Genomic DNA, 57,671 nt, shown 5'->3' with positions numbered 1-57,671 from the left:
AGTACGTTACAAAAAATAACTTCCTATGATATAACTGATGGTGGCAAAACGCTCAATTTTATTTCTGGTGATATCGCCATGATGCGATTTACCAAAAAATAGAATTACCTTTTTAACGCAATAAAAATAAAGCTATGAAAACTAAATTGTCAATTTTATTGGTATTATTGAGCTTTTTAATTGCTCCGGTTTTTGCACAGGAAAAAACTAAAAAAGAACTAAAAACAGAAAGAGCTTTACAGAAACAAAAAGAAGTAGAAGCACTTATTGATTCTAAAAATTTTGTTTTTGAAGCGCAAAAAGTCAATCCTCAAGGAGGCAGGGTTATTATTTTAGATTATAATACCTATTTCTTAAAATTCAATACAGAAAAAACAACTTGCGACTTACCTTTTTTCGGACGTGCTTTTAATGTGCCGTATGGTGGCGATGGCGGAATAAAATTTGAAGGAATTCCTGAAAAAATAACCGTTGAAAAAAAGAAGAAAAACTACATTCTGAGAGCTACCGTTAAAGGAAGAGATGATGTATATACCCTTATGTTTACTATCTTTTTTGATGGAGGTGCTACGCTTTCTGTAAATAGTAATAACAGAGCATCCATTTTTTATAATGGAGAGATTGAAGCTCCAAAAACAGAGCAAAGTATTAAATAGAGTTTTTAGATTTTACCAATCACTAATTCTTTACTTTATGCCGGAAAAAACGTTTAGTCTGGTTTTGAAGAAATGTCATTTTGTAATGGTGTTTCTTTTATTTGTAATGCCGGTTTTCAGTCAGGATCTGGAACCACGAGTGTATGCGAATGTGGCTAAAAATTTGAATGTAGCCTCTCTTGGCTATCTTTTTACCGATGGTAATGTGTTGACAGATCCGTCATTGCCTATTACTGATTTTACACTTCGAAGTCATAATGTAGCTTTAAATTATATTAGAACTTTTGGACTTTTTAATAAACTTGCCCGTGTTCAGGTCGCAGTTCCTTATACTTTTATGGATGGCTCACAAACGCGTACAAGCGGAGAAGTGATAACAGGATCCAGAACTGGTTTTGCCGATACAAAAATTCGCCTTGGAATTAATCTGTTAGGTTCGCCGGCTCTTGATAGATCTGAATTTAAAAATTTTGAACAAAAAACAATTTTAGGAGTAAGTCTCGTAACCTCAATTCCTACGGGAAGATATTACGATGATAAACAAATTAATATAGGTACAAACCGTTGGGCATTTAAACCTGAAATTGGAGTCTCGAAACGATTTGCTCATTTGTATGCCGAAGCATATGGCGGAATTTGCTTTTATACTGATAATAACGATTTTCTAGGCAAAAAATTAGAACAGAAACCAACTTATAGTTTACAGGGACATGCGAGTTATTATTTTAAAAATAATATGTGGGTAGGTTTTAATACCAATTGGTTTTTTGGAGGAAGAACCATTACAGACGGAGTTTCAGGTGACAGTGAAATAGACAACTGGAGGGTAGGAGGAACTTTTTCTACACCTATTGCAAAAGGGCAGTCTATAAGGTTTCAATACCATGTAGGGGCTTACACAAACAACGGATTAAATTATTATGCTTTATCCGCATCTTATCAATATTCATTTTTTTAATGTGTAAGAATGTTTTTATGATTTTATTTTTAATGCGTTAAAAATCAGTATATTTGGTAATCTCTTATTTTTTACAAACAATTAAAAATCAATACTATGAAAAAAATTAGTCTTATTCTTATTATGGCAATTGCCTCGTTTTCATCTTATGCTCAATCTTCGTTTAAAGAAGATATAGATGTGTTGCAAAGCATTTATGGTAAATCGAAAAGTGATCTTGTAAAACAATACATGAATTTATCAGATACTCAGTCTGCTGCATTTACCAAAGTTTACGATAATTATGAAACAGAACGTAAAGCTCTGGGGCAAACCAAGTTTCAGTTAATTAATGATTATGCGGCTAATTATGCAACACTGACAGATGCCAAAGCAGATGAATTAGCAAAAGGAACCCTGAAAAATCATTTGGCTTACGAGAAATTATATTCTAAAACTTATAATCAGGCTAAAAAAGCTGTGGGAGCAATAAATGCGGCAAAATTTCTTCAGTTAGAAGTTTATCTGCAAACCATAATAAGAGCAGAGATTTTAGAATCAATTCCTTTTATTGGCGAATTGGATAAATCAAAATTGTAAAAGACATTCTTATATATAAATAGAAAACGGCAGTTACCTCATATAACTGCCGTTTTTTATTTTTAAGAAACCAATTGGGTTACTTCGCTATTTTAACTTGATAAATAGTATTTACCATTCCGTCACGAGGACTATCCAATGGAAGTTCCCAGAACATGATTCCGCCTAATTTTTTAGATTTTGCATATTCTGCTTTCGCTTTAATAGAAGTTAGATTATCTCCCGTTGCAAAAGTTTTTTCCTTTTCATTGTACCAGTAAGCCGCTTTTGCTTTGTCATCCCAAAAATATTTCCAGCCATTTGCTTCTGTATACGTATCTGCGTAACTTTTGAAGGGAACACCCTGAATGTGCTCGCCTGATTGGTATAAACCATTATTTACATTGGCTACATTTTTCCATGTTCTTGTATAAAAAGCGCCTCCAATGACTAATTTTTCAGCAGGAATTCCTTGTTTTAGTAAAAACTCTACAGCTCTGTCGGTAGATTCTTCTTTTGGATTTGTGCTGTATAAAGGAGTATGATGTCCTGTAACTGTCGAATAACCGTTTACTAAATCATAACTCATAATGTTGATGCGGTTTACAAATGGAGCAACTCCTTTCCAATCGATAGATTCATCTAAACATTTTTGAAAACCTCCTGCAGCAAAGCTTAATTCGTACTTTTTGCCTAAAGTAGAACGTAAAATTTTAATTAATTCTGTGAAATTTGGTTTGTCAGCAGCTTGAAATAAATGTCCAGGCAGTCCCTCAATTGCCGGATATTCCCAATCTAAATCTAAACCATCTACTTTAAAGTAGTCACTCACTTCTTTTACCGATTTAGCAAAAGTTAATCTTCCTTCAGCCGTAGAAAATGCAGCAGAACAAGGCTCACAACCTCCCCAGCCACCAAGTGAAAGAATAATTTTAAGTTGCGGATTTGATGCTTTTAAAGAAACCAAATACTTAATTGTAGTAGAATCTTTAGGAGAATCAACGCTTAGTTTTCCATCTTTTAAATGGCAAAAGCTAAAGATAATCTGGTTGAGTTTGTTTACCTCATACTCATTAATTAATTTATCATCGCCGGTATAATAAGCAATGATGTCCATCTTTTTGTTTTTTTGAGCAAAGGTATTTGTGGTACCAATGCAAAATAAAAGCAAAGCAATCAGGTTAATTTGTTTCATTTTACGTTTTTTAAAGTTTTTAGAATGTTAAATATAGAGCTTTTAGAATAAAATACTAGTTAAATAGCTAAACAGTATCCACCTCATTTGTTAGGTTTTTTCTTTTAAAAATCAATTTCATTGCGTTTAAATAGGATTTTTTTTTCTTTTTGATTAAATTTACGATACATCTCTACATAAATTATCAAAACTGTATTTGTTATCAAAAACTTCTTAATCTTAATCTAAGGTTCAGAATCTGCTTTGATAATAGTGACAAACTATTTCATCATGAATAAATCTAAAAGCTCAAGTGTCTTTAAAACCAATTTTACAAAATCAGTTGCATTACCAAGTTTAGCTATAATTATTGCAATTTCATTGTTTTGCGTTTTTTTTTCGAAGGACACGGAGCAGGCACTTAATATTGTAAAAGAAATAATATTTAAAAATTTAAGCTGGCTTTACGTATTGTTAGTGACTGTTTTCGTTTTGTTTCTGATAACACTGGCAATTAGTAAATTTGGAAAAATAAAATTGGGTGCAGATGATTCTGAGCCTGAATATTCTTTTTTTTCCTGGATAGCAATGCTTTTTGCCGCCGGAATGGGAATTGGTTTGATGTATTTTGGAGTAGGAGAAACCATGTCGCATTATGCAACGCCGGCAAATGCTAATTTGGCGGATAATTTACGTGCAAAAGAAGCGCAATTGTATACTTTTTTTCATTGGGGTTTTCATGCCTGGTCGATTTATGGTGTAGTAGGACTCTCATTAGCTTATTTTGCCTACAGACACAATTTACCACTTGCAATTCGAAGTGGATTTTATCCAATTTTAAAAAATAGAATTCACGGAAGGTTTGGCAATATTGTGGATGTTTTTGGTTTGTGCAGTACTTTTTTCGGAATTGCTACAACACTTGGTTTTGGAGTAGTGCAATTAAGTGCTGGATTAGTAAGTCTTCATTTAATCTCGGAATCCAGTTTTAGTTATCAAATTATTATTGTTTTGGTAGTTATGATAATTGCTGTTCTTTCGGCCATATCAGGTTTAGGGAAGGGGGTTAAAAAATTAAGTGAGCTGAACATTATTATGGCCGTTTTATTAATGTTGTTTATTTTAGTTTTTGGACCAACAATCTACATTTTAAGTACTTTTACAGAAGGTCTGGGTCATTATATCAGTCATTTCATTTCACTTACTTTTAATACATATGCTTATGAACAGGGAAGCCAGGAATGGTTCTCTAAGTGGACTATTTTATATTGGGCATGGTGGATTTCATGGGCGCCTTATGTCGGATTATTTATTGCAAAAATTTCTAAAGGAAGAACTATAAGAGAATTTATCCTGGCGGTATTATTTATTCCTGCGTTTTTTAATTTTTTGTGGATGACAGTTTTTGGGAGCAGCGCCGTCTGGATTGATGAACATATCGCACACGGAGCTTTAAGCGAATTTGCTAAAAACCCGGATACATTATTGTTTAATTTCTTTACTTATTTCCCTTTTACTACGTTCTTAAATGTTTTATCTATCCTTATTATTTGCGTGTTTTTTATCACATCAGCAGATTCGGGAATTTTTATAATGAATGGTATAGCATCAAAAGGAGCAGTGAGTTCTCCAAAATGGCAAAGTGTGTTTTGGGGTATTCTATTGTCTCTTTTAGCATTAAGTTTATTGCATTCGGGTGGTTTGGCCTCTCTTCAAACGATGACATTAATTACTGCTTTGCCTTTCGGGATTATTATGGCGCTTTTGTGTTATAACTTATGGAAAGCATTGGTTGTAGACAGTGAATATAGTGCCAAAAAATATTCGCACGGAAGTCTGAATTGGAACAACAATAACTGGAAAGAGCATTTAGAAAAGATCGTAACTGTTTCTAAAAAGAAAGATATTCATAAATTTTTGAATCAAACGGTGAAAAAAGCTTTTGAAGAATTAGTAGTCGAATTGGCTAAAAATAATATTGAGGCACACATCAATTCTTTTTCTACGCCCCAACAAGCCGTTGAGTTAGAAATAAAATACGATCAGTTGCGCAACTTTAAATATGGTGTAATGGCTCAGAAACAAACGGTTTCTGAAACCTTACTAAACGAAAAAAATACTCCCGACATTGACTTGGAATTTATTTTTCAACCCGTTACTTATTTTGGAGATCATCGTAAAGGATATGATATTCAATATTTGAGTAAAGACGGAATTATTTCAGATGTTTTGAGGGAATATGAGCGTTTTTTAAACCTAAGTTCTGAGGGAGATCACGATTTGATTATGAAACCAAATAATTAATTATTAAATGTAAATGGTTAATTATTAAAGTAAATGCTGTATGAGTTTAAATTTAAGCGGTATGTTTAAATGAACTTATATCACTTATATGGTGAAAAAACGGTTTGCATAAGACGCAATGCTGTCTCCCTACAGATGGTAGAAAAAAATAAACCCGCACTGTTTCGGATAAGTGCGGGTTTAAACAAATTAAAAGCTAAAAACTATTTTTATATTAGAAGCAGTATTCGTTTTCTGCAACTAATTTAGATGTAATAACCTCTCTCAAAGCTACAACATTTGGATTGTTGGTGTATTTTGTAAAACGTTTAAGACCCATTAACATCATACGTTGTTCATCTCCTTCAGCAAAAGAAATAATTCCTTCTTTACCTCTTGAGTTTACAATATCTACTGCTTTATACAAGTATAATTTTGCCATAGCAATTTGCTCTTGTACTTTATCTTCACCTTGATTTTTGGCTAATTTTTCAGTTCTAAGGATTGTACTTTCAGCCATGTAGATTTCGATTAAGATATCAGAAGCAGCCATTAATAACTGTTGGTGAGCATCTAAATCGGGACCGTATTTTTGAACAGCACTTCCGGCAACCATTAAGAAAACTTTCTTAAGGTTAGCGATAATTCCTTTTTCTTCAGCAAATAATTCAGAGAAATCTGGAGTATCAAAAGATGGAATTCCCATTAATTCTTCAGAAACTTTCATTGCCGGTCCAAGTAAATCAACATGACCTTTCATAGCTTTTTTGATCAACATACCTACAGAAAGCATTCTGTTGATTTCGTTTGTTCCTTCGTAGATTCTAGCGATACGAGCATCTCTCCACGCACTTTCCATTGGAGTGTCTTCAGAGAATCCCATTCCACCAAAAATCTGAATTCCTTCGTCAGCACAAGCCTGAACATCTTCAGAAACTGCTACTTTAAGAATAGAACATTCGATAGCATATTCTTCAACACCTTTCAATTCAGCTTCCTGGTGAGAAGTTCCTTCTGCTTCACGAGCAGCAATTCTGTCTTCGATATCTTTTGCAGCACGGTAAGAAGCACTTTCTCCCGCGTATGCATTAGTTGCCATTTCAGCTAATTTAGAACGAATTGCTCCAAAAGATGAAATTGCAGTGTTAAATTGGATTCTTTCGTTAGCATATTTAACTGCATTTGTAGTAACTCTACGTTGCGCATCTAAACAAGCTGCAGCCAATTTAATACGACCAACGTTCAAAGCGTTCATTGCAATTTTGAAACCGTTTCCTCTTTCAGACAACATGTTTTCAACAGGAACTTTAGTATCGTTGAAGAAAACCTGACGAGTAGATGAAGCACGGATTCCTAATTTATGCTCTTCTTCATTCATAGAAATTCCGTTAGACGGATCATTTTCTACGATGAAACCAGTAATATTTTTGTCATCTCCAATACGAGCAAAAACGATGAAAACGCTACAGAAACCTGCATTCGAAATCCACATTTTTTGTCCTGTAATAGAGTAGTGTGTTCCATCTTCAGATAAAACTGCTTTAGTTTTTCCTGAGTTAGCATCAGATCCTGCGCCTGGTTCAGTTAAGCAATAAGCTCCAAACCATTCTCCAGAAGCCAATTTAGGAACGTATTTTTTCTTTTGTTCTTCAGTACCATAAAGCGTAATTGGCATAGTTCCAATACCTGTATGAGCACCAAAAGCAGTTGAGAACGATCCTGTAGCACCAGAAATGTAATCACAAACCAGCATTGTAGATACGAATCCCATTCCTAATCCGCCGTATTCCTCAGGAACCGCAACTCCCAGAAGTCCAAGTTCACCAGCTTTACGCATAGATGATTCAGTATAAGCATAATCTTTTTTCTCAAAACGATCTTTGTGTGCCCATAATTCTTTGTCAACGAACTCTTTTACAGAGTCACGCATCATTAACTGCTCTTCCGAAAAATCTTCAGGTGTAAAGATATCTTCGCACTTTGTTTCTTTAACTAAAAACTGACCACCACGGGTTACGTTTTTTTCGATTGTATCTGCCATTGCTTTTGTTTTTGTATGTTTTTAAATTAAGATGCAAGAGTCAAGAAGAAAGATTGTAGTCTAACTTGTTGATGAAACCTGTGGTCATCTTTTGAAATTCAATTATTTTGTTTTCTATTTCTTCTGTTTTTTCTTTTGATAAATAGTCGTTTTGACAAGCTATCAATAATTGTGTTTGTAATTCAAATGAAGAACCTAAACTAATATTCAGATAATGCTGAAAATGTTTATTTCCTCTGTTTGAGCCTTCAGCAATATTAGAAGGCATTGAAACAGAACATCGATTCATTTGATTAGTCAAGCTATACGTTTCTGATTTTGGAAAAGTGGCAGTTAATTTATAGATATTATTAGTAATTTCCATAGCTAAAATCCAAATTTTCAAATTCTTAAAATTGTGTCTCATGTTTTTTTGAGGCAAGATAAGAAGAAAAATTAAAAGTAAGTTTTTTACTACTTTTTAAAATTTTGTTTTCATAACATATTCATTCCAAAATTAAGTCTTGCTTCTTGCTTCTTTCCTCTCAAAAGCAGTCTACAATACCTCGTAAATTCCCGCAGAACCTTGCCCAGTTCCCACACACATTGAAACGATTCCGTATTTATTACCTCTGCGTTTCATTTCGTCGAATAACTGAACAGAAAGTTTAGCACCAGTACAACCTAGAGGGTGTCCTAAAGCGATCGCTCCACCATTTACGTTTACGATATCTGGATTTAAACCTAACTCGCGAATTACAGCCAAAGACTGAGAAGCAAAAGCCTCGTTTAATTCAACCAAGTCAATATTTTTTAATTCTAAACCAGCTTGTTTCAAGGCTTTCGGAATTGCTTTTACAGGACCAATACCCATTATTCTTGGCTCAACACCAGAAGAAGCAAAGTTTACCAATCTTGCAATTGGCTCAAGGTTTAATTCTTTCACCATATCCTCGCTCATGATTAAAACAAAAGCAGCACCATCACTCATTTGAGAAGAGTTACCGGCAGTTACACTTCCGTCAGCAGCAAAAACAGGTCTTAAACCAGCTAAAGCAGCAACAGAAGTTCCGGCTCTTGGACCTTCGTCTTGTTTTACAACATAAGATTTAGTTTCTTTTTTACCATTTTCATTGATGAAAGTCTGCTCAACAGTAATCGGAACGATTTGTTTGTCGAATTTTCCCTCAGCTTGAGCTTTCAGGGCTTTCATATGAGAATTGTAAGCAAACTCATCCTGATCTTCTCTTGAAATTTTATATTGATTAGCAACCGCTTCCGCAGTTAAACCCATTCCCCAATAATAATCTTCATGACCTGCAGCAGCAACTTTATAGTCCGGAGTTGGTTTGTAACCCCCCATCGGAATAAAACTCATACTTTCTGCACCACCGGCAATGATACAATCTGCCATTCCTGATTGGATTTTCGCAGTTGCCATTCCGATAGTTTCTAATCCAGATGCGCAATAACGGTTAACTGTTACACCAGGAACATCTTCCACTTTTAATCCCATAAGAGAGATCAAACGTCCAACGTTAAGACCTTGTTCAGCTTCCGGCATGGCATTTCCTACCATAACGTCATCGATACGTTTTTTGTCAAAATCAGGCAACTCATCCATCATAAACTGAATGGTTTCTGCAGCTAATTCATCAGGTCTTTTAAATCTAAAAACACCTTTTGGAGCTTTTCCAACTGCTGTTCTATATGCTTTTACTATATATGCTGTTTTCATTTTCTTAGTTTCTAAGAGGTTTCCCTTTGGTTAACATGTATTGAATTCTTTCTAAAGTTTTTCTCTCCGTACAAAGAGATAAGAAAGCTTCACGTTCGATATCTAATAAATATTGTTCAGATACTAAAGTTGCTTCAGATAAATCACCACCAGCCATTACGTAAGCAAGTTTGTTAGCGATTTTTTTATCGTGCTCAGAAATGTATTTTCCAGCTTCCATTTGATCCGTTCCAACTAAGAACATTCCAAGAGCTTGTTTTCCTAATACTTTCACATCAGTTCTTCTGATCGGTTGCGTATAACCAGCTTCAGCCATTAACAAAGCATGTTTTTTAGCTTCAGCGATCTGACGATCTTTGTTTACCACAATAACGTCTTTTCCATGTTGAAGAAGTCCAGTATCAAAAGCTTCATAACCAGAAGTCGAAACTTTTGCCATTGCGATTGTTAAGAAATACTCTTGAAGAACGTTCAATTCCACATCGTTTTTGCGGAATAAATCTGAAGCTCTCAAAGCCATTTCTTTAGATCCACCACCACCAGGAAGTACACCAACACCAAACTCAACTAATCCCATATAAGTTTCAGCAGCAGCAACCACTTTATCAGCATGTAAGCTCATTTCGCATCCACCACCAAAAGTCATTCCGTGAGGGGCAACAACAACTGGAATCGAAGAATAACGAACGCGCATCATAGTGTCCTGGAACATTTTGATTGCCATGTTCAATTCATCATATTCCTGCTCAACCGCCATCATAAAGATCATTCCGATATTAGCACCAACAGAGAAATTCGCTGCCTGATTACCAATAACTAAACCTTGATATTCTTTTTCAGATAAGTCGATTGCTTTATTGATAGCTTGTAGAACGTCGCCACCAATTGTATTCATTTTAGATTGGAATTCTAAATTCAAGATTCCGTCTCCTAGATCTTCAATGATTGCACCACTATTGCTCCAAACTTTTTTGCTTTCGCGAATGTTGTTTAGGATAATAAATGAATCTTGTCCAGGAACTTTAACTTGTGATTTTGTTGGAATGTTATAGAAATAAGTTGCTCCTTCTTTTACAGAATAGAAACTTTCGCTTCCAGAAGCCAACATTTCAGTAACCCACGCAGCTGGTTCAAGACCTTCTGCTTTCATGATTTCGATTCCATTGGCAACACCAATCGCGTCCCAAATTTCGAATGGACCATTTTCCCATCCAAAACCAGCTTTCATCGCATCATCAATTTTGAATAATTCGTCTGAGATTTCAGGAATTCTGTTTGACACATAAGCAAACATTCCGGCGAAACTTTTACGGTAGAATTCTCCCGCTTTATCTTTTCCTTTCACCAAAACTTTAAAACGGTTGATAGGTTTATCGATAGTTTTAGTCAATTCAAGCGTAGCAAAATTTGCTTTTTTAGCAGCGCGGTATTCTAATGTATCTAAGTCTAAAGAAAGAATATCTTTATCTACTTTTTTATAAAAACCTTGTCCAGTTTTGCTTCCTAGCCAATTGTTTTCCATCATTTTTGTGATGAAATCAGGAAGTTTAAACAATTCGTGTTGTTCGTCAGTAGGGCAGTTTTCATAAATACCATTGGCAACGTGTACCAAAGTATCTAAACCAACCACGTCAACCGTACGGAAAGTAGCCGATTTTGGACGACCAATTACCGGACCAGTCAATTTATCAACTTCTTCAATTGTTAATCCCATTTCTTTTACCAAGTGGAATAAACTTTGGATTCCGTAGATACCAATTCTGTTTCCAATAAACGCCGGAGTATCTTTAGCAACAACAGATGTTTTTCCTAAAAATTTAGAACCGTATTCGTTTAAGAAATCCAATACTTCAGTTGAAGTTTTTGGACCAGGAATAATTTCAAACAACTTTAAGTAACGCGCAGGGTTAAAAAAGTGAGTTCCGCAGAAGTGTTGTTGAAAATCTTCGCTTCTTCCTTCGCTCATAAAATGAATTGGAATACCAGAAGTGTTTGAAGTAACCAAAGTTCCCGGTTTACGGAATTTCTCGATTTGCTCAAAAACTAATTTTTTGATATCCAAACGCTCTACAACAACCTCGATAATCCAATCAACATTGGCAATTTTTGCCATATCATCAGTTGTATTTCCAGTTGTAATTCTGCTGGCAAATTTTTGACTGTAAATAGGAGACGGTTTCGATTTTAATGAATTCGCCAAGTGCTCGTTTACTACACGGTTGCGAACAACTTTACTTTCAAGCGTTAATCCTTTTTTAGTTTCAGCTTCTGTCAACTCGCGGGGTACGATGTCAAGCAGTAAAACTTCAACACCAATATTGGCAAAATGACAAGCTATTCCTGAACCCATAATTCCGGATCCAATTACAGCAACTTTTTTAATTGTGCGTTTCATAAGTCGTTAATATTTGTTTTTGTTTTTTTTGAATTTGAAATAAACCGTTTCATTACTATGAAGTGATATTATTCATTTTCTATTTTTTCTGTTTGATTAAATATATTCTTGTCCTGAATTAATTCGTTGATGATTTCAGAAACTTCTATGAAATGGTTTAATTTTTCATCCGAAACATGTTTTCTGATCGTTTCATTAAATTTCAGAACCGTATTTTTAGATAACTCTCTTTTTTCTTTCCCAAAATCGGTTAGGTATATCAAAACACCGCGACCATCCGTTGGGTTTTTCTTTCGAACAATCAAACCTTTGTCTTCCATCGATTTCAATGTTCTCGTCAGGCTCGTAGCTTCCATTCCCATTCTTGGCCCTAATGCGGTAGACGGAGTTCCGTCTTCCTTGTCAATACTCAAAAGTGCAAATCCCGTCGCCATTGTAGCATCGTATTTAGCAGCTTCTTCATTGTACATTCTTGATACAGCTTGCCAGGTAGCTCGCAAAATATAATCTATTGTTTTCTCTTTCATATGTAACTATATCGATTTCAAATATAATCAAAAAATACTATGCATGCATATTAATTTATGATAAATTTTTGGTTAGTAAAAAAATATCTCTGATTTAGAGTGGTTTATGGTTTAATTTTAATTGAAATATACTATTCTTTTTTGAGATTTTAACAAAATTGATGCTGTAAAAATCGTTTTATGGTTTTAATTTAAGATAAAATCCTATATTTTGTAAAAAATTATGCGTTTAATTCAGTCTTGTCTTCGGCTTCATAGCGCGAAATAGCCTTCTCAAGGATTTTTTTCATACGATTTCGTAGATTTTCCGGTTTGATAACTTCAATACCATCACCAAAACCTAACAGTATGCGTTCCATTTCATAATTGGGCGAAATAAACAAATGCACGATAATACTTTTGTCCTCATTTTCCTTAATTAGTCTTTGTGTATGATGCAAAGGTTTGGTAATAACGTAAGGCGCATTTACGGCATCAATCCACAATTCGATTTTTCTGGGCTGTAAACCGGAATTCACCGTAACACCAATTACATTTTTATAAAATAACTCAGCATCAAAATCTTCCTCTAAATAAGGCAGATTAAAATCATAATCAATACTAATAATTCGATCCAAAGCCAAATTGGTAATAGGAGCAGAGCCCTTTTTCTTTCCTACCAAAAACCATCTGTTATTAAACTCCTTCAATATAAAAGGATGAAAATGAAACTTAGCCTCTTCTCTCGATTTAAATGATTTGTAAGTAATCACCAAAACAATCTTCTTAATAATCGCCTGATACACTTCATCCAGATAATGCAAACCCTTTAATCCTTCATTTTTATCCAGATAAATAACCGGTTTGGTATGCGATTTCTCCGCGTAGATTTTATCCTCCAGTCGCTGCAAAATATCTGATACATCATTAAATAAAGAGAAATCCTTAAACTGTTTCAACATCGAAACCGTTTCGGTCAAAACATTCATATCCGTTTCCGTCAGCGGAATATCCGTTATGGAAAACTCATCATCTTCATATTTATAATATTTTTTATCATACACGACAATTGGCGCATTATAACCTAGTTTTTCACTTCGCATCAGCTGAATATCCATCTGAATCGTTCGTTTACTAATCGGGTTTTCACGACCTTCATATTCAAACAAAGCATCAGAACAACATTCGATTAAATCCTCCAGCGTCCATTGCCTGTATTTATTCTGCAAGCATTTGTCAATGGTTTTGTACCGTATTAAGGCATTTTTGTTTTGTGACATAGTTTATGTTTTTGGGCGTGTTCGCCGCGGCGAATCGGGCTTTCGGCTTTATCTTTTGTTTCGTTCCACTTCACAAAAGCATATCGCCTCTATCCCTCACGCATACCGCTAATAATGATATCTCGTTTTTATAATATTAAAAAATGATTTTTTGATTTCAATTTTCCGTTCTAATTTCCCATTTCAATTTTCCATTCCAATTTTCCGTAGAGACGCACAGCAGTGCGTCTAACACCACGTAACCCCAATTTATTCAAATTTAGATGAACCAATAGTTACGGACATTCGTTGCGTAGACGCACTGCTGTGTCTCTACAATATACAAATGTCAATAGAAAATCTGTTTTTTGGCATCTTTGACAAACCCGACAGGTTTTTAAAACCTGTCGGGTTTAACATCGTTAAAATTTGCGCAGATTAAATCGTAAAAAATCTGCTCAATCTGCTCAATCTGCGAGAAATAAAAATTTCGCGCCTTTACGCCATTAATATCTACGTCAACAATAAAATCTCTTTTTCAATATTAACCCGGGCTTTCTCTTCATATAAATTTCTAAACTCCTCGGTTTGAAAAATAAATTCATTCTCAAGAAAATGTTTTAAAGCTTTCGCTCTTCCGGGTTTGTATAGAAAATCAGGATAAATGCCGTATTCTTTTCTAATTTGTTCGAAATAGATTTTATAATCTTCCCAATCCCGGGCGAGAATCTTCAAATCAAAATCAATTAACCAATTAATATCTTCTAATATATTATGCTGATGTTGTTGTGTAGCACAAATCGCATCAAAAACCAATTGGCGATCAAATGAGATATTTTCAGGTAAAATCGACAAAGCAAATTCAGCGCTTTTGAGTTCGTTGTCTTTTTTAGAACTTTTATAGATGTAGTCGTGATAAAAAATAGAAAACAATATTTCGTTTGGCTTATTAAGTTTATCACGATACGTTTCAAAACTCTCAATCATTGCTGCAATATGCGTCAAATTATGATAATGTCTTGATTTACCAGAATATGCCTTTTCTAATTCCAGCCAGTTTTGTTGAATATCATTTGCTGAAAAGCCAATATTCGAAAGTAATTCAGAATAAATTTGGTTTAAATTCATGTTGTTTTTATTTAAATCTGATGAAAGCTCCAAAAGGGCGTAATATTTATAACCAATTTTACATTATTCAGTATCAAGCTCCAGCGGAGCGGAATATCTATAGCAATTTATTAGAAAAAGAATCAAAAGCTCCAGCGGAGCGACACTTCGGTTTTTACGTTGGCCAATAAATATGTCACCCCGCTGGGGCTCTTAATAATGCATTATTGAAAATGGCTATAAATATGTCGTCCCTCTGGGACTTTCTTGTTTCTATCTAAAACTATAAATATGTCTATCCCTCTAGAATTTTATTTACTTTATTTAAAACGCTAAAAATATGCCGTCGATAAAGGGATTTACGCAATTTTATTAAATCAATATTTACTCAAATATAGAATTCTTTTTTTACTGCGCAAAATAATTGCGTAGTAGTGTCGAAATCTTTGTTCAGGAAATAAAACAAATAGTATTTCTAAAAAAATGAAACAAAATTTAACTGCGCAAAATAACTGCGCACTAGTTTAGAAATCTTTGTTCAGGAAATAAAAACAAACGTTCATAGAAATAAAAATAAAGAATAAAACAGGTCAAGTTTGAGTTACTTCGAAAACTTTCCACGTACACACTTACATCATTACCTTTTTATTCAATTATCATGAGGCAGTAGCTCAGCGGTTAGAGCAGGTAGTTTTGAAATTATCCTTAAAAGGTCAATCCAAACTTACTTCGTACACTTTTAATGTCCGGGTCGTGGGTTCGAATCCCATCTGCTTCACTATTAATGGTCAATTAAAACTTACTTCAAGACAATTGGTAACTCCGGTTCGAGTCCGGCAAGTTTTAAAATCATCATTAATAAAAAAGAGGGTCAAAATTAGCTTACTTCTTGGGGGAACCCACCAAACTGTCACTTTGAAACAGCTAATTCATTACACTCAAATTTAAGGTCAAGTGTTTCTTACTTCAAAAATCTTTTAGGTAGAACTCAGAAACGCAATTATCTAAATTTTAAAAATTAAAAAAAATGAAAACAAAAGAATTATTAAAAATCAGTTTACGTCAAAATGCTATTTTCATTCCATCAGAAATGATTACGAATGACGTTAAAAATTTATCAGGAACAACTTCAGTTTTGTTAGCCAATGTTTCAAAACTTGGATTTACATTTTCTGAATCATTATTACATGCTTTAAACAATGTGAACCCAAATTATAAAGTTGAAGTTTTAGAAGTTTTGAGAGAAGTTTTAGGAACAGATAAAAATTGGACACCATTGGTAAAAGAATGGAATGTACCAACAGGAGAATCTGTTTTAGATCATGTTGTCACGTATTTTTGGAATGTTTTGAATATAAAAAGCGGAACGACTTTGCAATGCGGACATATTATCCCAGATAATACTTTTCCGTTAGAAAGATACAATGGTTGTCCATTCTGCGGAACTCCTTTTGAATTCTGGAAAATCGAAAAATTCGGACAAAGAGGTAAATTGAAAGTTCTTGAATTGTGGTCAGAAAAAGATTTAAATGATTTCTATATATCGTTATTGCAATCTAAAACCGCTTTAGACGCTACGCAAGTAGATAGTTTGAAAATGGTGATGAAAAATTTGCCTTTACCAAAAACGGATGTTGCAATGAAGGAAACTTTAATGCTTGTAATTGATCTTTTGATCGAAAACGGTAAAGAAGCCGAAGCGTCTCAGTTTTTGAAAACACCAACCGATATCTTACGATATTTATGGTATAAAAACACAGGAATGCTTCAGATTATCGAGCCAAAAACAATTATCAAAAGAACATCAAAAAATGCTCAGCATTTATACAATGTTTTAGATACAAGCGTTCAGGCCAGAATTGCATCAACAAATGATTTGAAACTAAAATATTCCCGAAAAGAATGTTTAATGGTGGCAAACTGGTTGAACAATATGGATATGGAAGTTGAAGCAATGTGCGAAACCATGCATCCAAAAAGAGGAATGTGGGTTCGTTTTATCCGAGCGTTGCGTTTGGCAGAATACAGTAAAAGAAAAGGATTTGAGAAATTGAATTTTTTAATGGATGTATTCTACAACCAAGTCTATGATGTTTGGCAAAGCAAAGTAAACAAGTCAAGATTAAAATTTGATGCCGATAAAACATTCGCCTTATTAAAACAACGTCCAGGATTGTTTGCACGTTCGTTATTCTCAAACATGCTATGGTTTGGTGCAGACGAAACTGTGGCACATTTTACAGAAATAATAGATAAAGTTCCGGCAAGATTGGTATTTACATTGAATATGTATGCTCAAAATTATTTTGATAAAAACATGCAAAGAAGTGTGAAACCTTTAGGCGGAACCAACAAACGAATTGCTCCAAATGCATTATTGAATTTGTACGATGAAGATCAACTAGAGGTGATGAAAAATCAAATCGAAGCGTTGTGTCTTTTGGCGATGAAAAAACGATTTGCTGCAGTTGCTAATACCAACAAAACAATCTATATCGATCCGCAATTGTTTAACATTCCAGTTTCTATAGGAGATCGAAGCGAAACCGTTCAGGATTTGCCAGTTGCTTTAATGGGAACACGTTTCCCGATTGAAGGAAACGAAGTGCGATTGTTTATGCAATGGGGTAAAGATTTGCCGGCACAGCATTTAGATATGGATTTGAGCTGTCATATCGCTTATGAAGATAAAGCTGATGTTTGTTCTTTCAGCCGATTAACCACAACAGGTTGTCAGCATAGCGGTGATATCCGAAGCATTCCGAGTAAAGTGGGGACGGCTGAATATATCAACATCAACATTGATGAATTAGCGAAAGCCAAAGCAAAATTTGTAACTTTTACTTGCAATGCATATAGCAACGGAAGTATTACGCCAAATCTTGTTGTAGGTTGGATGAACAGCAAACACCCGATGAAAATTTCGGAAAAATCTGGAGTTGCATACGATCCGTCGTGTGTAGATCATCAGGTTCGTGTAACGCAAAATGTTGCCAAAGGTTTGGTTTTTGGAGTGTTGAATGTAGCCAAAAGAGAAATCGTTTGGTTAGAGATGACTTTCGGAGGTCAGGTTGTAGGTGGTTTGGATTTTAAAGGAGTTCAGGCATTATTAGCAAAATTAAGCAGCAAATTGAATATTGGTAGTTTGTTACAACTTAAAGCGGAAGCTCAAGGTTTAACCATCACCGAAGATCAAAATGCTGATGAGGTTTACGATGCAAAATGGGCGATAAATGCCGTGGCAGTTACGCAATTATTAATTGATTAAGGAAAGGTTCTGAGGGACTAAGTTTCTGAGGTTCTAAGGTTTTTGTAGAGGCGCACTGCTTTGGTGATTCTCTTTGAAGGAATATTGGATGTGATCCTTCGTTCAGGATGACATAAAATGAAAAAGAAATCATTTTAATCCTCATAATCTGTGGCTAAAAAAAAATAAAAACTTTGCGACTCTGCGACTTTGCGAGAAATAAAAAACCTACGCAAAATAACTGCGCAGTATAAAACAACCTTTGTACTATCAAAAAGCAAAAACAAATGAAAACACAAATAAACGGTACAGATATATTAGAATTAGGACTCCCAGAAGGAAAAACAATTGGGATTGCCTTAAGAATAAACAGCAAAAGACACGGATTCACAAGAGACGAAATGATAACAAATTTCAAAAACGTCTTAGAAACTCCGGAGAATTATATCGACGATAAAATCTTCAGCAAACTGGCAATTGCTTTAATCGAAAAATCGAATGAAAAACCAGAAGATTTCATCGCTTTAAATCAGAATCCGAATGCATATTCAGCTTACGGATTAGATCATATCGAAGACGGAGCCAGAAAACAAATGGAAGTGGCCATGAAATTACCTGTTACGGTTGCGGGAGCTTTAATGCCAGACGCGCACCAAGGTTACGGATTACCAATTGGCGGAGTTTTAGCCACAAAAAATGCCATTATTCCGTATGGAGTTGGAGTTGATATTGGGTGTAGAATGGCATTGTCAGTTTATGATATTGCAGAAGATTTTTACTTTGAAAACGAAGCCAATTTCAAAAAAGAATTAATTGCCAATTCGATTTTTGGAGCAGGTCACGGATTTCATGGACAATACAAATCAGATCATGCGGTTTTGGAGAACGATGCTTTTAATATGAATCCGTTTGTGAAGAACTTGAAAGATAAGGCCTGGTCGCAATTAGGATCTTCAGGTGGTGGAAATCACTTTGTGGAATTCGGAATCATGGAATTTGCAAAAGACGATTCGGTTTTGAATATCCCGAAAGGAAAATACGTCGCTTTGTTAACGCATTCTGGTTCACGCGGAATGGGAGCCACCATTGCCGGACATTATACTAAAATTGCCAAAGACGTTTGTAAACTTCCGGAAGTGGCCAAAAACTTAGCCTATCTGGATATGAATTCACAAATGGGACAAGAATATTGGCTTGCGATGAATTTGGCTGGAGATTATGCTTCGGCTTGTCACGAGATTATCCATAACAAAATGGAACGTGCTCTGGGTGCGACGATTTTAGCCAAAGTCGAAAACCACCATAATTTTGCCTGGAAAGAAATCTGGAACGGCGAAGAAGTGATCGTGCATAGAAAAGGAGCAACCCCAGCCGGAAAAGGCGTTATGGGAATCATTCCGGGAAGTATGACCGCGCCGGGATTTTTGGTGAGAGGAAAAGGTGAGGAGAACGCCATTAATTCGGCTTCGCATGGAGCAGGAAGACAAATGAGCAGAACTCAAGCAATAAAAAACATCACACCAACCGACATGAAATCGATCCTGAGAGATCATGGCGTTACGCTTATCGGTGCGGGTCTGGACGAAGCCCCAATGGCGTATAAAGATATCAATCAGGTAATGGAAGCGCAACAGGATTTAGTTGATGTTGTAGCGAAGTTTACCCCGAAATTGGTTAGAATGGCAGATGATGGGAGCCGTGAGGACTGAGTTTAGTTTTCAGTCTCAGTCTCAGTTTTTCAGTATAGAGGGGTGTTTTTAGTGATCAGTCTCAGTCGCGGTTTTCAGTATAGAGGCGCACTGCAATGCGTCTAACGTTTTGTGGTAATTTTAACCGCAAAGAGCGCAATCCCGATAGCTATCGGGATACGCGAAGGTCGCAAAGATTTTTTTCACGCTCCCGATAGCTATCGGGATTACAGATTCAGCAGATTTTTAAATAATCCTATTAATCTTATTAATCTGTGGCTAAAATAAAAACTTTGCGACTCTGCGACTTTGCGAGATTAAAAATAAATTATAATTAGGTTCCAAAGAGAAAAAAACTTAGCCCCTTAGCCTCTCAGAACCTTAGCAACTTAAAAAAAAATGACATATATAGACATAGGAATTAACCTAACAAATAAACAATTCCAAAACGACATAGACGATGTCGTACAAGACGCGATCGACGCCGATGTATCGCAAATGATCCTAACGGGAACAAGCGTGCGAAACAGCGAAGCGTCATTAGAAATCGCAAAACAATATCCGGGCGTGCTGTATGCAACGGCAGGAATACATCCGCATGATGCGAAGAGTTTTGATGCGCAGAGCATTTCGAAACTGCGAAATTTACTAAAGCAGAAACAAATCGTTTCGATTGGCGAATGCGGACTCGATTTTGATCGTGATTTTTCGCCCCGAAACAAACAGGAAGAATGCTATAAAGCCCAATTAGAATTGGCGATCGAACTTCAGAAACCTTTGTTTTTGCACGAAAGAAGCGCTTTTAATTCTTTTATGAATATCGCCAAAGACTATTTACCGCAATTACCCAAAGCCGTTGTGCATTGTTTTACGGGAACTTTGCAGGAAGCCAAAACCTATCTCGATAACGGATTTTATCTGGGTTTTACGGGAGCGATTTCAGATGTTAAACGTTTCAGCCATTTAAAAGAAGTCATTCAGTACGCACCGCTCGACCTAATGATGATTGAAACCGATGCGCCGTTTATGCTTCCTAAAAATGTCCCGAACAGCCTTTTGAAGAAATATCACGAACGCCGTTGCAAACCCGCTTTTTTGCCTTTTGTTGCCGGAACAATTGCACAGTTTAAAGGAATTACTCTAGAGAGAGTTGCGGAAGAAACTACTCAAAATTCTAAAAGCTTTTTTGGGATTTAGAATTATAATTTAATTAGTTTTTGCCACAAATTTGCAATTTTATCTTGTGAGTTTGTGGTTTTTTATTTGTTAATTTGAAGTCATATTACAACTAAAATACATACCGAAAAACCAATTAATTTTTAGCAGTTTAACCCAAAATAAGATTGATTAATGACTTGTAAATCAATATGCTTTCAAAGTAAAAAAATAATTTTTCTCGCCTTTATTCTCTTAGCATTTTCATGCAAAAAAGAAGTAAAAGCAGTTCATGAAAAGACTAGCAAAGACACCGTTTCTACTGTAGAACCAGAAGAGGAAAAAATAATTCCTACAGAAATTGAAGGCAATTTTTTGAAAAGACTTTTAAACGAAGAGATTGGCAAACAAAAGTATAAGGAAATGCAAATATCCGAATCTCCTTATTACGTTTCGTTTGCAAATGATGGCGATCCTTATACCGTTTCTTTTTCGATTTATGAAAAAGCTGATTTTAATAATGACGGAATCATAGATTATGTAATTCTCAGATCATCTGAAGGAATGCTGGGTGGAAATGCAAACACCAACAATGACTTTATTTTTTACATCATGAAAGATGAAATTAAGGAAAAAGAATCCCATAGTATTCTGGGATATGCTCCTTTTTCATACAATATAATTGACGAAGCAAATTTTGTTGGTAATAAATTTAAAATTAAGGTTACACAAAATTTCAGAACGTATTCAAGTTCGGTAGAAAATTTAAAATCGGCTTCATTATCATTTATATACAAGAATGGAAATCTATACGAAGAATCATATTTGTCAAAATGTAAATTGGCAAAATTGAAATCTAAAACTATTTTTAATGATATTCCCGGAGTAGAAAAACGTACCAGAAGTATCGAAATGCATAATTATACCGAAACTATCGAAGAGATATATGAAAAGAATGATACTCTAATCAATGCAAGTGTAGGTGGCTGTGATAATTTAATATTAGAGTTTAATACTTTTTATAAAGTAGAACCGGATAAAATAAATGATACTGAATTTAAAAAAGAAACTGCTTTACAATTATTAGAATTTTTAGCTAAGAATACTCAGTTTTCAAAAGAAATTAATGTTGCAATAAGCTATTATCAGGACAATCCTTTAGACAACGAATATATCGAAAAGATAAAAGGATACGGATTTAGAGTTTTAATTGATAAAGATGACGACCGCAAAGGGCAATTGAGGTTTTTAGTTCAAATTGATAAAATAGATAATCCATATCAAAAAGAGAATTGGGAAATAACGACACGCAATAAAACTGCTCTGCCTGATAATGAAGATTATTGATTATTTACGGGCAAAGACACAAAGTTGAAAGTAAAAAACTTTGCATCTTAGCGCCTTAGCGGCAAAAAAAATAGGCTTTTAATTCAGGTATTTTTACTGAGCTTAAAGGCTTTTTGTTTATATATATTTGAAACCAATCATGAAAGAAAAAATACTTGAGAAATTAAAACAAATAGAACAGAAAAAAGATGTAGAAATACTTTTTGCTGTAGAATCAGGAAGCCGTGCCTGGGGATTTGCTTCTCCAGATAGCGATTATGATATTCGTTTTATATACAAACACAAACCAGAGTATTATTTCTCGCTTTGGGAAAAACCAGATGTAATCGAATTCATGACGGAAGACGATCTTGACGGTTCAGGTTGGGACTTACGGAAAGCCGTAAAATTATTAGCAAAATCTAACGCACCTTTGATCGAATGGTTGTTTTCGCCTGTGGTATATTATGCAAATGATGATTTTGTAAAACAAATGCAGGAGTTAGCTGTAGAATGTTTTTCGCCTATAGCAGTTTTACACCACTATTTAGGAACAACTAAAAATTTCATGGAAGTTTGCGAAATGGAAGAAGTAAAACAAAAAAGTTATTTCTACGCTTTACGCACCGCATTAGCAGGAAAATGGATTATAGAAAGAAATACTTTCCCACCCGTTGCTTTTGCTGATTTATTGTCAATTGCGCCACATAACATACAAGAGAAAATAATAGAGTTACAAAATATAAAAGCAAATCAAGACGAAAAATATTTACATCCAAAACAAGTTTTAATAACTGATTTTTTATTGGAAACGATACAGTTTAATCAGGAAAATGCGAGTAAACTAGGAAGCGGGAAGAAGTTGAGTGAAGAGTTAGATTTGTTTTTTAGAAAAATGATAATAAAATAATGACTATCCAAGATTTAAAATTTCAAAACCTAATTCTTTTCGAAGTTATTTCGGGAAGTAAATCTTTTGGGTTAAATACGCCAACTTCAGATACTGATATAAAAGGCGTTTATTATCTGCCAAAAGAAAAATTCTTTGGGTTAGATTACATTCCGCAGATTAGTAATGAGACGAATGATGAGGTGTATTATGAAATTGGTCGTTTTGTAGAATTGTTGCTTAAGAATAATCCGAATATATTAGAGATTTTGGCTTCGCCGGAAGATTGTATTTTGTACAAACATCCGTTAATGGAGCATTTGCAACTAGAAGATTTTCTTTCAAAACTCTGCAAAGATTCTTTTGCTGGTTATGCCGTAACGCAGATCAAGAAGGCAAGAGGTTTAAATAAGAAAATTGTAAATCCAATGCCAAAGGAAAAGAAAAGCCTTTTGGATTTTTGTTATGTTTTAAAAGGTTATGAAACTGTTTTAGCGAATAGTTTTTTAGCAGAAAATAATTTGAAACAAGAACAATGTGGTTTGGTGAATCTACCTAATTCTAGAGGAATGTTTGCTTTGTTTTATGACGATAATAATAGTTTAGGTTACAAAGGAATTATTCAAAAGGAAAGCTCTAATGAAGTTTCGCTTTCATCAATTCCTAAAAATGAAAAGGTAATTGGTTATTTATCCTGCAATCAAGACGGATATTCTAAATATTGCAAAGAATACACGGAATATTGGAATTGGATCGATAAACGAAACGAAGATCGTTACAATACAAATCAGCAACACGGAAAAAATTACGACAGCAAAAACATGATGCATACGATTCGTCTTTTACAAACTGCAGAGCAGATTCTTTCAACCGGAAGATTAAATATTAGAGTTCCTAATCGTGATGAATTATTAGATATAAAAGCTGGAAACAAAGAATACGACGATTTGCTTGAAATGGCTGATAATTTAATTGCATCAATTGAAAGTCATTACATTACTTCAAATCTTCCGGAAAAACCGGATGAGGAAAAAGTCATTCAAACTTTAATTAAGATTAGAGAAGAATTATACCAATAAAAAAAGCGCAAACCCTTTAAAAAGTTTTGCGCTTTTTTCAATTTTATATAAAAAGAAAAATCTCTTATTTCAATTTCATCAACTTCTCTAAATACTCAACCTTATCTTTTTCAGCCTGAACCAAACGTTCGTAAAGCTCGACAACTTTATCAAGAGGATTGAAAGTGCAAGCATTATGATTTGTATTTCCATTTCCCTGACCATTATTAGCGCTATTATCGTAAAAGTTATTAAAGAAATTAAAAACAGATTCTTCCGAAAAGTTTTCAATAGCTTCAACAGTAACGCCAAGTGCTTTTGCAATTTCTAGCAGTTTTTTAGCATCAACTTCTTCGCTGCCTTCAATTCCGGAAATAGATTGCTGGTTTGTACCAATTGCTTGTGCAAGCGCTTCTTGTTTCATTCCGCGAAGCTCTCTTATTCGGCTAATATTTCTGCCAATATGTTTTGGTTTAGTTGCTGTGCTCATAATTCAAAGGTATTTAAAATTCTTTAAAAAAATACTGATCGGTAAAAAACATGATCAATTTGATAAAATACAAATTTGTTGTTTCACGAAGTAAATATACTCTTTTTCTTACTTTGTAAAGAGCGAAGTAAATAGTAACTTTAAATTTTTATATTTGCATTATAAAATGATGAAACATGAACTACAAAATATCATTGCAGGAAAGAGCCAAGTTAAGCATGGAGCAAATATCCAAGCAGCCACCAATTACCTTAAAAATGGCAAGAGAGCAGGCACTTTGGCTGAAAAAGGAATCAACATCAAAAAACAAGAAGAAGTCTTAATTGAGCAATTTGCAACAATAAATACTCTTTGGATTACTGATTTAGAAATTGAAAATTTTGTTTCGAGTGGTGCTGAACAAATGGTTTATCTAAAAGATGACCGAGACGTTCTCAAAATAAACGATACCATATATTATTCTTCATGGGAAGATTACTTTAATAATTTACTTCTAAACAATTATTTTTTTCCTGATACAGCTTATGAGCTTCTCGGTTTTTATAGAAATGATACAGCTTTATACGCAGTTGTTCAACAAATTTTTGTTTTAGCAACTGAAAAAACAGAACTAACAAACGTGAAAATATTTCTTGAAAACTCAGGATTTATCAATAAAAAAAATAACGATTATTTTCATCCTGAGATTGGTATAATTTTAGAAGATTTACATGACGAAAATGTTCTAACACAAGATGGAATTTTAAAATTTATCGACACCGTTTTCTATCTTACAGAAGACTTTTATAAACCTTAAATTATTTAGACTTAAAAAAATCGGTATAAATCAGCGTTTTAGCGAAAGTGAATCCGTATAATCTGCGTTTAAAATCGCCCCAATATCAGGGCGATTTTCTTTTATATCAAAAACTAATCTCATGAAATCATCATCTTAACTCCCAAAATATGCTTGCAAATTCCTCTTTTGCCCTGATAAGCCGTAAACCAGTCGCAGGTACATCTTTGCGAAGTATTGTCGATAATTACTTTGTGTAAAACGCCCGAACCTTTTACTTTGGCTTCGATATAATCTGCCCTGCGCTCGACGATTTCGATGTCTTCGTTATCGATTAGTTTTTTTGCATTTTTCAACCTCGGATTCAGCGATAAAATACGTTCGGTTTTAAACGGAAGTCGGCGGTAAAAATGTGCTTCTTCGCTTAAATCATAACCCAATAATCCCATCGACGATAAGTTCGAAGTCAGATTGTCCATAGTGCCAAAATCGATATCATTTTCGATAGAAAGCATCGTTGGGTCAAAAGTTTCGTTTGATTTTAATAAACTGTTTAAACCGTAAACCCATTCTATAGGTAAGTTTTCGGTCATGGTTTCCAGCACATTTCCTTCACCCGAAAAACCACGGTACGAATCTGGAGAAAAAGCCATAAGAAGCTGCATTTTTCCAAATTCAGCCACGATTGCGCAAGTTTGTTTGTCTGACGATTCGTAAATGAAAATTTTATTTACAATGGCCAGAATTCCTTCTAATAATCGTAATCGTTGCACACCGCCAATTCTCACACTGTCGGCCGTTGCCAAAGTCGAAAACATAAATTTTCCGGCTCTTTTGGTTATGAAAAAATCACCTTTTACGGTTCCTTTTGGTAAACTTTGAAACAACTGAATTGTCTGAATTTTATTTAATTCAAACTTAAGATCCATATCGGCTAAGTAAAGCTGTACGCTCGTTAAACCTTTTATCCAGCGCATGGGCAAGGTTACTTTTTTCTCCGTTACTTTTGCTTTGCTGGTAATCACCTGAACATCCTGCTGACCAACGGCAAGAGTTACTTTTTCGTTTTTCTGAATCGCATTTAAGGCATTCAGCATTGGGTCGTTAAAATCGACATTCGTAGTTCCGTTCGCGATAAATTCTCCGTCTATGGCTTCGGCTTTCATGTCCAGGCGAACATAAACGCCATTGCAGGACGAAAAACCTTCGAAACGCAATCGTTCAGATCCTGCCGAAACAATAGGATCGCGAAGACTTGGCGGAATTGGTCCAAAACTGGAACGAACCACTTTGGCAATCGTAGTCCAGCATTTTGCGGTAACATAAGGATCTGTCAAACTTCCCCAGAAAAAACACGGAATGTTATTGACTTCTTCAATTTCGGTTTGGTGCGCCAGAACGAGATTGTTGATGCCTTTGGTTTTACTGTAAGTTGAAATTCCTTTATAATTATATTCGAGATCTGTCATTTTCTTTATTTTAAAATTTGCTTAATCAATGATTTAAGCGATGCATTATCTTTCCATTGCTCAAAGAAAACAAGGGCTTCAGCTGATGGTTTCTGATTGGTTTTGGTTAAAATATCAAGATAGTTTTCGATGATTTTCTTGAAGTTGGTTGGCAATTTTTCCTTTAAATCAAGATGCGCAAAGAATGAGTTTAACAATTGCAGTAAAGCATTATTATGTAAAGGCGAAACATCTTTCAGGGCAATTAATCCGTCGACTAATCTTAAAAATACGCCATATTTTTCGGTGGTCAGATAGGCTATTTTCTCTGCTAATACTTTAACGTCAATGGCTTGTTTTTCGATTAAATTGATTAAAACTTCAGAGGTCAGTAATCGCAAATCTTTCTTTTCCTGGAAGAAAAAACAAGCGTATAAAAGCAAGCTAATATCTGAGAAACGAAATTCAGGTCGGTTTATAACATCCAGAAAACCTTTTAGTTCCGGTTTTGCGCCATCGGCAATTCCGCAATTATGTAGCAAAGTCAAAGCGAGCGCGTCTGAGTTTTGCGGCATAATACTGTGCCAGAAATAGGTGTTTCCGGCATAATTTATATTATAATCCCAACTGTTTGGTCTGTTGTAAATATCCTGACTGTACAACAAGTAATTCGGTATTTTAGCATAATTAGGCACGTCGAATCGAAGCTCATACCACGATGGCGTTCTTTCTTTTTGTTTGGTTTGATAATTCGTCCATTCGTTCCATTTTTCTTTAAACTGAACTACCGGTTTAAAAGGAGCAACTACAAACGGAACATCTTTTAGATAGGTATTTTCGAATTCAGGAAAAGTATCGTTTGGATAAAATGTTCTTGCTGCAACAGCCCAAAGTGATAAGTTTCCGGTTTCTTTGGTGGTTTTACCCATTGTTGCCAATAGTTTCGAGAAGATAGAAGTCGAATCTAAGTTTAGTTTTTCATCAATACCAAGGCAGAATGTTAAAAGCGGTTTGAGTTCGCCTTCAAGTTGATCAAGTAAAGGCAATGCTTCATCGATATTTTCTCTCGGCATACGCGCAATTGCAATAGCTAAATCGGCATAATCAATTTCTTCTTTTGTGTTTTGATACGCAATAATCCTTTCTAATAAAACTTTTGGAGCGACCCAATACGGTTTATGGCTAGGGAAGGAGAGTAACGGTAAAACAGAATCTGAAACGATCTTTTGCTGTACTTTTTCCAGCAAAGGTTTCATTAAAGTAAGCGTATTTATTTTTGCATAATGCTTGTAGGTACTGTCGAATTTGCCATTAATATTTGGAATTTTCTGCTGTAAAAACGACTTCAGGTAATTTTTATGAACAGCTTCAAAATAATGTTTTTGCAACTGTTTATTATACGGCTCTAATTGTGCTGTATAATCTGCGGGAAACAAATCGCGCTGTTGAATATAGACATTCATCAAAATTTCGGTATCCAGAATTTCTTCCGATCCAATAAAATTTCCAAACTGAAAAACAATATCATTCCAATCCTTTGGTAACACAACTTCTTCTGTAAGTAATAATTCTTGCTGAGGTTCGAATGTATATTCCTCGAGAGCAGTATCATCAATAGTTAAAGCATCTTCATCTAAAAACTGCGTCAATCCTGATTTTATATTTCCCTGCATCAGGGTTACATACGACGAAAGTTTTTCTTTCAGTACTTTATCTTTTGCGTTGGCAATTTTGGTTATAATTTTTGTCGCGCGTTCCTGCAATGCCAGATCCGCAATAACATACACATCGGCAATAATTGATGCAATGTTTGCGCTTAGTTTAGGATTCGATTTGGTTATTTTTTCCAGAATTGGCAACACGTTTTTAATCGCGGCTTTGCAATCGCTGCGCATCATTAAAGGCTCCAGCCACTCGAGAAATGATTTGGTTTTGAATTTTGGATGATCGTATATTTTCTTGATCAACTCAATTCCGTAACTCGTAATGGGCGGATAGGGATGGTGTAAATACGAGAATATATTTTCCTGATGCACGATAAACTCATCGGGAGTAACATTAAATTCTTCGATTCTTTTTCTAAAGAACGATTTCAGATTATTATTCCATTCTTTGGTTTGAATCTGAATGGCATTTTCGATAAAAAACGCGCGATCCATTTTATTTTCGTCTAATAATGACTTATAAATAATCGCCCAGGTCTGAAACTCATCGTGTTTTTGTTTGTCATTGTCTCTAAAGAAACTATTGTGCAGAATCGTTTCGTAATTAAACAATTCCGGAATATCCCTTTGATAGGTTATTTTGTCGCTTAAGGATGTATTAATAAATCTTCTGGTCTTCATTTTTGCGCGCCACTCGTTTGTTGCCGCCAGTGTCAAAGCATATAGTTCTGGTTTGAAGGACATTAAATTCTGTTCTTCTAATTCGCGCAGCGTGTGGTAATTAAACCCAACCCAATCCTGTCTTTTTACTTTGTCTAAAATAAAAGTATCTAGCCAGTTGGGTTTTGCCCACAATAAAACCTCCAGAACCTGACTTTTCTCGTCTATTTCGTTTAATAAACTCAAAGCTTCATCCCACGAATTGATTTCGGTTTTATCAAACAAAGCAATGGCACTAAGAGTAATGATATCGCTTTGCTTTTTATCGCCGCGGGTTCCCCAGCCGTAATCGTGTTTGTCTTTTTTTACATAACCCGGATCTTTTGTAAGATCAGTGTAGGTCATAAAATAACGTTTACTTTTTTTGATGAGCTTTTTGATAGCTTCAATATTCCCTTTTGATTTTTCTTTTAAAAAAGGCAATAATAAATCTATATTTTTAGCTTTTACAATAGCATCGTATTCTTCAAGAACTTCATCAGATTTTGCGCTTTTGGCTGTTTTGGGCTTTGAAGCCACAGCAACTTCACCCGTTTCTGAATATCCTTTTTTTACTTTTTCGGCTAGTATTTTTTCTGCTGATTTCAGACATTCTTCGTCTGTAGAAAATGATTTGGTTTGAGACGTGCCTGATGTTCCGTTTTTTCCGTAAGTCACAGTATATTCTAATCCTGTAACTTCAATTTGCCAAAACTTATCAGAGTTTCCGTCGATGTATTTAAGGTATTTTTTCATGCTATTTTAAGGACTGAATTGATAAAAAATAAAGTGTGCGTATATTCTCAAAAATATAAAATTATTAGAGTTTATAGGCTTTTTTAAAAGAAAATTTAGGTTAAAATTGTATGCTGTCTGATAAATATTTTTAACATAATAGTGTATAAATGTTAAAATATATTGTACATTTGGTCTTGAAATGGAAAAGAAAAACATAAATATCAATCTGTCGGAAAGACAATATAGTGATCGTTTAGCGGGATTTGTTCTCGTTAAAAGATCTGGATGTGATGTGTATTTTAGTGAATTGAAGTGTAAATTGTAATTACACACTCAACATAAATATATAAGAGCGTCCTTTTCGGGACGCTTTTTTTGTTTTTGAGGATTGAAAAAACAATTTTCCCGTAGTATCGGGATTGCTCAAGAGGATAATTTAGATTACTTAATAGAACACAAAATGGTAGAAACAACTTTGAACTGTAAAAAAATGAAAAAAAATAATGGATCAAATAGTATATAATAGAAGTAAGTAATGAATTATGATCTTGAAAACTAATCTGATGATAGACAGTCATTTGATATAAATTGAAATCTGCACAAGTATGCGGACAGGTATTTTTATGCTTTTAATTGAGTTTAAGTATCTGATTATCAGAAAAATAAATATTAAAAATGATTTGGATAATTGATTTTTTAGACTTTATCTTTGCCGAAGAAATTTGAAGATAGAATTTCAAACAATAATGATTTAAACAACAATACAACAAACACAATACAACAAATAAAATGGATTTTAAATATAACTCATATAGTTCAGAATTACACGCCCCAGAATTCGTTTTGGGATGTTTTACAATACAAATACAGGTGCATGAATGGCAGTAGGATACACATATCTTATGCAATCTCATGAAGCACCTTTAGTCGGGTGCTTTTTTTATGCCTATAAATGGCTGGAAACTTGTGAGTAACAAATTAAAAACAGTAAATAAAAATATAAAAGCTTAGTGTTCAGGTGCCTTAGTGGCAAATTACCTAAGATTAAAAAATAACTAACCAATTAAATAAATATATTATGAACAACAATACATTAAACCAGTATAAAAAAGCGATTAGAAATAAATATGAGATCGAAAAAGAAGGTGAATACTTTGATTATTTGTACAGTCCTTCTCGTGGAAAACTACGTGATTTCTGCTGGCTTATTTTCGAAAATAACGCAACTCAGGATGACTTAAATGTTTTTAGAAATTTATTTTCTATAGATTTTGATCATACCAAAAAGAATAAATTTAAAGAACAAAAAGATAAGTTTAGACCTATCGAAACCTTTTTTAAAGGTGAAACAGACCCAACGAATATTGATGCAATAAATTTGGCAGCAATTATGGTCGATTTTCATCCACGTCCTTTTAAGAACTTTAATAAAATGTGTAGAATGGAAGATGCAAAACAACTGGAAAGCAACTACAAAGCTACGGCAGTTGTTGAAGCAGAGAAAAATAGGAGAGATGTAGAAGTTTTTGTTGAAAACAGAAATGAAAAATCTGGAGAATATCGTAAACAAAGAAGTCTTTTTTCAAATTTGACAACTTTGTTTTCTAAAAAAGGCGCTCAGAAGAGATATCCGGGAAATCCGATTACCTTTTCGAGTGGCTAGGTTATCATTGGTCAATTGAAGCAAGTCTTCGTGAAGTAAATCTCTTTGATAGAGAATATTAAATTATAAAACAAAACACTTACATTTGTTCCCGAAATGAAAATGAAAAACATACATATCAATCCGTCTCTACGACAATATAGCGATCGTTTAGCAGGATTTCTTCCGGCTAACAGCTTAGGATGCAGTATGTATTGTAATGAATTGAAGTGTAAATTGTAGTCACATTCTCTATACAAATATATAAAAGCGTCCTTATTGGGGCGCTTTTTTTGTTTCCAGGACAATGTTAGAAGTCGAATTTGGGTAATTAAGTTTGCTTTTTATGACTAAAAATATACTTCGACTTCGCTCAGTAGGACAAAGGAATAACTTTTAACTAAAAATAATTAAAAAAATAATGCACCAAATGTTTGATGATAAAACTAAATAGCGAAATATAATTTGAAAAGTAATCTGATGAGAGACAGTCATTTGATACAATTAAGGATCTGCACAAGTAAGCGGACAGGAATTTCTATGCTTTTTATTTAGGTTTAACTATTTGATTATCAGTAAGATAATTTTAAAAATGATTTGGATAATTGATTTTTTAGACTTTATCTTTGCCGAAGAAAATCTGAAAAAAGAATTTCGCATAACAATAATGATTTCGATATATAATACAATACAGAAAATGAATTTCGATAAAAATACATACAACGCAGAAATACTAAACCCGAGTTTTTATTTGGGACGTTTAGCAATACAGGTGCATGAATACAGGCAATAAGATCACTATATCTTATCAAATCTCATTAAGCACCTTTAATCGGGTGTTTTTTTTATGCCTAAAAATAAAATGATTTCGTAGCTCAATTGGCAGAGCGCTTGACTGTTAATCAATAGGTTGAAGGTTCGATTCCTTCCGAAATCGCAATGTTCTCTAGAAGGAACTGGCTCATTGGGGTTACTGGCTAACCTTCCCGACTGTCTCTCGGGAGAAACGGGTTCGACTCCCGTATGAGCCGCTTTTTTTCTTTTTGAAGGTTCAACGGTTCAAAGGTCCAAAGCGACAAAGGTTAAAAAAACTTAGTACCCCAGTAGCTCAGAACCTTAAAAAAGAAAACAACTGGGAAGATAACGGTGGTTGTTTACCCGCCTTGGACGCGGGAGGTCGCAGGTTCGAATCCTGTTTCCCAGACAATTTTTTTAGGTACAAAGTTACAAAGTTACAAAGTTGCAAAGGTTTTAAAACTTTGCGTCTTTGCGTCTTTGCGCGAGATGGACAAAGTGCTTTTAAAGATTATAATAAGGAATGATTTCCGCGCAAAGTCGCAGAGTCGCAAAGGAAAATAAAAAACTAAGCTTTGTTTCTTTACGCCTTCGTGGCAAATTTAATATTCAGTTAAAAAAATATACAATGAAAAAGATAAGTACATTATTTGTTAAAGATCCAAACAACCTTGCAAGAGTTGTAAATAAGTTAAATACAGAAAATGCCTGGGTAATGAATGGTCAGGCAATTGCAACCAGAAAGTTTGATGGTACATCTGCAGCTATTATTAACGGAGAGTTATTCAAACGATTTGATGCCAAAAAAGGACGTACGATTCCGGCGAATGCAATTCCGTGCCAGGAAGCAGATGTAGTGAGCGGGCATCACCCACATTGGTTAAAATGCGATCGCACAAAAAAAGAAGACCAATTTTTCTTTGAAGGTTTTGATAATTTAGAAATTATCACAGACGGAACATTCGAATTATGCGGACCTAAAGTACAGGGAAACCCTGAAAAATTAGAAAAGCACACTTTGGTAAAACACGGATGTGAAGTATTTGATTTTTTAAGTTTTGATTTTGATGATTTAGAAAAATTCTTATCAGAAAATGATATAGAGGGAATTGTATTTCATCATATTTCAGATGAAAGGATGTGCAAATTAAGAAAGTCCGATTTTGGAATTAAACGATTGGATTTGGAAGAAGTTTAAAGTAATAATAAAAATTAAAATAAAAGTCATGAAACAAGATTATAACCGAATTGCTTTGGTAGGAATTGAACAGGAAGAATACGACATTATAAAAGCACAATATTCTGGACATATTATTTGGCATCAATCAATTCCGAAAATTGTTGTTAAAGATGAGGTTCTTTATATGGAAAAATCAAACGGAATCGGAATGTTGCCTGTAGACAAAGTAGTTTATTATGGAATTTATGACAATGATTTTGATTTTATTTCTGGATTGGCAATTTGGGGAGGAGCTTGTTATCCTAATGCAGCTGCAATGCTTGATTGTCGCTTTAAGATTCCGTGTTTGGTAAAAGCTTTAGCACATTCGAAATTTAGTGCGCCACGAGGATTTATAAGCGCAGGTACTTCAGTAAATGTTGGTAATGATACCGTTGCTAAATGGGGAAATTGGCATTGTGGTGAAAATAAACATCGTTTTACAGGAGAATGGGAAAGTGAATTTACAGCAACAACTGAACCTTATTATGAAGGAGAGGCTGTTAGAATTATGATTATAGGTAATGTTTATTGGCAAATAAAATTGGAAGGTGATTCGTGGCTAAAATCAATTCACCCTGATAATGCGGGATTTATGGATGTTGATTCTGAATTGCTTGCTGATACTTTACATATTAAAAACATTTTGCAAATGGATATGATTGGTAATGATTATATCGTGGCAAAGGATGGTTCTAAATATTTATTAGAAGTAAATCATATCCCTAACATAACCCGATTTGAGGAGGTTAGGCAAGTTTATTTATCTACTGTCATAGATTGGATTAATTAAATTTTTATACTGCGCAGAATAACTGCGCAGTACCATTTGAATATTTGCTCAGGAAATAAAACAAGTTCTTTTATAAACTGAAATACATCAAAGTGAAGGCTTTGATTAGCAATATCAAACAAGTCCTGTTGCGTGTTTCTGTATAGCACCATTGTAGGGGACTTTTCGCGAAAGCGTATTATGTTTTTCTATGCAACTTGATTTGGAGGTTTTGATGGTTTTCCAAAAAACTATCACCAACTCTATGTGTTATGGGTTCGAATCCCATTCGCAGTAATGCGATAGCTTAATCCGGTAGAGCAATAGATTTTTCGGGTCTCAAAAACCTGTTGAAGAGAGACTATCACTCTTAAAAAGATGACCATTAGAAAAAAACTGATTTGTCTTTGTCAGTGAAACTAAGATTTTTAACATCTGAAATTTCACACTCATGATAAAACCAGTGCGAAAAGTTATGTTTTTTGAAATACTCTTTTTCTTTTCGATTTGATTGTACAGATGATTTTAGGATCATATATACAAAAAACAATCGCAAACAATTTGAGTAAACAGATCGCAAACTCTTCGTCCGTTTTTCTCTGAGGAGAAAGGCAATGAAGTTTTTTATTTAGAATAATAAGATAATAGAGTAAAGAAAATAGAATAGAGGTTTTTATGGGTTTATAACTTGAAACAAAGAAAACCTAAAACAAAAAAATATAATTATGATAAAGAGAATTAAAATCGAAGCGTACCAATTAGGTTTGCTTTTTGAAAACAGAAAATTAGTTGCAGTATTACAAGAAGGTTTACACTGGACTTTTGGAAACAAGAATTTGTTCGTTTACGATATGAATTCAGCATTTCAGGCTCCATTTGAGTTGAATATTTTATTGCAGAATCAAGATTTGGCTGCAATGCTGGAAGTGGTTGAGGTTGCCGATAATGAGATCGTAATGCAATTTGTAAACGGAAACTTTAAAGAGATTTTGGTTCCTGGAAGATATGCATTCTGGAAAGGAATTGTGAAAAATGAATTTACCAGAGCCGATTTATCTAAGATTGAAATCACTGAAAACATTCAAGTGAATTTATTGGAACATGCAAAAATGAGATACTTTACCAGAAAGTTTATTGTAGCAAGCAACGACAAAGCGTTGTTGTTTGTAAACGGAACTTTTGTTAAAGAATTGAAATCAGGAACGCATTACTTTTGGAATAACGCGATTACAATCGAGGTTAAAACAATCGATATCAGACAGCAACAAGTAGAAATTTCCGGTCAGGAATTGTTGACTAAAGACAAAGCAGGATTAAGAATCAACTTTTTTGTGAGATATCAGGTTGTAGATATTATGAAGGCTTTGCTGGACAATAAAGATTTTGAAAAACAATTGTATGTCTCCATGCAATTGGCTTTAAGAGCTTTTGTTGGCCGGTTGACTCTGGATGAATTATTGGCCAGAAAAGATACAATTGCCGAAGCGATTTTAGGAGAAGTAACTACTAAAATAGAAGACTTAGGTTTAACAATTTCTGATGCTGGAATTCGGGATGTAATCTTGCCGGGAGATATGAAAGAAATCATGAATCAGGTTTTGGTTGCCGAGAAAAAAGCGCAGGCCAACAGTATTATGAGAAGAGAAGAAACCGCTGCAACAAGAAGTTTGTTAAACACAGCAAAGCTGATGGAAGAGAACGAAATGTTGTGGAAATTGAAAGAGATGGAATACGTTGAGAAAATCGCTGATAAAATTGGAGAAATCACAATTTCAGGAGGCGGAAACGTCATTGGTCAATTGAAGGAAATATTCGTGAAGTAAAAACAAATTAAAAATTAGAAAAATGAAAACTACAGATAAAATTATTATTATCGATTTAGAAGCCACGTGTTGGCAAAGCGCAGTTCCTGAAGGTCAGGAAAATGAAATTATCGAAATTGGCTTGGCGGTTTTAGATTTGCAAACGGGTGAAATTACTCAGAATCAGGGCATCTTAATAAAACCCCAACGTTCGAGTGTAAGTCCTTTTTGTACAAAACTAACCACTATTACGCAGGATTTACTCGATAAAAACGGAGTAACTTTTGAGGAAGCAATCGAAAAGCTGGTAGATGAATATCAGCCTGATTTATATACCTGGGCAAGTTACGGTCAGTACGATCTCAACATGATTCGAAGGCAATGTAGGTCATTTGGTATGCAATACCCAATGGGGGATCAGCATATTAATGTGAAAACACTTGTTGCTGAAAAATTAGATTTACAAAAACCTACCGGAATGAATGGTGCTTTGCATCTATTAAATATTCCATTAGAAGGAACGCATCACCGCGGAATTGATGATGCAAAGAATATCGCGAAAATCCTGAAATGGTGTTTGCGCAATTAAAAACGGCCGTCTTTGTAGACAGCCGTTTTCGTTTGGTTATATTATTTTGATTTAATTATGATCATAAATTTTAGCGTAAAGATCTTTGTAGATTTCCTTGATAATTTTACGTTTCAGTTTTAAAGTAGGAGTCAATTGTCCGCCATCGATAGACCAGACATCCGGAGTTAATTCAAAACGTTTGATTTTTTCCCAGTGACCAAATTTCTCATTAATTTTTTCTACTTCTTCATCAATACGTTTAATGACATCAGCATTGGCGCTGATAGCCGCATCAGTATTTCCTAAAGTTACTTTATGCAGTTTTGCCCATTCTTTTACAAATTCAAAATTAGGCTGAATAAAAGCAGCAGGCATTTTCTCTCCGTCACCAATTACCATGATTTGCTCAATAAAACGAGATTGTTTCATCGCATTTTCAATTAGTTGAGGTGCAATATATTTTCCGCCAGAAGTTTTGAACATCTCTTTCTTACGGTCTGTAATTTTAAGGAAACCTTCGCTGTCAATTTCACCAATATCTCCCGTATGGAAATATCCATCTATTAAAGCTTCGGCAGTTTTTTCCGGATCTTTAAAGTAACCTAACATTACGTTTGGTCCTTTGCAAAGAATTTCTCCGTCGGGAGCAATTTTTACTTCAACGTTACGAATTACTTTACCTACGGTTCCAATCTTGAAACCTTTATTTCTTTGGTCGTTTACGGCAATTACCGGAGAAGTTTCAGATAAACCGTAACCTTCCATTACCGGAATTTCGGCAGCGGCAAAAACTCTTGTCAAGCGTGGCTGTAAGGCAGCACTTCCGGAAACCATTAATTCTAAATTTCCTCCCAAGCCTTCTTTCCATTTACTGAAAATAAGTTTTCTCGCGATTTTTAACTGAAATTCATACCAAAAACCATTTGCTCCGTATGGCTCGTATTTTAAACCTAAATCGATAGCCCAGAAAAATAATTTTCTCTTAATACCAGTTAATTCACCACCTTTTGCATAAATTTTATCGTAAACTTTCTCCAAAAGTCTTGGTACAGCTGTAATAACCGTAGGACGAACTTCTTTTAAGTTATCACTAATTTTATCAATAGATTCTCCAAAATAAACAGATACACCATAAAACTGATAGATGTACAAAATCATTCTTTCAAAAATATGGCAAATAGGCAAGAAGCTTAATGCAGTACTTTTTCCCGGATCAAACGGAATTCTTGGTGCGCTGTCTAAAACATTCGAAACAATGTTTTTGTGCGAAAGCATCACACCTTTAGGTCTTCCTGTAGTTCCTGAAGTATAAATAATAGTCGCTAAATCATCGGTATGAATACTGTCTTTTCTTGCTTCGACTTCGCTTTGATTGCTTTCGTCTTCGCCAAGAGTCAATAACTCTGTCCAGTGTTTGCATCCTGCAATTTCATTAAATGAGTATACCTCTTTTAATGTTGGTACATTTGCTTTTATAGCATTTACTTTGTCAAGTACTTCCTGATCTGATACAAAACAGTAAATACTTCCGCTGTGGTTTAATATATATTCGTAATCCTCTTCGGCAATTGTAGGGTAGATAGGAACGTTTTGCGCACCGGTTTGCAAAATACCAATATCCATGATATTCCATTCTGTACGATTATTAGAAGTGATTAAAGCAATTTTATCATCTTTCTGAACGCCTATACGTAATAATGCTCTTGAAACAGCATTAGCTTTTGCAATATATTCCTGGCTAGATGTTTTTTCCCAGACTCCATTTTTTTTGGTTGCTAAGGCAACTGGAAGGTTGTAAGTTTCTTGTTGATAATAGGGAAAATCAAAAAGGCGTGTGATTGAAACCATGTTTAATATATTGAATTTTACCGCAAATTAAATAAAAATTAGGTATGATTTTTAATTTTATAAAATTTTATGGGAAAAATTATAGGTATAATAGAAAATCTACGAAAACGTTTTCTTTTTTGTAGTAATTTTTTGAAATAACGAGAAATGTTTATTTCAGACCGTATATTTTGTGAAATTACTGAACGTTGTAATCAACATATTCTTTTACTCTTTCGCCCATCAAAAACATTTTTTTCTTAGCAAAGTGAATAGAAAACTGAGAATAGATCCAGGCTTCGCTATCATTGGTTCTGTACCAAAATGTATAAGAAGCACTATTAAAACCTTCTTTAAAAACCGGAATTCCTTCGTCTGTACATTCTATTCCCCAGTTGATTTTAGTTTTGCTTAAATCATCTGCCTGAATAACTCCTGTACCATCAGGATTTAAAATTGTACTTGGCGCTTTTTGTCCCGTTGGGATATAAGTTCCGGGAACAGGATAACCAATCGTAGTTGTAATATAATGATCACGACCATTGTAGGTAATTTGATCTACGTGAACCTGAGCATGAGAAGATGCAGCAACAAAAAATAACGTAATAAGTAATAAATGTAAAGATTTCATTCTATAGTAGGTTTAATTGTTTTTGGAGGCAAAAAAAATCAGTGGCATAATTTTTTTGGCGAATATACTTTAAATTTTTATAGAAAAATGAATCACAATTATAAGAATGAATTTATTTTTTAACATTTTATTGCTGCCGAAATATTACTCTGTCGAAAACTGATTTTCCAGTAATTTTTCTTTAAAATCAGATTTAAAAGTATAGGCAAAAGTCAGCATCAAAGCGCGTGTATCTGATTTTGAGGTTCTATTATTACTAAAAAGAAAGGTATTGTTTTTATAACCGCTTTCAAGAGTATTAAACATGTCTGTAACCACCAATCCTAAACGGGCATTTCCTTTTCCTAATTTTTGCTGAAAACCCATGTCGACATTATAAATAGGAATTCTTTTTCCTTGCGGAGTTGCTAATGAGGAATTATAATTTCCGATAATCTGAAGTTTTCCACCTTTCCAGGGAACAAAATTATTAATGATTTTTCCGTACCAGCTAAAAGCACTATTTACCACATCTTGCGCCAGATTTGAACCATTTATTTTTTGTTCAAAAGCTGTGATGCTAATATTCGCGTCATAAAAGCCAATTGGTTTTAGACTAAAAATAGTTTCTAAACCATAAGTTATGGTACTGCCTATATTTCGTGGCTGTAAAAGAATCACGCCATTGTCTTGTAATTCTGCATATTGTCTTATAGCGTCAGTTGCATTTCTGTAAAAGGCATTGGTCGAAAACGAATATTTAGACCATTCTTTATTATAACTCATTTCGGCAATGTGAATGATTTCAGGTTTCAAATACGGATTTCCACCATGAGGATTCAAAGCATCTGTAATATCTACAAACGGATTCAAATCGTCTAAATCCGGACGGTTGATACGTTTGCTGTAATCAATTTTTACAAATTCATCCGCCGTTAGATTCATTTGCAATGATGCTGACGGAAAAAGCTTTAAATAATCATTGTTAAAGCGATCACTATTATTTTTTGTAGCTCCGGTGTTCGAAACGTTTTCTGCACGCAAACCTAAATTGTATTTCCACTTCGGATTTTCTTTATCTCCAATAAATGAATTTAAGAGACCGTAAACAGCATTTATTTGTTCGTTAAATTTAAAAGAATTGCTTGCCAGAGGATTTACGAGATATTCGCCATTCGTCATATCAGCACTTTGAAAATCTGAATTAAAAAAACGAAACGTTCCTTTATACCCCGTTTCTATAATTGATTTTTCAGAAACCGGAAACGAATAATTTACAATCGCATTTGAGATATTTTCGTGCTCATAATTGTGTGTTCTTTGTAAAAAAGCATCGGCAATTTGCGCATTATATTGATCGTAATTATTAGTATCAATATCGGTATTTTCTCTATGTTTATTAAAAGAAGAGGTTATGCTCGCGTTCAGGCCTTTTCGGTCATCATCAAATTTTCTGTCGTAACTAAAAGCCAGTTCGCCTACTTTTGAGCGTTCTAATTCTAATGAATGTCGTATGTTATTCGAAAAAAACTGATTAGCGCTTGTATTTACCTGAGTATGCAAAGTCTCATCATTATCCTGACTTTCGATATTTCCTAAAGCTTCAAACGAAAAACTATTTCTTTCATTAGGCGAAAAATCAATATTCAGTTTTAAATTTTGTAACCCTTCAGTTCTTTCATCATTTCTGTTTTGATAAATAAAATGTTCATCATCAATAAAATTATTCGTTCGGTCGCCTTTTATTTTTTTCGTTCTTCCCGCAAATCTATTGTCATATCCTAAACCAAAATTCCATTTTTCTGTTTTCTGATTTAAAAGCACAGAACTATTCAATCTTCCTTTTGCACCAAAGCCGCTTCCTAAAACCACGGCACCATTAATACCACTCTGATTGTTCTTTTTAAGTTTAATATTGATAATACCACTTTCAGCATTGGCATCATATTTTGCGGTAGGATTGCTAATTACCTCAATACTTTCAATACTGCTTGCCGCAATCTGATCCATATTGGTAATGGCAGAATTTTTTCCGTTAATTAAAATCATTGGAGACTTTCCTCTCAATGTTATTCCTCCGTCAGCATCAACAGCAACGGAGGGAATACTTTTTAGCATATCCGTGGCGGTTCCTCCGGATTGCGAGATATTCGAAACAGCATTAAAAACAAAACCTTCATCAGTTTTCTGAATTTGTTTTTTTTGTGAATTAACCACAACCGCGTTCAATAAGTTCGTATCACTTTCTAAGGTTATAGTTCCGATAGCAATAGGAGAGCCTGTAAATTTTATTTTTTGTCTAAAAGTTTTAAAACCTATTAATTTAAACTGTAATAGATAATCGCCAGAAGGAATATTTTCTAAAGCAAAATTTCCAGCGATATCTGTTACGGCATAATTGGCCACTTTGGTAGAATCGATGGTGTTTTTTAAAATAACATCGACAAATTCTATAGCAAGTTTTCCGTCAGAAACAGTTCCTTTTATAGAAGAGTTTTGACCAAAAGAGAATTGACTTAATGTAAATAAGAGAATTAAAAGCGATAGGTTTTGTCTGTATTTTTTCATGAGACAAAGATATTTATCGCATTAAATACAGCTTCTTAAAGTACCTTAAGATATCATTAAATTAGGCTTAGAGCCTTTTTAATATCAGGGGGAAATAAGTTTTCAGCCTTTAAAATAAATTAGTAAAGATAATTTTAAATCCAAAAACTATACAAATTGCAGAAGAAATTATAATAAGTGAATATTGTAGTTTTTGCGATTTAAGAATGCTCTTGGTAAAAGGAATACTAAATAATCCAGATGCGATAAACATACCCAGGATGGATCCTATACCAAAAATTAAAATATACATAAGACCTTCTAATGGGGTTTTCATTTGCGAAATAACCAGAATCACCAAAGATCCGCTTCCGGCCAGACCATGAATAAGCCCAACCCCAAATGCCGTTTTGTAATTGGTTGATCCGTCAAAATGAGCATGTTTAAAAGAGGCAATAGGGTGCGAATGATAATACGTATGAGGGTGCATGTGCGTATGTCTAACTCCATTACGATGCGTATGCTCATGACTATGGTAATAAGTATGCGAGTGTCTTTTTTTGTATAATAATTTAAATAAACGAATGCCCCCTAAAATGATCAACATTAAACCCACAATAGCTTCCAGATAACTAAAGACGTTTTCGTTTATCGAAATTTTAAAACCAATCATAATAACGCCTACGATAAAAATGGTAGCCGTATGTCCAATTCCCTAAAACATTCCGTCTTTTAGAGCATCTTTAATCTTACTTCTATTTGTAACCAGATTGTTTACAGCCAACAAATGATCTGCTTCAAAAGTATGCTCTAATCCGGCATAAATTGTAATGAATAATCCAATAATTTTAATTTTATAAATAGTTGTAATAAGCCGCACAAGCACCTTCAGATGAAACCATAGGCACGCCAAGAGGATTAGAAGGTTTGCATTTTTTTTACCAAATTCAGGACATTGATTTGGCTTTTTGTTTCCGGTTAAGATTTGTCCTGCGATCATTATAAAATCGATTAAAGAAGCAGCCGATAGAGCAAAATATTCACATTGTGACCGGAGATACTAAAGTAGTCGAAAGAGGAAAAGGAGATCAAATTTATATTAATACTTCCGGAATTGGGATTGTTCATGAAAAAGCTAATATCAAAATCCAAAACATTCAGGAAAACGATGTCATTATCATCAACGTACCAATAGCGTCACACGGAATGGCGATTATGTCTGGGCGTGAAGGATTGGAGTTTGAAAGTGATATTTTAAGTGATACAATCAATCTTAATCATATAGTTTTAGATTTAATAGAAAAATTTGGAGATAAAATTCATTTTGTAAGAGACGCAACACGTGGTGGATTGACTTCTGTTTTGCATGAAATAGCAACTGAAATCAATTTAGGAGTTTTTCTTTTTGAAGATAAAATAAAAGTAGAAAATCAGGTAAAAAGCGCTTGCGAAGTATTAGGACTAGATCCGTTGTATGTATCAAACGAAGGAATTTTTGTTTACGTTGCCGCGCCTGAAATTAAAGATGAGGTTCTGACAATTTTACAAAAAGTAAATTCAAATGCCTCAGCAATTGGTTTTGTTACTGATGAATATCTATCAAAAATCATTATCGAAAGTTCCTTTGGAGGAAAAAGGGTGGTGAATCCTTTAGTTGATGAACAATTGCCAAGGATTTGTTGATTGTCTTGTAAAGGTTTTTTGCTACGAATTCCACGAATTACTAATTTAAAAAATAGCCACTGATTAAAAGATTAAAATGATTTTAAAATCGGCTCAATTGTTTGCAATTAATAAACAGTTGCTATAATAATTAATTCGTGAAAATTCGTGGAATTCGTGGCGAAAAAAAAACGCCCGATCAATTCGGGCGTCTTTAGTAAAATATATTTCTTAGATTTTCTCAATCCATTTTCTTGCATTAACAAAAGCTTCATGCCAAGGCGAAACTTCGTCGTTTCTGTCTTTTGGATAATGAGCCCAGTTCCATTGGAAAGTCGAACGCTCAATATGAGGCATCATAACCAAATGTCTTCCTGTTTTATCACACATCATTGCCGTGTTATAATCAGAACCGTTAGGGTTTGCTGGATAACCTTCGTAAGCATATTTAGAAACAATGTTGTATTGGTCTTCTGCATAAGGTAAATTGAATTTTCCTTCTCCGTGAGAAACCCAAACCCCTAAAGTACTTCCGGCCAAAGTAGATAACATAACCGAATTGTTTTCCTGAACTTTTACTGATGTAAAGATACTTTCGTGTTTCTGGCTTTCGTTATGAAGCATTTTTCCGTGAACTTCATGCTCTGGATTAATAACTTCCAATTCCATAAACAACTGACATCCGTTACAGATTCCAACAGATAAAGTGTCCTCTCTTTTGAAGAATTTATCCAAAGCTGTTTTTGCTTTTTCGTTGTATAAAAATGCTCCGGCCCAACCTTTAGCAGAACCTAAAACATCTGAGTTAGAGAATCCTCCAACTGCACCAATAAACTGAATATCTTCAAGAGTTTCACGACCAGAAATTAAATCGGTCATGTGAACGTCTTTTACATCAAAACCTGCTAAGTACATAGCATTTGCCATTTCACGCTCAGAATTACTTCCTTTTTCACGAATAATAGCTGCTTTTGGTCTTGGTTTTGAAGCGTCGATTACTGGTTTTTTTCCTGTAAAGTGCGTTGGGAAAGTATATTGTAAAACTTGATTTTTATAGTTTTCGAAACGTGCCTGAGCTCTTCCGTTTTTAGATTGTTTTTGATCTAATAAATAAGAAGTTTCAAACCAGATATCTCTGTAAGTTGGAATATCCAATTTATAATCTCCAAATTCTAAAGCTGCAGTTTCCTGAACTGAACCAATTTTGAAGAATTCGATATTGTTAGCATTTAATTTAGCTTCAACCGCTGCATCAGATTTTGCCTGGAAAACGATTCCGATGTTTTCAGCGAAAAGGATTTTCAATAAGTCTTTTTCCGCGAAAGCGCTGAAATCAATTTTTGCTCCAAGATTTACATCAGCAAAACACAATTCTAATAAAGTAGTGATTAAACCACCGCTTCCGATATCGTGTCCGGCTAAAATTTGGCTTTCGCCGATTAATTCCTGAACGGTATTAAAAGCATTTTTGAAGAAAGAAGCGTCTTTAATTGTAGAAGTTTCGTTTCCGATTGTGTTTCTGATTTGTGCAAAAGAAGAACCTCCTAATTTGAAATCATCTTGTGACAAATTGATATAATAGATAGAATCTCCGTTTTTCTGTAAAACTGGTTCAACGACTTTTCTAATATCTGTACAGTTTCCTCCAGCCGAAATAATAACCGTTCCCGGTGCGATTACTTCGTCGTTTGTATATTTTTGTTTCATCGAAAGTGAATCTTTTCCTGTTGGAATATTGATTCCCAATTCGATTGCAAAATCTGAACAACCTTCAACAGCAGCGTATAAACGAGCGTCTTCACCCTCGTTTTTACAAGCCCACATCCAGTTTGCAGATAATGAAATACCTTTTAAACCATCTTTAATTGGCGCCCAAACAATGTTTGATAACGATTCTGCAATAGCATTTCTACTTCCTGCAACCGGATCAATCAAAGCAGCGATAGGAGCGTGACCAATAGAAGTCGCGATTCCTTCTTTTCCTAAATAATCCAGAGCCATAACCCCAACATTATTCAAAGGCAATTGAAGCGGTCCTGCATTTTGTTGTTTAGCAACTTTTCCACCAACACAACGATCCACTTTATTAGTCAACCAGTCTTTTGATGCAACAGCTTCTAAACGTAAAACGTCTTTTAAGTATTTTTCGAAATCTGCTTTGTCGTAAGCAACATCAGCATATTTTCTATCGATAGTTTTATCTGTCATAACCGTTTTAGGAGAACTTCCGAAGAAATCTTCTAAAGCATAATCCATCGGTTTAGAACCATTTGATTTTGATTCGAATGTAAAACGGTGATCTCCCGTTACATCTCCAACCTGATACATTGGCGAACGCTCTCTGTCAGCGATTCTTTGTAAAGTATCAATATCTTTTTGACCAATAACCAATCCCATTCTTTCCTGAGATTCGTTACCAATAATTTCTTTTGCAGAAAGAGTAGGATCTCCAACCGGTAATTTATCTAAATCGATTAAACCACCAGTTTCTTCTACTAGTTCCGAAAGACAGTTTAAGTGTCCTCCAGCTCCGTGATCGTGAATCGAAACAATTGGGTTATTGTCGCTTTCTACCAAACCACGAATGGCATTAGCAGCACGTTTTTGCATTTCCGGGTTTGAACGTTGGATTGCATTTAATTCAATTCCTGAACCAAAAGCTCCAGTATCCGCAGATGAAACCGCAGCTCCACCCATTCCGATTCTGTAATTTTCTCCACCAAGAATTACGATTTTATCTCCTTCTTGGGGTTTCTTTTTGATTGCCTGATCTAATTTTCCGTAACCAATCCCGCCCGCTTGCATGATTACTTTATCGTAACCAATTTTACGGTCGTTTTCTGAATGTTCGAAAGTTAAAACTGAACCTGTAATTAACGGTTGCCCGAATTTATTTCCAAAATCAGAAGCTCCGTTTGAAGCTTTGATCAAAATATCCATTGGAGTTTGGTACAACCATTTTCTTTCTTCAACAGCATTTTCCCATTTTCTGTCGTCATTCAAACGAGAATAAGAAGTCATGTAAACTGCTGTTCCAGCCAATGGCAAAGAACCTTGACCACCAGCTAAACGGTCACGAATTTCTCCTCCTGAACCTGTTGCAGCTCCGTTGAAAGGCTCAACCGTTGTTGGGAAATTGTGTGTTTCTGCTTTTAGAGATAAAACCGAATCAAATTCTTTTATCTCGTAATAATCTGGTTTGTCAGCTGTTTTTGGTGCAAACTGCTGCACTTTTGGTCCTTTTACAAAAGCAACGTTGTCTTTGTAAGCAGACACGATATCGTTAGGATTTTCCTGTGATGTCTTTTTGATTAATTTAAAAAGAGAAGTTTCTTTTTCTTCACCGTCAATTACAAAAGTTCCGTTGAAAATTTTGTGACGACAGTGCTCTGAATTGGCTTGAGAGAAAGCAAAAATCTCAGAATCGGTTAACTTTCTTCCTAGTTTTAAAGCAAGATTGTCTAGATAATCTACTTCTTCCTGGCTTAAAGCCAAACCTTCAACTTTATTATAAGTCGCAATATCATCGATCTCCAGAATTGGTTCCGGCTGAACATTGATAGTGAAAATCTCCTGATCTAATTGATTGAATTTTTGTGAAAGCATCGGATCAAAATCAGTGAAATCTTCCGTTGCTGGATGAAATTCCTCAATTCTGATAATGCCCGGAATACCCATATTTTGAGTAATTTCTACAGCATTTGTACTCCAAGGTGTGATCATAGTGGCACGAGGACCAACAAAAAAATCCGTCAAGGCGGATTTTTCGATCTTATTAGAGTTGGCAAAAAGCCAGTTTAGTTTTGAAATGTCTTGAGCCGAAATTTCGTTTTGCGTTTGTACGGCAAAAACAGTTTTGCTTTGGTTTTCAAAGAAATGGATCATTGTTTTGTGTAGTTTGTTGTATTGAGGTGCAAATTTAGTGTAAATAAATAGCAAGCGCAAATTTGAAAACAAACTCTTTTGAAAAAAAAGTTAGCGCCTAATTTTAATCATATAAGTTATATAAGTTCATTTTAAAAGAACGAATAAAATAATATGTAAAAAGGTTTAATCGCGCACAGACACTAAGGTGTAAAGCTTTTATTTGTAATTCTTAAATTCACTTAATGCCAACTAGTAAATACACAGAAAACTTAAATTTTCTTATATTACTTATATGGTTAAAAAAAGGCATGAAAGTTTATAGCAAAAAAAAGCGGCAAATATTGCCGCTTTTAAATTTAGTAAGCACTCGTTTAATTAGTTGATTATAATTTTTTTACTGCTGGTTTTTATACCTTGTGTAATATGAACAATGTAAATTCCTTTTGGGATATTGTTTATCGTAACAAGCAGAGCATCATTGTTTGTTTTTGTAAATACTTTTTGCCCTAATATCGAAACAATCTCAATATTTGATTTTTCACTAGCATCTTTCAATTGAATGGTAAACTGCCCATTCGAAGGATTTGGATAAAGTGAAACATCACCAAAATCAAAATCTCCAACCGCTAAATTTGCAAGTGAATGAGTTCCTAATCCGTCGCATTTGTCTTTTGCGTAAACATCCCATTCTGCAGTTTTATTGAAAGTAGTATTTGGAGCAGAAATGCTTGGTTTTCTTCTTAAAGTTTCGTCGATAGAAAAATTAGCGGTATTGCCTAATGTTCCTATAATGTCAATTAAAACATCATTTTTGAATAATCCGATAGGGTCATTTCCGTTAAATTGCAATTCTGTAGCACCACTTGATAAATTCGCATTTGCCGGATTAAAACAAGTTGTTAATCCCAGATTGTACGCGATTACATACGAAGCTCCGTGTGCAAGTGTGCCCGTAAGTGGTAATCCCGCCGTAGAAGTCCATGGACCTGCACCATTAATTTGTTTTTTAATGGCATATTTTGTTAAATCTACCGTGCTTCCTGTAAAATTTGAAATTTCTAAATATTTATTATTTCCAGATCCTTCGATATATTCTGTAAAGAAAATTTCGTTCGCAATTGTTCCTCCGCCTGTAGATGCAGTCGTACTTCCGTCAACAGAACTTGTTGCCAGTGATAAATTGTTTGAAGTATCTTTTGCAATTACATAAAATGAGTATGTGGTAGACGGCGTTAAACCTGCAATAGTAGCAGTTGTTCCCGTTTCATTTTGTTTGAAAATATTGTTGACATAAATAGCATAACTGGCAATTCCAACATTGTCTGTAGCGGCAGTCCAGCTTAAACTAATGGTATTTGAAGTACTTGCCGTAACAGCTAGATTTGATGCGGCCGAAGGAGGAGTCGTATCATCAGCTTCGGTTGTCCAGACAGCTGCCACATATTCAGGATGATCGATGTAAGGGTTACGATTGTTTTGGCGTGCATAAATAGCATTATTTCTCGCAATTTCTCTCGCGTTTACAGGATCCTGATTGTGCCAGGCAATCAATTGACTTAAAAATGCCGGTGTAAATACTTTGTTAGAAGTTCCGTTGAACATCGGGTACGAATATCCAGCAACTGTATTCTCATATCGTGTAGCGAAGTAAAAATACATTCGGGCAATATCACCTTTAAACTCGTCAATAGGTTCAAAAACAAGACCAGAATAACCCGCAGTGGTACTTGGGCCTAATTTACTTCCGTTAAGACTTGTTTCGGTTGCGGATACTACAACACCATGAGGATAATTCGAACGAACTCCGTTTACTTTTCCGTCAGTTGGTGTAATAAAATGCGCGTCGGCAACCATTGGTGATTGCTCATTAAAAACCGATTGCGGAATAATATGTTCTCTATTATAACAATCACCTTCGTTTACATAATTACCGCATCTTTGTGTCGTAGCAATGCTGTAATTATAAGGATCTGTTCCCGATGGATTTTCAGAATACATGTCTAAAACAGAGCCGTCGTTTTCGTAAAAATTATCGATATCCGATGTTGCATAAGTCGTATATAAACCACCATATCCATTATCGGTATGGCCTTTTATAATATTATACAATTGAGTTTTTAATGTGTAGCCTGTTCCGGTTGCCGTGTTGTAGTATCCGGAAGGAATTTGGGCAAAGCCAACGGCGGTAAACATCAATAAAAGTAGAAAGTAGTTTTTTTTCATGAAAATAGGTTAAGATTTGGGTTGCTAATAAATTGAACACGAGTATCCTAAATTTATTAATTGTATCAAAATTACTACTTTTTGAAATACGCTACGTTAAGTGATCTTTAATTTTAGAAAAAATTTCTTACTGTTTGAATTTTAATCCTATAAGTGATGTAAGTTCATTTTAGAAAATTTGAAATAATCTCGCAATCCCGAAGCTATCGGGAGCAAAGGCGCAAAGTTTTTTTTCTTTTTCACTACATAAGTGAGATAAGTTCATTTTAGAAAATAATCAGCGATAATCAGTTTAATCTGTAAAACCTGTGGGCTACATTTTACGCAGAAAACTTAAATTTTCTTATATCACTTATATGATAAAAACAAAATTATTTCGGGAATGCCGCACTTTGATAGGCACCTAAATCCGGAGGAGAAGTTCTGCTTGCTCCAATAATATCTAACGGAATCATATACGCCTGATTCCCTTTCGCGAAAGCGGGAGAAGTAGTATTGATGTTCAGTTTATTTTGATTCACATTATAAAATTTAGGATTTTCGTTTAAGATAATCTGATTATAATGTTCCGTATCCGTTTTAAATTGATAATCCGGATTGGTACTTGAACTATTAAATTTTAATAGACAATTGTTTAACTGATAAACAAATGCGGCATTGGTATTTTTGTTCAAATTGAATTCGTTTGTGCCTGAACCGTAAATAATGCAATTGTTAAAAGTAGCCTGAATTAACGGATTTGTTGGGGGAGTTGCACCCGCCATACTATTGCTTAAATTTACTGCAAATTGCGAACTGCCTTGCCAGTTATTATTAAAAGTACAATGTGTAAAAAGGTAATTTCCACCATAAACGCAGGACAAACTGGCGAAACCGGCATAATTAATCACGATATTTTCTCCGTTGATGTAAGCGTTTTGGGCTAAAATTCCATATTCGGCACAATTGTAAATCTGTGTGTTTTTAATTTCGATTGTACTACTGTTATCAGGGCTTTTTATGTTTAAACCTGTAATCGCATTTTTTAAAGTAAGGTGATTTATCGAATGATTTTTGCTTCCTTTTGCAAAAATAACCGAATTCCATTGTCCGGGAATATTATCGTAAAGCGATTCCAGGCGGTCTCCTTCAAAAACAACTTCGTTTTCTAATTTATTGGTAGTTGATACTGCTCCGTTAATTTGTAAAGACGCTTTATTGTCTACATAAAGTCCGGAATTAGCATGAAAAAACACTCTTGCTCCAGCTTGAAAAGTCACCGTTTTATTTTCAGGAACACCAGCAAAACCGTAAATAACATAAGGTTTCTGATTGGTAAAAAGCAATTCATTTCCGTTTACAGCATCATTTTCATTCAAATAAAAACCATCAACCGGTTTGCCTTCTATGATAATTTTTTCTTTAGTTCCGTCAGGTTTTTGTTGTGGATACAGAAAAACAGCATCTTGAATTAAAGTAATCAAATTCACTTCCTGAAGATTAGCGCCACTATCAAACTGAATTTGGTCAGTATATAAAAAGTCGGTAGGATTTGCATCTGTTATATCTGCCGTAGTTTCTATAAAAATGTACAAACTGTCTTTCGACAAAAGCGTAACATCCTTGAAAATTTTGCCGTTGTTTCCGCTCATTCCGTCAACCGTCATTCGGTATTTTGAATTTAAACCGTTTTTGAGCTGAATTGTAGGAATCGAAATATCGTCTTTACTTGTGTTGTAAACTTTCAATTGATAGGTGCCGGAACCAATATTTTTGAAAACAGTATCTAAATAAACGGTATCTCTTGAAAATTTTAAATTTCCGGAACTGACAACAGTATCAAAATCAGTTCGGCAAGAACTGAACGTTATCAATAATCCAAAAATAAAAAGTATAAAGTATTGACGCATTTGAATCGGTTTGTTTTTTGTTACCACTCCCGATAGCTATCGGGATAAAAAAAATAGAATGATTCTTTGCGAAAAGCATAAAATAATTCTTTAAAAATCGGTGCAATCTGTGGCAAAAAAATAAATTTTAAACCAAAGATCAATATTGATTGTTTTTGTAAAAATAACAAAAAACTGACATGTTTGAAGTTGATTTTAATTTAGAATTGCATTTTTGAGTTTGTATCTCTTCTTTTCTTTAATTTTACGATTTTAAATTCCACTTTAATGAAGTATACAAAAGAGCAAATTTTAGCGCGTTGCAATGAGTTCTCTAAAAACACGCTAATGGAAACGCTAAAAATAGAATATATAGATGCTGGCGACGATTTTTTGACAGCAAAAATGCCTGTAAATCCTTCTGTTCACCAACCAATGGGACTTTTGCACGGAGGTGCTTCTGTAGCTTTGGCAGAAAGCGTAGGAAGTGCGGCATCGTTTTTTTTCATTGATCCAAAAGAACAAGAAGTACGCGGAATTGAAATTTCTGCCAATCACTTAAAAAGTATTCGTGAAGGCTGGGTTTTTGGTACGGCAAGAATTATTCATAAAGGCAGAAGCATTCATCTTTGGGAAATTAAAATTACCGACGATGCCGGGAATCTGATCTCGCTTTGCAAACTGACGAATATGGTTTTAGAAAGAAAGAAAACAGAATAGCATGAATGACTTTTTTTCTAAAATAAAAAAACATTACGAAAAGCATTTACCTTTTGTAATGTATTCTAAACCCAATTCAAGACACATTTTTGGGTTTTTGCAACAAAATGACACTTTGCATACCATCTCGAATTATAAAGAAAAAGGTTTTGTTTTTGCTTCTTTTGATGAAAAACAACTGATTTTAATTCCGGAAAATCAAGCTGAGATTATAACTACAGAACAAGAAGAAATTGGTTTTGAAACCATCGAAATCGATGATGTGAGTTTTGATCCGGCTGCTAAAAATCAATACGAAGATTTAGTGGCAAAAGGGATTAGCGCCATCAAAAACGATGAATTCAAGAAAGTAGTTTTATCCAGAAGCGAAAAAGTTGACCTTGCCGAATTTGATTTTGTAGGGACTTTTCAGCATTTGATCGAATTATACCCAACAACTTTATCGTATTGTTTTTTTCATCCAAAAGTTGGATTTTGGATGGGCGCAACGCCGGAACAATTGCTTAAAGCCAACGGAAATGTTTTTGAAACTACCGCTTTGGCAGGAACTCAAAAAGCAACTTCTGAAAAAGAGATTCTTTGGGAGCAAAAAGAAAAAGACGAACAACAATATGTAACCGATTTTATTGTAAAAAGATTGCGTGAAGTTGCCGCTTCGGTGAATGTTACGGAACCTTACAGTCTTAGAGCAGGATCGATCTGGCATATAAAAACGGATATTTCGGGAGTTTTGAATGATAATTCGACCCTGGAAGAAGTAATCGATACTTTGCATCCAACTCCCGCAGTTTGTGGTTTACCAAAGAAAAAAGCAAAAGTATTTATAATAGAAAACGAAAATTACGACAGAACCTTTTATACCGGTTTTCTGGGCGAGTTAAACAGCAGTTTTGCAAACAACGATATTAGTTCTGATTTATTTGTAAATTTACGTAGCATGCAAATTCAGGAAAATAAAGCCATTTTATATATGGGCTGCGGAATCACCAAAGAAAGTATTCCTGAAAAAGAATGGGAGGAAAGCGTGAATAAATCAATGACGATGAAAAGAGTTTTGAAAATAGCTTAAAAAAATAAGTTTACAGTCGCAGTCACGGTTTTCAGGTTTGCTGTGACTGAATACTGCGATTGTAAACTGTGATTAAAAACAAAAACAATGAAATTAGACATATTAGCCTTTGGTGCACATCCCGATGATGTAGAGTTGGGTTGCGCGGGAACAATTTTAAAAGAAGTATCACTTGGAAAAAAAGTTGGTATTGTAGATTTAACGCGTGGTGAATTAGGAACACGCGGTACAGCCGAAACCAGAGATCAGGAAGCAAAAGATGCCGCAAAGATTTTAGGCGTTTTGGTTCGTGAAAACTTAGGTTTGCGCGATGGTTTTTTTGTAAACGACGAAAAGCATCAGTTAGAAGTGATTAAGATGATCCGAAAATACAAACCGGAAATTGTATTGTGCAACGCTATCGACGATCGCCATATCGACCACGGAAAAGGAAGCAAATTAGTTTCTGATGCCTGCTTTTTATCAGGATTAATGAAAATTGAAACTTCGGTAGATGGAGAACCACAAGAAGCATGGAGACCAAAAGTTGTATACCATTACATTCAATGGAAAAATATAGAACCAGACTTTGTAGTCGATATTACAGGATTTGAAGACAAGAAAATTGAAGCTGTCATGGCGTATAAAACCCAATTTTATGATCCAAATTCAAAAGAACCTGCTACGCCAATTACAAGTAAAAACTTTATGGAAAGCTTAAATTATCGTGCGCAGGACTTAGGAAGGTTAGTTGGTAAAGATTTTGCTGAAGGTTTTACTGTCGAAAGATGTTTGGCAGTCAATAGCTTAGAAGATTTGATGTAATTTTGATATAAAAATTTCATTTTTTTCTTTGGAGAAGCGAACCTTTGTTGTATATTTGCAACCGCAAAGAAAAATGGTGGTTGTAGCTCAGCTGGTTAGAGTATTGGTTTGTGGTGCCGAGGGTCGCCGGTTCGAACCCGGTCAGCCACCCAGAATTGTAAAAGCCTTGAAGAAATTCAAGGCTTTTTTTGTGCGTTTATTTTTTTGAACGTTTTTTGTCTATCTATGATAAAACTAAATCTTTTTGTTTAGGAGCTAATCCCGCTATCCGTTCCAATCTTTTGTGGCGAACGCCGCCACAAAAGGATTTCCACTCCTATCGGGGCTAGGACAATCATTTTCATCATAACATTTCCGTCTGGTTTGTCGTTTTTCGAAACAAAGAATGACTGTAAAGAAGTAATCTTCGTTATTACATTATCTAAAACGAACTTAAATCAAGTATTTAATTTAAAAATAAATCAAAAAAAAGATCAATGTTTAAATATTGATTTATTGTTTGTTACGGTTTAGTTTATGAAATGTATTGTTTCGTAAAACCATTTTCTTGCCTGATATCTCCTGTTTTGAAGCCTTTTTTTTTGCATAAGTAAACCTTTGTTGTATATTTGCACTCGCTAAGCAAAAATGGTGGTTGTAGCTCAGCTGGTTAGAGTAGCGGTTTGTGGTGCCGCGGGTCGCCGGTTCGAACCCGGTCAGCCACCCAGAAATTTAAAGCCTTGAAGAAATTCAAGGCTTTTTTTGTGCCTATAATTTAAATCACAATTTTTTAAGTTACCACAGATTATAACATACAGGATCAATACAAAAAAACTTTGTGTTCTCTGCGGTAAAAAAAAATAGAGAATATAAAACTTTTAGTGTTTCTCTACAATATTTAGCATTGATCTCTTTTTAGCAATGCATATCGTCATCGGCAAATCCAATCAAAACGTGATACAATTTCACTCCATAAAATGTTAAAATAAAAAGTAATATTTCATGATTTTAATCATAAAATAAAATTTAGCGCCATAATATCTTTACCACGTAAATCAGCTTTCAAAAACAAAATAATCAAGATATTCTAAAAGCTTCAATTTAAGGATATCGATAAAACTAACCGTATGGATAAGTTATTCTTAACTTCTGAAATAAACCGACTCAAAAAAGAAAAAAATGCAATTATCCTCGCTCATTACTATCAGGATAAAGACATACAGGATATCGCCGATTTTGTAGGTGATAGTCTTGAATTATCTAAAAAAGCAGCTTCTGCCAATGCCGATATTATTGTTTTTGCCGGAGTTTATTTTATGGCCGAAACGGCAAAAATCATCAATCCAAATAAAAAAGTGCTTTTGCCGGATATTAATGCCGGATGTTCTCTTGCTGATGGCTGCGATCCCGATAATTTCAGGAAACTAAAAGAACTTCACCCTAATCATGTTGTAGTAACTTATATTAATTCTTCGGCTCAGATAAAAGCCTTAAGCGATTGGGTTTGTACTTCATCCAACGCAAAAAAAATTATAGAAGCAATTCCGGCAGAACAGCCAATAATTTTTGCCCCTGATAAAAATTTAGGAATGTACCTAAAAAAAGAAGTCAACCGCGAATTATTGCTTTGGGATGGTTCGTGCATTGTACATGAAGCTTTTTCATTAGATAAACTTATCGAAATCTACAATGCAAATCCAAAAGCTAAAATTGTAGCGCATCCTGAATCAGAACGCCATATTCTCGAGACCGCAAATTATATCGGTTCAACATCCGGAATGATCAATTTTATCAAGAACGATCCGGCTACTACTTTTATCGTCGCAACCGAAGTGGGGATTCTGCATCAACTAGCAAAAGAAGCTCCGCAAAAAACAATTATTCCGGCGCCTTCACATGAAGATAATACATGTGCGTGCAGCGAATGTGCTTTTATGAAAGTAAATACTTTAGAGAAGCTTTATTTATGTTTAAAAGAGGAAAGACCGGAAATTCATATAAAAGAAGAATTACGATTAGAAGCCATAAAACCTATAAACAGAATGCTCAATTTGTCATAAACATCTAAGTCAATCAAAATGAAAAAAACTGATATACTTATAATTGGTTCCGGAATAGCAGGTTTATTTTGTGCTATTAAAATTGGAAAAAAACGACCAGATTTGTCTATTGCAATTATGACCAAAGACAAGGTCAAAAACTCTAATACCCAACTTGCTCAAGGTGGTATTGCAGTTGTTACGGATTGCATAGAAGATAGTTTTGAGCAACATATCCAGGATACTTTAAAATCGGGTGGGGGTTTGTGTGATGAAGAAGTGGTAAAAATGGTGATACATCAGGCGCCTGAACGATTGAATGAACTTATTGATATTGGAGTTTCTTTCGATAAAAACAAATCCGGAATTTGGAATTTGGGCCTCGAAGGCGGACATTCTCAGCATCGTATTTTGCATCATAAAGATATATCCGGAGCAGAAATAGAAAAAAATCTAATTGAAACAATAAAACAGTTATCTAATATCACATTACTCGAAGATCACTTGGTTATTGATGTTGATACTAAAAAAAATAACGGAAGAATTAATTGTACGGGCGCTTTTTATTGCGACAAAATCAATAAGAAAGTAAAGTATATACGCGCTAAAACCATTGTTTTGAGTACGGGAGGATGTGGTCAGATTTTTAAGAATACAACAAACCCAGAGATTGCAACGGGCGACGGAATTGCAATTGCTTCGCGAGCCGGAGCAGTAATAAAAGATATGCAATACATACAGTTTCATCCAACGGCTTTGTATGAAGAAAACAAGAATCCGTTTTTTTTAATTTCAGAAGCAGTAAGAGGTTTTGGGGCGCATATCGTTAATGAAGATCAAAAGCGTTTTATATTTAAAGATGATATTCGTGGCGAGTTGGCAACAAGAGATATTGTATCTCAGGCGATAAGCAAAGAAATAGAAATGTCCGGAAACCCATATGTGTACTTAGATTGCCGACATCTTGATTTTGAGGAATTCTACAGTCATTTTCCTTCTATTACAGAATATTGCAAGACAATTGGTTTGCATCCTGAAAAAGATTTAATTCCTATTGTTCCAGTTGCTCATTATCAATGTGGTGGTATCAATGTAAATAAAAAATCACAAACCAATATAAAGAATCTTTATGCGATAGGCGAGTGCTCCAGAACGGGTTTGCATGGTAAAAACAGATTGGCTTCCAACTCATTATTAGAAGCTTTGGTTTTTGCACACCAGGCTTCAGAGCATATTGCTAAAAATATTGATGATCTGTCTTTTGCACCAAAAGATGCGATGTTGCAATTTGACGAACCTTTAATGGATAAGGATTCTAATTATTTTATGAAGTTTAAAAAAGAGCTTCAAACCATGATGACATTTTTTTACGCAAGTAACGATTCTGATTTTGTTAAGATATTAAACAGAATCGAATCGATGAAAATGGCAACGGTAGGATTGCTTTTCAAAAAGAAAAAAATAACAACCCAGCTAATCGAATTTACGAATATGCTTACGGTTGCCAAGATTATTATCGAACACCATAAAACTAAGGTTTTAAAAAGTGCTGTGATGTATTAAATTGTATTTCTGTCGTTGTTCTCAACGCATTAAAATAGATTGAATGTTAAAATAAATTGTTTGTAGTAACCAAAAAAAGCATGACTTTTAAGTCATGCTCATTTGGTTATTATAGTTTGGTTTATTGAATTACGTTATCTTATTGAAAAGATTATCTTTTCTCATATCTTTTGACTTTTTTTTATTTATAGAAGTAAGTCTTTGTTTCTTAATTTGAATCTGCAAAGAAAACGTTATTTCAGGGTTAGAACCTTATCAGCC

At 34.5% G+C, this 57,671-nt stretch carries 42 protein-coding genes and 6 tRNA genes (1 of these 48 running past the window's edge); 29 read left to right on the top strand and 19 right to left on the bottom strand.

The window, feature by feature from the left end:
- The 4 genes from FLACOL7796_RS13245 to FLACOL7796_RS13230 form a co-directional block, all read left to right on the top strand.
- Positions 1-102 carry the 3' end of an META domain-containing protein gene (locus FLACOL7796_RS13245; RefSeq protein ID WP_173971246.1) on the top strand. Its footprint begins 336 nt before the window's first position, so 102 of the gene's 438 nt are visible here — the last part of the coding sequence; its start codon lies beyond the left edge, outside the window; it ends in the stop codon at positions 100-102.
- Between the two features lie 32 nt (positions 103-134).
- Positions 135-656 (top strand): DUF4251 domain-containing protein, encoded by a 522-nt coding sequence (locus FLACOL7796_RS13240; RefSeq protein ID WP_173971245.1) that lies wholly within the window; start codon positions 135-137, stop codon positions 654-656.
- Between the two features lie 37 nt (positions 657-693).
- Entirely contained in the window at positions 694-1,614 is a 921-nt protein-coding gene (locus FLACOL7796_RS13235; RefSeq protein WP_173971244.1) for a transporter, read from the top strand.
- 96 nt (positions 1,615-1,710) lie between these two features.
- The gene (locus FLACOL7796_RS13230) at positions 1,711-2,193 is read left to right on the top strand and encodes a hypothetical protein (RefSeq protein WP_173971243.1); all 483 of its coding nucleotides are present in this window, start codon (positions 1,711-1,713) and stop codon (positions 2,191-2,193) included.
- Between the two features lie 79 nt (positions 2,194-2,272).
- Here FLACOL7796_RS13230 and FLACOL7796_RS13225 read toward each other — a convergent pair whose 3' ends face one another.
- Entirely contained in the window at positions 2,273-3,367 is a 1,095-nt protein-coding gene (locus tag FLACOL7796_RS13225) for a glycoside hydrolase family 18 protein (protein WP_173971242.1), read from the bottom strand.
- Between the two features lie 270 nt (positions 3,368-3,637).
- Here FLACOL7796_RS13225 and FLACOL7796_RS13220 point away from each other — a divergent pair, with 270 nt between their 5' ends.
- Positions 3,638-5,650, top strand: coding sequence for a BCCT family transporter (locus tag FLACOL7796_RS13220; RefSeq protein ID WP_173971241.1), 2,013 nt, complete (start codon positions 3,638-3,640; stop codon positions 5,648-5,650).
- A 214-nt stretch (positions 5,651-5,864) separates the two neighbouring features.
- Here FLACOL7796_RS13220 and FLACOL7796_RS13215 read toward each other — a convergent pair whose 3' ends face one another.
- The 7 genes from FLACOL7796_RS13215 to FLACOL7796_RS13185 form a co-directional block, all read right to left on the bottom strand.
- Complete coding sequence (locus FLACOL7796_RS13215) at positions 5,865-7,670, bottom strand: acyl-CoA dehydrogenase family protein (protein WP_173971240.1); 1,806 nt, start codon at positions 7,668-7,670, stop codon at positions 5,865-5,867.
- Between the two features lie 40 nt (positions 7,671-7,710).
- A complete protein-coding gene (locus FLACOL7796_RS13210; protein WP_173971239.1) occupies positions 7,711-8,076 on the bottom strand; it encodes a four helix bundle protein in 366 nt (121 codons plus the stop codon).
- 129 nt (positions 8,077-8,205) lie between these two features.
- Positions 8,206-9,387: an acetyl-CoA C-acyltransferase gene (locus tag FLACOL7796_RS13205; RefSeq protein ID WP_173971238.1), complete on the bottom strand. Its 1,182-nt coding sequence runs from the start codon at positions 9,385-9,387 to the stop codon at positions 8,206-8,208.
- A 4-nt stretch (positions 9,388-9,391) separates the two neighbouring features.
- The gene (locus FLACOL7796_RS13200) at positions 9,392-11,782 is read right to left on the bottom strand and encodes a 3-hydroxyacyl-CoA dehydrogenase/enoyl-CoA hydratase family protein (RefSeq protein WP_173971237.1); all 2,391 of its coding nucleotides are present in this window, start codon (positions 11,780-11,782) and stop codon (positions 9,392-9,394) included.
- 68 nt (positions 11,783-11,850) lie between these two features.
- Positions 11,851-12,309 carry a MarR family winged helix-turn-helix transcriptional regulator gene (locus FLACOL7796_RS13195; RefSeq protein ID WP_173971236.1) on the bottom strand — a complete coding sequence of 153 codons (459 nt, stop codon included), beginning with the start codon at positions 12,307-12,309 and terminating at the stop codon, positions 11,851-11,853.
- 221 nt (positions 12,310-12,530) lie between these two features.
- Positions 12,531-13,568, bottom strand: a complete 1,038-nt coding sequence (locus tag FLACOL7796_RS13190) for a helix-turn-helix transcriptional regulator (RefSeq protein WP_173971235.1) — start codon at positions 13,566-13,568, stop codon at positions 12,531-12,533.
- Positions 13,569-14,060: 492 nt separating this feature from the next.
- Positions 14,061-14,675 carry an HD domain-containing protein gene (locus FLACOL7796_RS13185; RefSeq protein WP_173971234.1) on the bottom strand — a complete coding sequence of 205 codons (615 nt, stop codon included), beginning with the start codon at positions 14,673-14,675 and terminating at the stop codon, positions 14,061-14,063.
- 639 nt (positions 14,676-15,314) lie between these two features.
- On the opposite strand from FLACOL7796_RS13185, the gene FLACOL7796_RS13180 reads away from it, so the two are divergent.
- The 7 genes from FLACOL7796_RS13180 (at position 15,315) to FLACOL7796_RS13150 (ending at position 24,038) form a co-directional block, all read left to right on the top strand.
- Positions 15,315-15,432 (top strand) — tRNA-OTHER (locus tag FLACOL7796_RS13180).
- Positions 15,433-15,681: 249 nt separating this feature from the next.
- Positions 15,682-17,922: a hypothetical protein gene (locus FLACOL7796_RS13175; RefSeq protein ID WP_173971233.1), complete on the top strand. Its 2,241-nt coding sequence runs from the start codon at positions 15,682-15,684 to the stop codon at positions 17,920-17,922.
- Positions 17,923-18,188: 266 nt separating this feature from the next.
- The gene (locus FLACOL7796_RS13170; protein WP_173971232.1) at positions 18,189-19,610 is read left to right on the top strand and encodes an RtcB family protein; all 1,422 of its coding nucleotides are present in this window, start codon (positions 18,189-18,191) and stop codon (positions 19,608-19,610) included.
- 378 nt (positions 19,611-19,988) lie between these two features.
- The gene (locus tag FLACOL7796_RS13165) at positions 19,989-20,786 is read left to right on the top strand and encodes a TatD family hydrolase (RefSeq protein WP_173971231.1); all 798 of its coding nucleotides are present in this window, start codon (positions 19,989-19,991) and stop codon (positions 20,784-20,786) included.
- A 153-nt stretch (positions 20,787-20,939) separates the two neighbouring features.
- The gene (locus FLACOL7796_RS13160; RefSeq protein WP_173971230.1) at positions 20,940-22,091 is read left to right on the top strand and encodes a hypothetical protein; all 1,152 of its coding nucleotides are present in this window, start codon (positions 20,940-20,942) and stop codon (positions 22,089-22,091) included.
- Between the two features lie 139 nt (positions 22,092-22,230).
- Positions 22,231-22,980 carry a nucleotidyltransferase domain-containing protein gene (locus FLACOL7796_RS13155; protein WP_173971229.1) on the top strand — a complete coding sequence of 250 codons (750 nt, stop codon included), beginning with the start codon at positions 22,231-22,233 and terminating at the stop codon, positions 22,978-22,980.
- On the top strand, positions 22,980-24,038 hold the full coding sequence (locus FLACOL7796_RS13150) for a nucleotidyltransferase domain-containing protein (protein WP_173971228.1): 1,059 nt from the start codon (positions 22,980-22,982) through the stop codon (positions 24,036-24,038). Before FLACOL7796_RS13155 ends, FLACOL7796_RS13150 begins: the two co-directional genes overlap by 1 nt.
- Positions 24,039-24,102: 64 nt before the next feature.
- Here the strand turns inward: FLACOL7796_RS13150 and FLACOL7796_RS13145 are convergent, their stop codons facing one another.
- The gene (locus FLACOL7796_RS13145) at positions 24,103-24,507 is read right to left on the bottom strand and encodes a helix-turn-helix domain-containing protein (RefSeq protein WP_173971227.1); all 405 of its coding nucleotides are present in this window, start codon (positions 24,505-24,507) and stop codon (positions 24,103-24,105) included.
- 169 nt (positions 24,508-24,676) lie between these two features.
- On the opposite strand from FLACOL7796_RS13145, the gene FLACOL7796_RS13140 reads away from it, so the two are divergent.
- Positions 24,677-25,303 (top strand): putative polyvalent protein kinase domain-containing protein, encoded by a 627-nt coding sequence (locus tag FLACOL7796_RS13140; protein ID WP_173971226.1) that lies wholly within the window; start codon positions 24,677-24,679, stop codon positions 25,301-25,303.
- A gap of 119 nt (positions 25,304-25,422) precedes the next feature.
- Here FLACOL7796_RS13140 and FLACOL7796_RS13135 read toward each other — a convergent pair whose 3' ends face one another.
- A complete protein-coding gene (locus FLACOL7796_RS13135) occupies positions 25,423-26,751 on the bottom strand; it encodes an SWIM zinc finger family protein (protein ID WP_173971225.1) in 1,329 nt (442 codons plus the stop codon).
- Between the two features lie 5 nt (positions 26,752-26,756).
- Positions 26,757-29,849, bottom strand: coding sequence for a DUF6493 family protein (locus FLACOL7796_RS13130; RefSeq protein WP_173971224.1), 3,093 nt, complete (start codon positions 29,847-29,849; stop codon positions 26,757-26,759).
- Between the two features lie 1,060 nt (positions 29,850-30,909).
- Between FLACOL7796_RS13130 and FLACOL7796_RS13125 the strand changes: the two genes are divergently transcribed.
- The 8 genes from FLACOL7796_RS13125 to FLACOL7796_RS13090 all read left to right on the top strand — a co-directional run bounded on the left by FLACOL7796_RS13125 (position 30,910) and on the right by FLACOL7796_RS13090 (position 36,650).
- On the top strand, positions 30,910-31,494 hold the full coding sequence (locus tag FLACOL7796_RS13125) for a hypothetical protein (RefSeq protein ID WP_173971223.1): 585 nt from the start codon (positions 30,910-30,912) through the stop codon (positions 31,492-31,494).
- A gap of 843 nt (positions 31,495-32,337) precedes the next feature.
- Positions 32,338-32,410 (top strand) — tRNA-Asn (locus tag FLACOL7796_RS13120).
- A gap of 21 nt (positions 32,411-32,431) precedes the next feature.
- Positions 32,432-32,504, top strand: a tRNA-Asp gene (locus FLACOL7796_RS13115).
- A gap of 101 nt (positions 32,505-32,605) precedes the next feature.
- A tRNA-Pro gene (locus tag FLACOL7796_RS13110) sits at positions 32,606-32,677 on the top strand.
- Between the two features lie 219 nt (positions 32,678-32,896).
- Positions 32,897-33,466: a DUF5565 family protein gene (locus FLACOL7796_RS13105; protein ID WP_173971222.1), complete on the top strand. Its 570-nt coding sequence runs from the start codon at positions 32,897-32,899 to the stop codon at positions 33,464-33,466.
- 28 nt (positions 33,467-33,494) lie between these two features.
- Positions 33,495-34,280, top strand: a complete 786-nt coding sequence (locus FLACOL7796_RS13100) for an ATP-grasp domain-containing protein (RefSeq protein ID WP_173971221.1) — start codon at positions 33,495-33,497, stop codon at positions 34,278-34,280.
- A 704-nt stretch (positions 34,281-34,984) separates the two neighbouring features.
- Positions 34,985-36,082 (top strand): slipin family protein, encoded by a 1,098-nt coding sequence (locus FLACOL7796_RS13095; protein ID WP_173971220.1) that lies wholly within the window; start codon positions 34,985-34,987, stop codon positions 36,080-36,082.
- Positions 36,083-36,104: 22 nt separating this feature from the next.
- Complete coding sequence (locus FLACOL7796_RS13090) at positions 36,105-36,650, top strand: 3'-5' exonuclease (RefSeq protein WP_173971219.1); 546 nt, start codon at positions 36,105-36,107, stop codon at positions 36,648-36,650.
- Positions 36,651-36,701: 51 nt separating this feature from the next.
- Here the strand turns inward: FLACOL7796_RS13090 and FLACOL7796_RS13085 are convergent, their stop codons facing one another.
- The 5 genes from FLACOL7796_RS13085 to FLACOL7796_RS24920 form a co-directional block, all read right to left on the bottom strand.
- Complete coding sequence (locus FLACOL7796_RS13085; RefSeq protein WP_173971218.1) at positions 36,702-38,480, bottom strand: AMP-dependent synthetase/ligase; 1,779 nt, start codon at positions 38,478-38,480, stop codon at positions 36,702-36,704.
- A 178-nt stretch (positions 38,481-38,658) separates the two neighbouring features.
- Positions 38,659-39,090 (bottom strand): hypothetical protein, encoded by a 432-nt coding sequence (locus FLACOL7796_RS13080; protein WP_173971217.1) that lies wholly within the window; start codon positions 39,088-39,090, stop codon positions 38,659-38,661.
- A gap of 144 nt (positions 39,091-39,234) precedes the next feature.
- A complete protein-coding gene (locus tag FLACOL7796_RS13075) occupies positions 39,235-41,637 on the bottom strand; it encodes a TonB-dependent receptor domain-containing protein (protein ID WP_173971216.1) in 2,403 nt (800 codons plus the stop codon).
- A 109-nt stretch (positions 41,638-41,746) separates the two neighbouring features.
- Positions 41,747-42,328, bottom strand: coding sequence for an urease accessory protein UreH domain-containing protein (locus FLACOL7796_RS13070; protein WP_262889164.1), 582 nt, complete (start codon positions 42,326-42,328; stop codon positions 41,747-41,749).
- Between the two features lie 3 nt (positions 42,329-42,331).
- A complete protein-coding gene (locus tag FLACOL7796_RS24920; protein ID WP_262892019.1) occupies positions 42,332-42,616 on the bottom strand; it encodes a hypothetical protein in 285 nt (94 codons plus the stop codon).
- A gap of 47 nt (positions 42,617-42,663) precedes the next feature.
- Here FLACOL7796_RS24920 and FLACOL7796_RS13055 point away from each other — a divergent pair, with 47 nt between their 5' ends.
- Positions 42,664-43,299, top strand: coding sequence for a HypE family hydrogenase expression/formation protein (locus FLACOL7796_RS13055; protein WP_173971213.1), 636 nt, complete (start codon positions 42,664-42,666; stop codon positions 43,297-43,299).
- A 210-nt stretch (positions 43,300-43,509) separates the two neighbouring features.
- Here FLACOL7796_RS13055 and purL read toward each other — a convergent pair whose 3' ends face one another.
- The 3 genes from purL to FLACOL7796_RS13040 form a co-directional block, all read right to left on the bottom strand.
- Positions 43,510-47,163 carry a phosphoribosylformylglycinamidine synthase gene (purL, locus tag FLACOL7796_RS13050; RefSeq protein ID WP_173971212.1) on the bottom strand — a complete coding sequence of 1,218 codons (3,654 nt, stop codon included), beginning with the start codon at positions 47,161-47,163 and terminating at the stop codon, positions 43,510-43,512.
- Between the two features lie 357 nt (positions 47,164-47,520).
- A complete protein-coding gene (locus FLACOL7796_RS13045) occupies positions 47,521-49,368 on the bottom strand; it encodes an endonuclease (RefSeq protein ID WP_173971211.1) in 1,848 nt (615 codons plus the stop codon).
- A 371-nt stretch (positions 49,369-49,739) separates the two neighbouring features.
- Positions 49,740-51,257 carry a hypothetical protein gene (locus tag FLACOL7796_RS13040; RefSeq protein WP_173971210.1) on the bottom strand — a complete coding sequence of 506 codons (1,518 nt, stop codon included), beginning with the start codon at positions 51,255-51,257 and terminating at the stop codon, positions 49,740-49,742.
- A 267-nt stretch (positions 51,258-51,524) separates the two neighbouring features.
- Between FLACOL7796_RS13040 and FLACOL7796_RS13035 the strand changes: the two genes are divergently transcribed.
- The 7 genes from FLACOL7796_RS13035 to nadB all read left to right on the top strand — a co-directional run bounded on the left by FLACOL7796_RS13035 (position 51,525) and on the right by nadB (position 57,410).
- The gene (locus FLACOL7796_RS13035; RefSeq protein WP_173971209.1) at positions 51,525-51,956 is read left to right on the top strand and encodes a PaaI family thioesterase; all 432 of its coding nucleotides are present in this window, start codon (positions 51,525-51,527) and stop codon (positions 51,954-51,956) included.
- A 1-nt stretch (position 51,957) separates the two neighbouring features.
- The gene (locus FLACOL7796_RS13030; protein ID WP_173971208.1) at positions 51,958-53,025 is read left to right on the top strand and encodes a chorismate-binding protein; all 1,068 of its coding nucleotides are present in this window, start codon (positions 51,958-51,960) and stop codon (positions 53,023-53,025) included.
- A gap of 87 nt (positions 53,026-53,112) precedes the next feature.
- Positions 53,113-53,829 carry a bacillithiol biosynthesis deacetylase BshB1 gene (gene bshB1 / locus FLACOL7796_RS13025; protein ID WP_173971207.1) on the top strand — a complete coding sequence of 239 codons (717 nt, stop codon included), beginning with the start codon at positions 53,113-53,115 and terminating at the stop codon, positions 53,827-53,829.
- A 76-nt stretch (positions 53,830-53,905) separates the two neighbouring features.
- Positions 53,906-53,979 (top strand) — tRNA-His (locus FLACOL7796_RS13020).
- Between the two features lie 480 nt (positions 53,980-54,459).
- Positions 54,460-54,533: transfer RNA gene (locus FLACOL7796_RS13015), tRNA-His, on the top strand.
- A 402-nt stretch (positions 54,534-54,935) separates the two neighbouring features.
- On the top strand, positions 54,936-55,868 hold the full coding sequence (gene nadA, locus FLACOL7796_RS13010) for a quinolinate synthase NadA (RefSeq protein ID WP_173971206.1): 933 nt from the start codon (positions 54,936-54,938) through the stop codon (positions 55,866-55,868).
- Between the two features lie 18 nt (positions 55,869-55,886).
- A complete protein-coding gene (gene nadB / locus FLACOL7796_RS13005; protein WP_173971205.1) occupies positions 55,887-57,410 on the top strand; it encodes an L-aspartate oxidase in 1,524 nt (507 codons plus the stop codon).
- The last annotated feature ends 261 nt before the right edge of the window (positions 57,411-57,671 follow it).

It is taken from the genome of Flavobacterium bizetiae, assembly GCF_902804475.1.
Lineage (GTDB): Bacteria > Bacteroidota > Bacteroidia > Flavobacteriales > Flavobacteriaceae > Flavobacterium > Flavobacterium bizetiae.
This window is presented reverse-complemented; position numbering and strand designations above follow the sequence as displayed.

Coding starts and splice junctions, on each gene's coding strand:
- FLACOL7796_RS13240 (WP_173971245.1), top strand. CDS start 135: ATGAAAACTAAATTGTCAATTTTATTGGTATTATTGAGCTTTTTAATT.
- FLACOL7796_RS13235 (WP_173971244.1), top strand. CDS start 694: ATGCCGGAAAAAACGTTTAGTCTGGTTTTGAAGAAATGTCATTTTGTA.
- FLACOL7796_RS13230 (WP_173971243.1), top strand. CDS start 1,711: ATGAAAAAAATTAGTCTTATTCTTATTATGGCAATTGCCTCGTTTTCA.
- FLACOL7796_RS13225 (WP_173971242.1), bottom strand. CDS start 3,367: ATGAAACAAATTAACCTGATTGCTTTGCTTTTATTTTGCATTGGTACC.
- FLACOL7796_RS13220 (WP_173971241.1), top strand. CDS start 3,638: ATGAATAAATCTAAAAGCTCAAGTGTCTTTAAAACCAATTTTACAAAA.
- FLACOL7796_RS13215 (WP_173971240.1), bottom strand. CDS start 7,670: ATGGCAGATACAATCGAAAAAAACGTAACCCGTGGTGGTCAGTTTTTA.
- FLACOL7796_RS13210 (WP_173971239.1), bottom strand. CDS start 8,076: ATGAGACACAATTTTAAGAATTTGAAAATTTGGATTTTAGCTATGGAA.
- FLACOL7796_RS13205 (WP_173971238.1), bottom strand. CDS start 9,387: ATGAAAACAGCATATATAGTAAAAGCATATAGAACAGCAGTTGGAAAA.
- FLACOL7796_RS13200 (WP_173971237.1), bottom strand. CDS start 11,782: ATGAAACGCACAATTAAAAAAGTTGCTGTAATTGGATCCGGAATTATG.
- FLACOL7796_RS13195 (WP_173971236.1), bottom strand. CDS start 12,309: ATGAAAGAGAAAACAATAGATTATATTTTGCGAGCTACCTGGCAAGCT.
- FLACOL7796_RS13190 (WP_173971235.1), bottom strand. CDS start 13,568: ATGTCACAAAACAAAAATGCCTTAATACGGTACAAAACCATTGACAAA.
- FLACOL7796_RS13185 (WP_173971234.1), bottom strand. CDS start 14,675: ATGAATTTAAACCAAATTTATTCTGAATTACTTTCGAATATTGGCTTT.
- FLACOL7796_RS13175 (WP_173971233.1), top strand. CDS start 15,682: ATGAAAACAAAAGAATTATTAAAAATCAGTTTACGTCAAAATGCTATT.
- FLACOL7796_RS13170 (WP_173971232.1), top strand. CDS start 18,189: ATGAAAACACAAATAAACGGTACAGATATATTAGAATTAGGACTCCCA.
- FLACOL7796_RS13165 (WP_173971231.1), top strand. CDS start 19,989: ATGACATATATAGACATAGGAATTAACCTAACAAATAAACAATTCCAA.
- FLACOL7796_RS13160 (WP_173971230.1), top strand. CDS start 20,940: ATGACTTGTAAATCAATATGCTTTCAAAGTAAAAAAATAATTTTTCTC.
- FLACOL7796_RS13155 (WP_173971229.1), top strand. CDS start 22,231: ATGAAAGAAAAAATACTTGAGAAATTAAAACAAATAGAACAGAAAAAA.
- FLACOL7796_RS13150 (WP_173971228.1), top strand. CDS start 22,980: ATGACTATCCAAGATTTAAAATTTCAAAACCTAATTCTTTTCGAAGTT.
- FLACOL7796_RS13145 (WP_173971227.1), bottom strand. CDS start 24,507: ATGAGCACAGCAACTAAACCAAAACATATTGGCAGAAATATTAGCCGA.
- FLACOL7796_RS13140 (WP_173971226.1), top strand. CDS start 24,677: ATGAAACATGAACTACAAAATATCATTGCAGGAAAGAGCCAAGTTAAG.
- FLACOL7796_RS13135 (WP_173971225.1), bottom strand. CDS start 26,751: ATGACAGATCTCGAATATAATTATAAAGGAATTTCAACTTACAGTAAA.
- FLACOL7796_RS13130 (WP_173971224.1), bottom strand. CDS start 29,849: ATGAAAAAATACCTTAAATACATCGACGGAAACTCTGATAAGTTTTGG.
- FLACOL7796_RS13125 (WP_173971223.1), top strand. CDS start 30,910: ATGAACAACAATACATTAAACCAGTATAAAAAAGCGATTAGAAATAAA.
- FLACOL7796_RS13105 (WP_173971222.1), top strand. CDS start 32,897: ATGAAAAAGATAAGTACATTATTTGTTAAAGATCCAAACAACCTTGCA.
- FLACOL7796_RS13100 (WP_173971221.1), top strand. CDS start 33,495: ATGAAACAAGATTATAACCGAATTGCTTTGGTAGGAATTGAACAGGAA.
- FLACOL7796_RS13095 (WP_173971220.1), top strand. CDS start 34,985: ATGATAAAGAGAATTAAAATCGAAGCGTACCAATTAGGTTTGCTTTTT.
- FLACOL7796_RS13090 (WP_173971219.1), top strand. CDS start 36,105: ATGAAAACTACAGATAAAATTATTATTATCGATTTAGAAGCCACGTGT.
- FLACOL7796_RS13085 (WP_173971218.1), bottom strand. CDS start 38,480: ATGGTTTCAATCACACGCCTTTTTGATTTTCCCTATTATCAACAAGAA.
- FLACOL7796_RS13080 (WP_173971217.1), bottom strand. CDS start 39,090: ATGAAATCTTTACATTTATTACTTATTACGTTATTTTTTGTTGCTGCA.
- FLACOL7796_RS13075 (WP_173971216.1), bottom strand. CDS start 41,637: ATGAAAAAATACAGACAAAACCTATCGCTTTTAATTCTCTTATTTACA.
- FLACOL7796_RS24920 (WP_262892019.1), bottom strand. CDS start 42,616: ATGATCGCAGGACAAATCTTAACCGGAAACAAAAAGCCAAATCAATGT.
- purL (WP_173971212.1), bottom strand. CDS start 47,163: ATGATCCATTTCTTTGAAAACCAAAGCAAAACTGTTTTTGCCGTACAA.
- FLACOL7796_RS13045 (WP_173971211.1), bottom strand. CDS start 49,368: ATGAAAAAAAACTACTTTCTACTTTTATTGATGTTTACCGCCGTTGGC.
- FLACOL7796_RS13040 (WP_173971210.1), bottom strand. CDS start 51,257: ATGCGTCAATACTTTATACTTTTTATTTTTGGATTATTGATAACGTTC.
- FLACOL7796_RS13035 (WP_173971209.1), top strand. CDS start 51,525: ATGAAGTATACAAAAGAGCAAATTTTAGCGCGTTGCAATGAGTTCTCT.
- FLACOL7796_RS13030 (WP_173971208.1), top strand. CDS start 51,958: ATGAATGACTTTTTTTCTAAAATAAAAAAACATTACGAAAAGCATTTA.
- bshB1 (WP_173971207.1), top strand. CDS start 53,113: ATGAAATTAGACATATTAGCCTTTGGTGCACATCCCGATGATGTAGAG.
- nadA (WP_173971206.1), top strand. CDS start 54,936: ATGGATAAGTTATTCTTAACTTCTGAAATAAACCGACTCAAAAAAGAA.
- nadB (WP_173971205.1), top strand. CDS start 55,887: ATGAAAAAAACTGATATACTTATAATTGGTTCCGGAATAGCAGGTTTA.